This is a genomic window from Nocardia arthritidis NBRC 100137, assembly GCF_001612765.1.
Classification (GTDB): Bacteria; Actinomycetota; Actinomycetes; order Mycobacteriales; family Mycobacteriaceae; genus Nocardia; species Nocardia arthritidis.
On the sequence record NZ_BDBB01000023.1, the window covers coordinates 1 to 57,671 of the forward strand.

The 57,671-nt window shown below is 67.8% G+C and carries 32 protein-coding genes and 1 pseudogene (1 of these 33 running past the window's edge); 15 read left to right on the forward strand and 18 right to left on the reverse strand.

All coding sequences use genetic code 11. From position 1 onward, the window contains the following. Positions 1 to 274: pseudogene (locus NA8_RS32940) on the forward strand (acyl-CoA dehydrogenase family protein); the annotation flags it as partial. A 218-nt stretch (positions 275 to 492) separates the two neighbouring features. Here NA8_RS32940 and ephH read toward each other — a convergent pair. Next, positions 493 to 1,377, reverse strand: a complete 885-nt coding sequence (gene ephH, locus NA8_RS18005) for an epoxide hydrolase EphH (RefSeq protein WP_063051582.1) — start codon at positions 1,375 to 1,377, stop codon at positions 493 to 495. A gap of 68 nt (positions 1,378 to 1,445) precedes the next feature. On the opposite strand from ephH, the gene NA8_RS18010 reads away from it, so the two are divergent. From NA8_RS18010 to NA8_RS18020, 3 genes are read left to right on the forward strand one after another with little or no spacing between them, the layout of a single operon-like run. After that, positions 1,446 to 2,222: an exodeoxyribonuclease III gene (locus NA8_RS18010; RefSeq protein ID WP_063051553.1), complete on the forward strand. Its 777-nt coding sequence runs from the start codon at positions 1,446 to 1,448 to the stop codon at positions 2,220 to 2,222. Then, on the forward strand, positions 2,219 to 2,698 hold the full coding sequence (locus NA8_RS18015; protein WP_063051554.1) for a guanyl-specific ribonuclease: 480 nt from the start codon (positions 2,219 to 2,221) through the stop codon (positions 2,696 to 2,698). Before NA8_RS18010 ends, NA8_RS18015 begins: the two co-directional genes overlap by 4 nt. Then, positions 2,698 to 3,192, forward strand: coding sequence for a barstar family protein (locus NA8_RS18020; RefSeq protein WP_063051555.1), 495 nt, complete (start codon positions 2,698 to 2,700; stop codon positions 3,190 to 3,192). Before NA8_RS18015 ends, NA8_RS18020 begins: the two co-directional genes overlap by 1 nt. Positions 3,193 to 3,201: 9 nt before the next feature. Here NA8_RS18020 and NA8_RS18025 read toward each other — a convergent pair whose 3' ends face one another. Further along, on the reverse strand, positions 3,202 to 3,837 hold the full coding sequence (locus NA8_RS18025; protein WP_063051556.1) for a TetR/AcrR family transcriptional regulator: 636 nt from the start codon (positions 3,835 to 3,837) through the stop codon (positions 3,202 to 3,204). 91 nt (positions 3,838 to 3,928) lie between these two features. On the opposite strand from NA8_RS18025, the gene NA8_RS18030 reads away from it, so the two are divergent. From NA8_RS18030 to yhjD, 3 genes are all read left to right on the forward strand, one after another. Next, positions 3,929 to 4,897, forward strand: coding sequence for an oxygenase MpaB family protein (locus NA8_RS18030; protein ID WP_245663894.1), 969 nt, complete (start codon positions 3,929 to 3,931; stop codon positions 4,895 to 4,897). Positions 4,898 to 4,919: 22 nt separating this feature from the next. Then, a complete protein-coding gene (gene trpS / locus NA8_RS18035) occupies positions 4,920 to 5,951 on the forward strand; it encodes a tryptophan--tRNA ligase (RefSeq protein ID WP_063051557.1) in 1,032 nt (343 codons plus the stop codon). Between the two features lie 67 nt (positions 5,952 to 6,018). Next, positions 6,019 to 7,050 (forward strand): inner membrane protein YhjD, encoded by a 1,032-nt coding sequence (yhjD, locus tag NA8_RS18040; protein WP_063051584.1) that lies wholly within the window; start codon positions 6,019 to 6,021, stop codon positions 7,048 to 7,050. 8 nt (positions 7,051 to 7,058) lie between these two features. Here the strand turns inward: yhjD and NA8_RS18045 are convergent, their stop codons facing one another. Next, on the reverse strand, positions 7,059 to 8,360 hold the full coding sequence (locus NA8_RS18045) for a D-alanyl-D-alanine carboxypeptidase family protein (protein ID WP_063051558.1): 1,302 nt from the start codon (positions 8,358 to 8,360) through the stop codon (positions 7,059 to 7,061). A 128-nt stretch (positions 8,361 to 8,488) separates the two neighbouring features. Here NA8_RS18045 and NA8_RS18050 point away from each other — a divergent pair, with 128 nt between their 5' ends. Beyond that, positions 8,489 to 10,003, forward strand: a complete 1,515-nt coding sequence (locus tag NA8_RS18050; RefSeq protein ID WP_063051559.1) for an MFS transporter — start codon at positions 8,489 to 8,491, stop codon at positions 10,001 to 10,003. Further along, complete coding sequence (locus NA8_RS18055) at positions 9,993 to 10,604, forward strand: TetR family transcriptional regulator (RefSeq protein WP_063051560.1); 612 nt, start codon at positions 9,993 to 9,995, stop codon at positions 10,602 to 10,604. Before NA8_RS18050 ends, NA8_RS18055 begins: the two co-directional genes overlap by 11 nt. 20 nt (positions 10,605 to 10,624) lie before the next feature. Here NA8_RS18055 and NA8_RS18060 read toward each other — a convergent pair whose 3' ends face one another. Together NA8_RS18060 and NA8_RS18065 are read right to left on the reverse strand one after the other, a co-directional pair. After that, complete coding sequence (locus tag NA8_RS18060) at positions 10,625 to 11,521, reverse strand: phenylalanine 4-monooxygenase (RefSeq protein ID WP_063051561.1); 897 nt, start codon at positions 11,519 to 11,521, stop codon at positions 10,625 to 10,627. Positions 11,522 to 11,649: 128 nt separating this feature from the next. Next, entirely contained in the window at positions 11,650 to 12,183 is a 534-nt protein-coding gene (locus NA8_RS18065) for a DUF4396 domain-containing protein (protein WP_084466898.1), read from the reverse strand. 107 nt (positions 12,184 to 12,290) lie between these two features. Between NA8_RS18065 and NA8_RS18070 the strand changes: the two genes are divergently transcribed. Further along, positions 12,291 to 12,488: a type II toxin-antitoxin system VapB family antitoxin gene (locus tag NA8_RS18070; RefSeq protein WP_063051562.1), complete on the forward strand. Its 198-nt coding sequence runs from the start codon at positions 12,291 to 12,293 to the stop codon at positions 12,486 to 12,488. A gap of 27 nt (positions 12,489 to 12,515) precedes the next feature. Here NA8_RS18070 and NA8_RS18075 read toward each other — a convergent pair whose 3' ends face one another. Beyond that, complete coding sequence (locus NA8_RS18075; RefSeq protein ID WP_063051563.1) at positions 12,516 to 12,815, reverse strand: DUF6881 domain-containing protein; 300 nt, start codon at positions 12,813 to 12,815, stop codon at positions 12,516 to 12,518. A 127-nt stretch (positions 12,816 to 12,942) separates the two neighbouring features. On the opposite strand from NA8_RS18075, the gene radC reads away from it, so the two are divergent. Continuing rightward, positions 12,943 to 13,626: a RadC family protein gene (gene radC / locus NA8_RS18080; RefSeq protein ID WP_063051564.1), complete on the forward strand. Its 684-nt coding sequence runs from the start codon at positions 12,943 to 12,945 to the stop codon at positions 13,624 to 13,626. A 207-nt stretch (positions 13,627 to 13,833) separates the two neighbouring features. Here the strand turns inward: radC and NA8_RS18085 are convergent, their stop codons facing one another. The 7 genes from NA8_RS18085 to sdhC form a co-directional block, all read right to left on the reverse strand. Further along, the gene (locus NA8_RS18085; RefSeq protein WP_063051565.1) at positions 13,834 to 44,142 is read right to left on the reverse strand and encodes a LuxR C-terminal-related transcriptional regulator; all 30,309 of its coding nucleotides are present in this window, start codon (positions 44,140 to 44,142) and stop codon (positions 13,834 to 13,836) included. Positions 44,143 to 44,305: 163 nt separating this feature from the next. Further along, complete coding sequence (locus NA8_RS18090; protein WP_169810521.1) at positions 44,306 to 44,740, reverse strand: YbaB/EbfC family nucleoid-associated protein; 435 nt, start codon at positions 44,738 to 44,740, stop codon at positions 44,306 to 44,308. A gap of 151 nt (positions 44,741 to 44,891) precedes the next feature. Next, the gene (locus tag NA8_RS18095) at positions 44,892 to 46,589 is read right to left on the reverse strand and encodes a WXG100 family type VII secretion target (protein WP_063051567.1); all 1,698 of its coding nucleotides are present in this window, start codon (positions 46,587 to 46,589) and stop codon (positions 44,892 to 44,894) included. A 311-nt stretch (positions 46,590 to 46,900) separates the two neighbouring features. After that, a complete protein-coding gene (locus NA8_RS18100; RefSeq protein ID WP_063025311.1) occupies positions 46,901 to 47,674 on the reverse strand; it encodes a succinate dehydrogenase iron-sulfur subunit in 774 nt (257 codons plus the stop codon). Beyond that, complete coding sequence (gene sdhA / locus NA8_RS18105) at positions 47,674 to 49,473, reverse strand: succinate dehydrogenase flavoprotein subunit (RefSeq protein ID WP_063051568.1); 1,800 nt, start codon at positions 49,471 to 49,473, stop codon at positions 47,674 to 47,676. Before sdhA ends, NA8_RS18100 begins: the two co-directional genes overlap by 1 nt. Positions 49,474 to 49,489: 16 nt before the next feature. After that, positions 49,490 to 49,921: a succinate dehydrogenase hydrophobic membrane anchor subunit gene (locus NA8_RS18110; protein ID WP_063051569.1), complete on the reverse strand. Its 432-nt coding sequence runs from the start codon at positions 49,919 to 49,921 to the stop codon at positions 49,490 to 49,492. A gap of 82 nt (positions 49,922 to 50,003) precedes the next feature. Continuing rightward, positions 50,004 to 50,402, reverse strand: a complete 399-nt coding sequence (sdhC, locus tag NA8_RS18115; protein ID WP_083863252.1) for a succinate dehydrogenase, cytochrome b556 subunit — start codon at positions 50,400 to 50,402, stop codon at positions 50,004 to 50,006. Positions 50,403 to 50,677: 275 nt separating this feature from the next. Here sdhC and NA8_RS18120 point away from each other — a divergent pair, with 275 nt between their 5' ends. The 4 genes from NA8_RS18120 to NA8_RS18135 all read left to right on the forward strand — a co-directional run bounded on the left by NA8_RS18120 (position 50,678) and on the right by NA8_RS18135 (position 54,450). Further along, positions 50,678 to 51,079, forward strand: coding sequence for a cytidine deaminase (locus tag NA8_RS18120; protein ID WP_063051570.1), 402 nt, complete (start codon positions 50,678 to 50,680; stop codon positions 51,077 to 51,079). A gap of 100 nt (positions 51,080 to 51,179) precedes the next feature. Beyond that, complete coding sequence (locus tag NA8_RS18125; protein WP_063051571.1) at positions 51,180 to 52,469, forward strand: thymidine phosphorylase; 1,290 nt, start codon at positions 51,180 to 51,182, stop codon at positions 52,467 to 52,469. Positions 52,470 to 52,611: 142 nt separating this feature from the next. Then, complete coding sequence (locus NA8_RS18130; RefSeq protein ID WP_063051572.1) at positions 52,612 to 53,709, forward strand: adenosine deaminase; 1,098 nt, start codon at positions 52,612 to 52,614, stop codon at positions 53,707 to 53,709. Between the two features lie 84 nt (positions 53,710 to 53,793). Beyond that, the gene (locus NA8_RS18135; RefSeq protein WP_063051573.1) at positions 53,794 to 54,450 is read left to right on the forward strand and encodes a hypothetical protein; all 657 of its coding nucleotides are present in this window, start codon (positions 53,794 to 53,796) and stop codon (positions 54,448 to 54,450) included. On the opposite strand, the gene NA8_RS18140 is transcribed toward NA8_RS18135, so the two are convergent. The 5 genes in view from NA8_RS18140 to NA8_RS18160 are tightly spaced (at most 26 nt apart) and all read right to left on the reverse strand, a layout consistent with a single transcriptional unit that may run on beyond the window. Further along, positions 54,451 to 55,713, reverse strand: a complete 1,263-nt coding sequence (locus NA8_RS18140; protein WP_063051574.1) for a SatS C-terminal domain-containing protein — start codon at positions 55,711 to 55,713, stop codon at positions 54,451 to 54,453. 26 nt (positions 55,714 to 55,739) lie between these two features. Then, positions 55,740 to 56,087, reverse strand: coding sequence for a YbaB/EbfC family nucleoid-associated protein (locus tag NA8_RS18145; RefSeq protein WP_063051575.1), 348 nt, complete (start codon positions 56,085 to 56,087; stop codon positions 55,740 to 55,742). Beyond that, on the reverse strand, positions 56,084 to 56,425 hold the full coding sequence (locus tag NA8_RS18150; RefSeq protein ID WP_040865025.1) for a hypothetical protein: 342 nt from the start codon (positions 56,423 to 56,425) through the stop codon (positions 56,084 to 56,086). The genes NA8_RS18145 and NA8_RS18150 overlap by 4 nt, the downstream gene beginning before the upstream one ends. Next, positions 56,422 to 57,531 carry a C40 family peptidase gene (locus NA8_RS18155; RefSeq protein WP_063051576.1) on the reverse strand — a complete coding sequence of 370 codons (1,110 nt, stop codon included), beginning with the start codon at positions 57,529 to 57,531 and terminating at the stop codon, positions 56,422 to 56,424. Before NA8_RS18155 ends, NA8_RS18150 begins: the two co-directional genes overlap by 4 nt. A gap of 4 nt (positions 57,532 to 57,535) precedes the next feature. Beyond that, positions 57,536 to 57,671, reverse strand: the end of a protein-coding gene (locus NA8_RS18160) for a hypothetical protein (RefSeq protein WP_439957396.1). 200 nt of this gene lie beyond the right edge of the window; 136 of the gene's 336 nt are visible here — the last part of the coding sequence; its start codon lies beyond the right edge, outside the window; it ends in the stop codon at positions 57,536 to 57,538.

Below are 57,671 nucleotides of genomic sequence, written 5' to 3' on the forward strand. Positions count from 1 at the left end.
CAACGTGCAGAACATGGTGTTCAACACGCTGGAGCGGGGCCGCGCGGGCAAAACCCCCGACCCTGGGCCGAGGCCTCCGCGATGAAGCTGTATGCCTCTGAGCGGCACCGAGGTGGCGATGGAAGCGGTCCAGCTCTTCGGCGGCAACGGCTACATGACCGAGTACCGCGTGGAGCAACTCGCCCGCGACGCCAAGTCGCTGATGATCTACGCGGGCAGCAACGAGATCCAGGTGACCCACGATCGCGAAGGGGCTGCTGGCGCAGTAGTTTCGAGCCGGGCGACCTCGCAACGGCAGGGGAAGCGGTACCGCACTTGCTCGCGCGACACCGCCCACCCGCCGCACCGAGCCGCGTGCGCTACGCCCTCAGTTCGATTGCCGACGTGCCCAGCTCAACCCCGACTCCCGGTGTCGAGCGAAGCGAGACCGAGCATGTTCCGTTCGCGGCCACAAAGGGGCCGCGAACACGCCGCGACGAAGTCCCGGCCAGATCACACAGCGCGCAACCGCGTGCGGCTGGCGTATACGTGCTCGGCGATGAGGGTGGCGATGCGGTCGGGGGCTTCCAGCATCGGCACGTGGCCGACGCCGTTGACCAGGATGCGGTCGGCGGATTCGGGCAGTTCCTTCAGGTAGCGGCGTGCGTAGACGCGGTTGGGGATGACCCGGTCGTACTCCGCGAGCAGCAGCCGGACCGGCGTCCGCAGGGTGGACAGGTCCTCCTGGGCCGGCGCTCGCATCGCGCCGAGGATCATCGGCACCATCGCCGGGCAGTGCAGCGCGGCGGCGAGGGCGGCGGCGGCGTCGCGGCGGGGGACCGCGGAGGCATGCTTGCTCAGCGCGAGCAGCGCGACCCGCTGGGCGAGGGGGTTGCCGATCGCGAATCCGCCCAAGCGCTTGCCGATCTGGACGATCGGCACCAGGGAGAGGAATTTCAGGTTGATTCGCCACTGGGTCAGCGAGGGCGCGTGCCAGCCGCCCGCGGGCGCGATGAGCGTCAATGTGCGGGCACGTCCGCGGCGGGCGAGTTCGACGCCGACCAGCCCGCCGAGCGAGTTGCCCGCGATATGGCAGGTGCGCCAGCCCAGTTCGTCGAGCTGATCACAGATCCCGTCGGCCAGCGTCGACACGTTCACCGCCGGGCCCTCGGTGGGCGCACCGCCCCAGTGCCCCGCGAACGCAGGCGCGAACACTTCGCAGTGCGTCGACAGCCGCGCGGCGGTCTGCTCCCAGCAGTGCGGCGACATCATGAATCCGTGCAGCAACAGCAGGGGGTCGCCGGAACCCACATGCAGTGCCTTGATCGGCTGGGGCTGTTTCGGCCGGGTGGAGCCGCGCGCGGCGGCGGAGGAGGACTGGGAGGTGTCGGACGACATCGTCTTCACCCCTTCCTGGACGGCAGTGTCCGGGGGACTTCATCTGACCAGCATTGTACGGTCGTGGAGTGCCGTATTTCTCGACAGTGAACGTGAACGGTGTCCGCGCCGCCGCCGGCAAGGGGCTGCTGGCCTGGCTCGCGGCCACCGAGGCCGACGTCGTGTGCGTGCAGGAGACCCGCGCGACCGACGAGCAGGTCCGGGCCGCGCTGGCTCCCGCGCTCGACGCGGGATGGCAACTGTCGCACGCCGAGCCGGAGTCGAAGGGCCGCGCCGGTGTCGGCATCCTGTCGCGGCGGGCGCCCTGCGCCGTGCGAGTCGGCTTCGGCAGCAGTGAGTTCGCCGCCGCGGGACGCTATCTCGAGGCCGACTTCGACGACGTCACCGTGGCCAGCGTCTACGTGCACTCCGGCGACGCGGGCACGGTGCGCCAAGACGAGAAGTATCGCTTCATGGCCGAACTCGGCGCCTATCTCACCGCGCGAACCGGGGACTTCGTGGTCGCCGGGGACTGGAATATCGCGCACACCGAGCGGGATCTGAAGAACTGGAAGGGCAACCTGAAGTCGGCCGGCTTCCTGCCGCAGGAGCGGGCGTGGATCGATGAGCTGCTGGCCGCGGGCTACGTCGACGTGGTGCGCCACCTGCATCCCGGGGTCGACGGCCCGTACAGCTGGTGGTCCTACCGGGGCCGCGCGTTCGACAACGACAGCGGCTGGCGCATCGACTATCAGCTGGCCCGAGGCGATCTGGCCACTCGTGCCAAAGACGCGCTGGTCGAGCGCGCCGCCGCCTACGACCAGCGTTGGTCCGACCACGCTCCGGTCACGGTGCAGTACCGATGAACCGGTCGCCGTTGGTCAAGCGCGGTCTCGGTGTCCTGGGCGCGGTCGCGCTGGTGCTGCTCGCCGCGGTGCTCGCCCTGTACGACGGGGGCGATGCCACAACGTCCACGTCCGCGAGTCGCGCGACCACCGCGGCGGCGAGCACGGCCACCGCGTCGCGCGGGGACAGCGCGTCGCCGGTCACCCAGGCGTCCGGTGTGCCGGAGCGCGCGTACGTCACGCTGCGGGAGATCGATGCGGGCCGGTGGCCGGGCTCGGCGAATGCCCCGGGCACCAAAGGGGGCGAGCGATGGCAGAACCGCGGCGGCGACCTGCCCGCCGCGGACGGTTCCGGCAAGCCGATCACCTATCGGGAATGGGATGTCAATCCCAAGCAGCCCGGCCGATCGCGCGACGCCGAACGCATTGTCACCGGCAGCGACGGCTCGGCCTGGTACACCGGTGACCACTACAAGACCTTCACGAGGATGCGCTGATGACAAAGACCGTCACGCTGTCGCAGTTCCTTGCCCGTCCCGACGCGGACGACGCCCCGCCCCGCGCGGCGCTCGCCCCGCCGCGCGTCACGTTCGGCGCCCTCGCTGTGGACGCCGCCGAGTTCAGCGGTGTGCGGGACAAGGCGCCCCCCGGCTACCTGGTGCGCGAGCTGCGCGGCGCGAAGATGCCCACCACCGCGCGGCTCTTCGACGAGTTCGCCGCCGCGTTCCAATTCCCGTACTACTTCGGCGAGAACAAGGACGCGTTCGACGAATGCCTGCGTGACCTGGACGATTTCCTCGGCGAAGGGGCCGGATACGTTGCCGTGGTGCGCGACTCGGCCGGATTGCTCGCCTACGAGCCGATCGAGCGCGACTGGTTCGCCGAGGCCATGCGCGACTGCGCGGCCTACTGGTCGCGGCGGGATGTGCTGTTCCGGGTCGTCCTGCAAGGCGACGCGCCCGACCTCGAGGACGTATCCCTGCGGCTGTGAGCGGGACGGTTACCGCAGTTTTTCCGCAAGGTCCTCACCGAGCAGGACGAACACGTCCACCGTGTGCTCGATCAATTCGTCGCGGGTGAGGTTCAGATCGCCCTGTAGCCAGGCGGTCAGCGTCTGCACCAGCCCGCCGACCAGGTACAGGGCGCGGAAGTCGATCGCCGGGGCCGGGGCCGAGTCGGGCATCCGGTAGAAGTCGGTGCCCTCCGAGGCCACCATCCGCGCGAACACGCGCACCGTCTCGGTGGTGCGGGCGCGGAGCTCCGGTGTCGCCATGCCCGCGATCAGGGCTGCTTTCGCCTTGCGCGGGTCGTCGGTGAGCAGGTGCACGCCCGCGGTGATCGCGGCGTGCGCGGTCGCGCGCGTGTCCGGCGCGGCGGTGCGCACCGCGGCGAGGATGGCCACCGCGAGTTCCTCCGCGATCCCGTCGATCAGGGCGGTGAGCACGCCGTCACGACTGTCGAAGTTCTCGTAGTAGTACCGCTCGTTGAGACCGGCCCGCGCGCACAGCCCCGACACGGTCAGCTTCCCCAGCCCTTCCGTGCCGATGATCTCCAGCGCGGCCTCCAGCAATGCCGCACGCCGCTGCGCCCGGCGCTCCTCGGCGGAGATGCCCCCGTAAGTCCGTTGCGCCGTCACCCTTCGATTCTTACAGGTGCGCCGGCTCCCACGCCGGGCGTCGACAAAACATTCTGGCAGGGAGTATTGCCAGAAATGCGGATTCTGGGGGATGCTATTGCCAGATGTGCTCGACGAGGAGGCGGCGATGTCCGAGCCCGGATATTTCAGTGACCACTCGATGGTCCGGCGGGTGATGAGCAAGCGCGCGGTGGGGCTGACCTACGGCTTGCGCGCATTGGTGATCGGCGCGGTGCACCCGCTGCTGTATGTCGGCACCGCGGAGAACACCGAGCATCGGATGACGCCCTACACCCGGCTCGCGCTGACCGGCCGCCTGTTCGAGGCGGTGTTCCTCGGCAGCAGGTCCGAGGCCGACCGCGCCCTGGCGTTCACCAGGAAACGGCACGTCAGAGTGCGTGGCGCGCTGCCGGAGGATGCCGGAGCGCGCCACCCCGCCGGCACCGGGTACTCCGCGCTCGATCCGCACCTGATGTTCATGACGATGGCCTTCACCTTCGACTCGGCCGAGGTGATGTACGACCTGCTGGTGCGCACCATGACCTTGGGCGAGCGCGAGGGGCTCTACCAGGACTACGTGCGCTGGGGCGAGCTGTTCGGCATGCCAGCGGACGCGGCGCCGGGCAGCTACCGCGAGTTCCGCGCGTACTTCGACGGCTATCTGGCCTCCGACGAGCTGTTCCTCACCGACGAGGCGCGGTTGGTGGGCTCATACCTGGCCGGACAGCGCGTCCCCTACTCGCAGGGCGTGCCGTTGCAGCAGGTCACCTCCGCGTTCTACCTGCTGGTGCAGGGCAGCCTGCCGCCCCGGATCCGCCGGATGTACGGGATGCGGTGGGGTGTGGCCGAAGAGGTCGCCTACCAGGGCCTGTCCCGGGCGGTCCGCACCGCGCATATGTCGGTTCCGCTGGTGCCACCGGTGCTGCGTGGCACCCTCGCCGGGCCCAGCACACCGGTCTACAAGAGGCTGTCCCAGCGCGAACACGAACTGGTCAGTGGCGGACGGCCGAGTATGCCGGGGGTGGACCCGCGCAACTGGGTGCAGCGAAATTCCGCTTGAGCCGCATGGGAAGATCGGGGGTATGTCCAGTCCTGCGCCCACCCCGGCCGCCGAACGCAAGCAGCGGGTTCTTTCCGGGATCCAGCCGACCAGCTCCTCGTTTCATCTCGGGAACTACCTTGGCGCGCTGCAGTACTGGGTGACCATGCAGGACGACTACGACGCGCTGTATTTCATCCCGAACATGCACGCGATCACGGTGCCGCAGGATCCCAAGGAGCTGAAGGCGCGCACGAAGGCCGCCGCCGCCCAGTTGCTGGCTATCGGCATCGACCCGAAGAAGTCCACGCTGTTCGTGCAGAGCCAGGTGCCCGAGCACGCCGAGCTGACCTGGGTGCTCAGCTGCATCACCGGTTTCGGCGAGGCCAGCCGGATGACCCAGTTCAAGGACAAGTCGGTGAAGCAAGGCGCGGAGAACGCGACCGTCGGCCTGTTCACCTATCCGGTGCTCATGGCCGCCGACATCCTGCTCTACCGCGCCCATCAGGTGCCAGTCGGTGAGGATCAGCGCCAGCACTTGGAGCTGACCCGGAACCTGGCCCAGCGCTTCAACACTCGGTTCAAGAAGACGTTCGTGGTGCCGGAGGCGCATATCGTCAAGGGCACGGCGAAGATCTACGACCTGCAGGACCCCACCGCCAAGATGAGCAAGTCCGCCTCCACCGACGCGGGCCTGATCAATCTGCTCGACGACCCGAAGGTCACCGTGAAGAAGGTGAAGTCCGCGGTCACCGACACCGAACGCGAGATCCGCTACGACCCGGAACGCAAGCCGGGCGTCAGTAACCTGCTGGTGATCCTGAGTTCGCTCACCGGCGCGCCGATCGTCACGCTGGAGAAGGATTTCGAGGGTAAGGGTTACGGCGAGCTGAAAGCCGACGTGGCCGACGCGCTGGTCGAATTCGTCACGCCGCTGCGCGCGAAGGTGCAAGAGTACCTGTCGGATCAAGGCGAACTCGACCGCGTACTCGCCGCTGGAGCCGAGCGCGCCCGAGAGATCGCGGGCAACACTCTCGCGCAGGTCTACGACCGGGTCGGTTTGCCGAGTCGCTGAACGGCTACTTCACCTCCGTGCGCCCCGTCAGGCGTCGTGCGAGGTCTCTTGGTCGAAGGGGCGAATGGTGCAGGTGATCGACAACGTCAAGGCCGGGATCGAACGCCGGGTCCAGGCACAGCCGTGGCTGGACCATCTGGTCCGTACGGCGGGGCGCTACCAGCGGCAACGGGGTAACTACTACGCGGCGGGCATCACGTATTTCACTGTGCTGTCGATGTTCCCGCTGCTGATGATCGCTTTCGCGGTCGCGGGCCTGGTCTTGTCCAGCAATCCGGATTTGCTCGAGGAGTTACGCGCCAAGATCATCGAGAACATTCCGGGCTCGTTCGGCACCCAAGTGAACGACCTGGTCGATCAGGCGGTCGAGTCGCGGGGCGCGGTCGGCGTCCTGGGTCTGTTGACCGGCGTCTACAGCGGGCTGGGCTGGATGGCCAACCTGCGGGCCGCGCTCACCGAGCAGTGGGAGCAGAAGTCTCCGGACGGCAATTGGCTGATGACCAAGCTCTCCGATCTCGGGGCGCTGGTCGGTCTCGGTCTCGCCTTCACGGTATCGCTGGGGTTGTCGGCGGTGGCCTCGGGCACCCTCGGCAGGCGGCTGCTCGAGAGCGTCGGCCTCGGTGAAGCGCCCGGGGCGGGCGTGCTGCTGTGGCTGTCGTCGACCTTGCTCGGGTTCCTCGCCTCCTGGGCGGTGTTCGCGTGGGTCATCGCGAGGTTGCCCCGGGAACCGGTGACGCTCGCCAGCGCCGTCAAGGCGGCCGCGCTGGCCGCGGTGGTGTTCGAGGTGTTCAAGATCGTCGCGTCGATCTATCTGCGCTCGGTGCTGAACAGCCCCGCCGGCGCTACCTTCGGCTCGATCATCGGCCTGATGGTGTTCAGCTATGTCACCTACCGCATCGTCCTGTTCGCCACCGCCTGGGCGGCCACCGCCACGGAGAACGAACCGGAAGCGGAGATTCCCGCGCCCGGCCCCGCCGTGATCGCGCCGCGGGTCAGCGCACGCGACATCTCGGTGGGCGTGGGCGCCACCTACTTCGGCGCGGGTGCGCTCGCGGCCCTCGCACTTTCTGGATTGCGCAAGTTGCCGGGCCGTCGGTGAACGTTCGATCAGCGTCGCCGGTTGGCCTGGCGTGCGCCTAGCAACAGCGCGGCGACCAAGAGGACACCGCCGATGATCAGCGTGGTCCTGGCGCCGGTGCGGCGGTCTTCGGCTGCGGGCATGGCGGACGGGTCGCTGCCCGGCATCGAAGGCGTGGCCCGGTCGCTGCCCGCCGCGGGCGGCGCGGCCAGGGTGACCGCGCTCTGGTCGCGCTGGGCTATCACCGCGCCGGGCAGGTTGCCGATCGAGGCGCCGCGGGGCAACGCGAAGCCGTAGTCGAGCAGGCGGGCGGCCTGTTCCCACGGCCGAATCGGCCGCACGTCGGCCTTGAGCAGGGTGACGGCGAGCCTGCGGCCGTTGCGCTGGGCGGCGGCGACGAAGGTCTGGCGCGCGTCGTCGGTGAAGCCGGTCTTGCCGCCGAGGGCGCCGTCGTAGTTGTAGAGCAGCTGATTGTCGTTGCCGATCGGGTAGCCGGGGCGGTCGGTGTCGCCGGGAACCGCCGGGTCGGCGGGGTAGCCCGGGAAGTCGGCCTGCTCGGTGTGAATCAGCTCCGCGAACAGCGGGATGGTCATGGCCTCGCGGAACAGCACGGCGAGGTCGTAGGCCGACGTGCTCATCCCGGGCCCGTCCAGACCGGACGGTGTGGCCGTGCGAGTGTCCATGGCGCGCAACGATTTCGCGAGGTCGTTCATCTTCGCGACGGTCGCGGCGTCGCCGCCCAGTTGCGCGGCGATGGCATGCGCGGCGTCGTTGCCCGAGGCCATGATCAACGCCTGCATGAGCTGCCGGTTGGTGTAGCGGCCGCCGGGGCCGATGCCCACCCGGGTGCCGTCGGCATCGGCATCGGCCTGCGTGCCGACCACCACCTTGTCGAGACTCAGCGTGCGCAGCGCCAGCGTGGCCAGTAGCACTTTGATCGTGCTGGCGGGCCGGTAGCGCCCGTGCGGGTCCTTCGCCGCGAGCACTTCGCCGGTATCCAGATCCGCCACCAACCAGGCTGTCGCCGAAACCTCCTGTGGGGCAGGCGGTGCGGCTTTGGGCAGCACGACTCCGCAGTCACCGAGGCGGGGCCCGCCGATCGGCGGGGAAGGGATCGGTAGCGGTGCGGGAGTCGACTGTCCCGGGGCGGGCACCTCGGAGGCGTCGATCGGCGCGGGCGGCAACGTCTTCTGCGGGCAGCCGTCGGTGTTCGGGGTGGTGAACGGCGTAGTGGTGCTGGGCTCGGCGAGGGACGGCGCGGCCGTCGTTGCGATCGCGGCGACGGCCAGCACGGCGCCCACGCAGAGCAAGGCACGGCGAGTGATCTTCATCGCCGATGAGCCTAGCGAGCGGGCCGGTGATCGGTCGCACACACTCACGCCTTCGGCGGCGATATTGACATCAAGTACCAAATGGCAGTTACTATCAAAAAGTTGTATCTATCACTTTCGGAGGCGTCATGAAGAATGACTCGACCCGCCGCTGGCTCGCCCTCGGCGCGCTGGCCGTGGCGATGCTGACCATCGGGCTCGATGTCACCGTGCTGACCGTGGCGCTGCCCACACTCGCGGTCGACCTGAACGCGAATACCGCCGCGCTGCAATGGTTCAGCAGCGCCTACACGCTGGCCCTGGCCGCCGTGATGCTGCCCGCCGGCGCGCTCGGCGATCGCTACGGCCGCAAGAAGTTCCTGCTCGCCGCCTTGGCGCTGTTCGGTGTCGCCTCGGTCGCCTGCGCCGTGGCGACCTCACCCGGCGAGCTCATCGCGGCGCGCGTCGCGCTCGGAATAGCGGCGGCGGCGATGATGCCGCTGTCGATGTCGGTGCTGCCCGCGTTGTTCCCCGAACCGGCCGATCTCCAGCGGGCGCTCACGATCTGGATCACCTCCACCGCGATCGGTCTTCCGCTGGGCCCGATCGTGGGCGGCTGGCTGCTGCGCAACTTCTGGTGGGGTTCGGTGTTCCTGATCAACGTGCCGATGGTCGTGATCGGCGCGCTCGCCGTCGCCGCCTTGGTGCCGGAATCGCGCAGCGCGCAACAGTTCCGGCTGGATCTGCCCGGGGTGGTGCTGTCGGCCGCGGGCATGCTCGGACTGACGTATGGCTTCATCCGTATCGGGGAGAAAGGCTGGGGCGACGGGCCCGCATGGGGCATTGTCGCGGCGGGTGTGCTCCTGTTCGGCGCGTTCCTGGCCTGGCAACGCAGGACGACGCATCCGCTGGTCGATCTCGGACTGTTCGCCGCCGACGGATTCCGCTGGGGCACCGGGTTTTCCATCGTGGTGAACTTCGCCATGTTCGGCATGTTCTTCACCGTTCCGCAGTACTTCCAGGCGGTGCTCGGCGTGGACGCGCTCGGCAGCGGCCTGCGGTTGCTTCCGCTGATCGGCGGATTGCTGGTCGGCAGCAGGTTGGTCGACAAGGTGCTGCCGAAACTGGGCATCCGCGTCGTGATCACCGCCGGGTTCACCGTCTTGGCCGGTTCCCTGGTGCTGGGCGCGCTCACCACCGTGGACAGCGGCTACGGCTTCACCGCCCTGTGGCTGACGCTGCTGGGCGCGGGGATGGGTCTGGTCATGCCCGCCGCGATGGGCATGGCGATGGGCGAACTGGACGCGGAGCGCTCCGGCTCCGGTTCCGCGCTGCTGCAAGCGCTGCGTCAGGCCGGGGGCACCATCGGCGTCGCGGTGCTGGGCACCGTGCTGGCCACCCGGTATCGGTCGGAACTCGGCGCGCTGAATCGCGAACCGATCGACGACGGCGTGAACGCGGGCGTCGCCACGGCGCGCCACCTGGGTGATCAGTCGATGCTGCACCAGGTGCAGGTCGCCTTCCTCGGCGGCATGAGCGCGATGCTCTGGGTCTGCGCCGCGCTGTGCCTGCTGGCGGCCGTGCTCACGGCGATGTTCGTCCGCGCGCGGCAGCCCGACCGGGTGCGCGAGCCGGGTGCGGCAGAATCGATACATGTCGGTTGAGCTACCCGCGAACGGGACGGCGCGAGGTTTGCGCGAGCGAAAGAAGGAACGGACCCGCCGGACGATTCGCCTCGAGGCTTTCCGGCTGTTCCGCGAGCAGGGTTACAACGAGACGACCGTCGAGCAGATCGCCGCGGCCGCCGATGTCTCGCCGAGCACCTTCTTCCGCTACTTCCCGTCCAAGGAACAGCTGGTACTGGCCGACGATCTCGATCCGGTGATCATCGAGGCGTTGCGTCGTCAGCCGCGCGACGTCCGCCCGATGGTCGCCTTCCGCGAGGCGGTGCGCGAGGTCTTCACCAACCTGCCCCCCGCCGAGCTGGCATTCGAGCAGGAACGTCAAGCGCTGCTGTTCCACGTGCCGGAACTGCGCTCCGCGATCGGCTTGGAGATGATGCGCAGCATTGATCTGCTGTCCGGATTGCTGGCCGATCACGTCGGCCGCTCGCCCGACGACTTCGAGGTGCGGGTGGCGGCAGGCGCGATGACGGGCGCCGGGCTGGCGGTCCAGGCGATGGCGCCGATGAACCTCGACAACATCGCGCGCACGATGGATTTCCTGGACGCGGGGCTCCCGCTCGGGCCGGATCGTCAGCACTGAGGGCCGAGCCTCGGACCGTCTTATGCCCCGGCGGTGCTGGCTTGCCGGAACCGATCCGGGGTGTCGTCGTCCATGGTCGCGAAGAAGCCGCCGATCACGTCCTCGATCTCGGCGATCGAGTCCGCGCAGTAGAGAATCGGCTGGTAGTGGGTGATGTCGTAGGTCGCGGTGCCCATCTGCGCGATGTCGAGCGGGCGCAGCTCGGCGTGCCGGAACTCCTCGATCTCGCCGTAGGACGACAGCAGCCCCGCGCCGTAGCAGCGGATCTCACCGCGTTCCCGGACGACGCCGAATTCCATCGAGAACCAGAAGACGTCGGCCAGGAATTTCAGCGCGCGGTCGGTGCTCAGCCGCGCGACCGCCGCGCCGACCGTCGCGTAGATCGCCGCGAAGCGCGGACTGGCGATCTGGTTGGCGTGCCCGATGATCTCGTGAATGGCGTCCGGTTCGGGGGTGTACAACGGCGCGGAATGATGCCGGATGTATTGCGTGGAGTGGAAGATCCGATCCGCGAAGGAGCCGAAGAACTCGCGCAGCGGCACCAGGCCCGCGGCCGGTGCGTAGCGGAATCCGGTCAGCGGTGCCAGCGCCGCGGAGACCTCGTCCAGTTGCGGGATGTGATCGGTGGGCAACGACAGCGCCTCGGCGGCGGCGAGAACCTCCGCGCTGGCATAGCTGCGATGTTTGCGGGCGAGTTCGGCCGACACGATCCGCCACACCTGCTGCTCCTCGTCGGTGTAGGCGATGTGGGGGAGCGGCTTTCCCGGCGCGTAGTCCAGCGCCAGCGCGGCGATGGCGTTGCGCCGGGCCCGGTAGGCCGGATCGTGCACGCCGGGGTGCTCGTCGCTCAGGTGCACGGTCACGTCGCCGTCGCCGGTGCGGGTCACCGGCGAGTACAGCTGCGCCTCGCTGAACATATCTCGATGCAAGCACCACCGGGACCCGGCGACAACAAAAGCCCGTTCAGCTGGACAATCTGCCTAGCCGAACGGGCCTTTTCCGGGCGAACCTGGGAGTAGAAGGTGCGGATCGGACGACGTTCTGATCAGTGCGCGCCGTGCAGTGCATGCACCACCGCGTGGCCCTTGCCGCGTCCGATCAGCCACTTGTTGACCGGTGTCGTCACCACGAACGCCACGGCGAAGGCGAAGGCGAGTGTGGTCCAGAACAGTACGGTGTCCAGGTGGGCGTCCATCGCCCCCGGGACCGCCAGGATCACGGCGTTGTCCACGATCTCCATGACCGTGATGGACACCGTGTCGGCGGCCAGCGCGGTACCGATGGCGGCCGCCAACGGCAGGCCCGCCCGCAGTACGCCGCGCATGGTGAACGCGTAACCGAACACGAACGCCAGCACGATGGCCAGCACCATCGTCGAGGCGTTGTTCCAGCCCAGCGCGGTGCCGATCACCATGCCGAGGATCTCACCGATGGCGCAGCCGGTGAGGCAGTGCAGCGTCGCCATGGCCGCCATCCGCCAGGTAGCGGGGGAGTGGTGCGCGGTGTACTGAACGGCGTCCTTCATCGCGTGCGCGGTGTGCGAGGCGTGCTCGCCCGAGGGGTCGTGCCTGTGTTCCATGCGGGGAACTATACCCCCGTAGGGTATTAACGCAAGGCCGAGTTCGTGATTTGCCGGACATGAACCCGCGTTATGCCGCAAGATGGCGAATGTACGAAGGAGGGCGCATGAAATCCGTGCGGATCGATCTCGACCAGGACTTGCTCGCCGCGGCCGCTGCCATCATGGGCACGTCCAGCAGCGACGCCACCATCAACGAGGCCTTGCGCCGGATCGTCGTGCACGAGCGTCAGCTGCACAATCTGCAACGGCTCGCCGCGAAGGCGTTCGTCGGGCTATCGGATGTCGCGGTGGTGGACCGCTAGGCGTCTTCCGCAGACGCCGCCCTTCGGCTACCTGGGCGATACGGGCCGCTGCTCGTCGAGAGCGCGCTGCCAGACCGCCTCGAACTCGTGAGCGTCGATCTGGAGCGCGGTGAACTCGGTCTCGGCATTGATCTCCCCCGGGGTCGGAACCGGAATCTGCCCCAGTTCGGTCGTACCGGTTCCGCTGCCCGAATCGGCCCAGTCGGCGTGCCCGTCACGGAACATCTCGACCTTGCGTACCTCGAAACCGTCGTCGCCGATCTCGCTGAACAGCTCGACCGGCTCGTCATCGAAGTCGTGGTGCCATTGCGCCTTCAGGTACCACATCGCACATCAGCTCCCCAGTTCGTGACCGCTCGGCTACCGAACCGCACACCAGCCAGCATATGCGCGATGTGTCGGTGGCCCCTGGCAGAATCCCGGTCACTGTTGGCGTGACCGAGGGGTGGGAGTCATGGCGGTCTCTCTAGTCGACGTGCCGGTGGCGCAGCGGCCGCGTGAGCGGTTGCTGGCACTCGGCCCGCACGCGCTCAGCGACGCGGAGTTGCTGGCCCTGCTGCTGGGGCAGGGCAGGCGCGGCGCGAGCGCGCTGGACCTGGCGGTGGAACTCTTGGTCGAGCACGGCGGGCTTGCCGGGCTGTCGTCGGCGCGCCCGGAGGAGTTGTCGCGCCGAGCCGGCGTCGGCGTCGCGAAGGCCGCCGCCATCATCGCCGCTTTCCACCTCGGCGCGCGAGCACGCGGTAGGCCGGACATCTCGAGCCGGCTGACCAGCCCCGCCGAGGTGGCCGCCGCCGCGCGCCCGCATTTCGCCGGGTCCAGGGTCGAGCGCCTGCTCGTCCTGGTTTGCGACGCGCAGAACCGCCTGCGGCAAAAGGTCTTCGTCGCCGAAGGCGCCATCGACCAGGTAGCCGTCCCGGTCCGGGAAATCCTCAACACCGTCCTGCGCCACGACGGCCGAGCCTTCGCCATCGTCCACAACCACCCCTCCGGCGACCCCACCCCCAGCCCCGACGACCGCCGCACCACCACCCTGCTCACCGAAGCGGCGCGAACCGTAGGTCTGCGTTTCCTGGACCACGTCGTCCTCGCAGGGGAGAGATGGGCCAGCGCCCCGGGGTGGCAAGTGGCTGAAAGGTGAAACCCTCCGCGACCACGCTGCCGACTGACGGCTGCACGATGTACCGGGCCATCGTGAGAACTGCGGCCTGATCCACTCGGTTGGTCCCATGGACAACGCACAGCTTCGAGAGTGGCGGATCGGGAGCCCATCGAGCCACCGGTCGTCTATGCCGGTTCCCAGGTCGCGCCCCGGTCCGGCGGGCAGTGGCAGATGCCAGACACCGCATTAGTTTTCGCTGCTCGATGTGCTCGAGGATGTTTCGGATTCCGGCGAACTTCGCGGGTCCTGTTCGGAGTCCCCGGGCTCGCGGGCGGGTTCGTCGACGTCCCCGGGCTCGCGGGCGGGTTCGTCGACCGTGGGCGGGCCGGCGACGGGCTTCGCTACACCCGGTGCGCCGGGGCGGGATCCGGCGTAGTGGCCGTCGGTGCGGAGGAAGTGGGCGTCGATATCCGGACCTCGGTTGCGATGGCTCGCAGGTACCGTGAGCCGGTTGGTCAGTGCGTGGATGCCCTTGGTGACGTCTCGGCCGGATCGCCCGTCGACGTAGCGGATGGTGCCGTGGTAGTTGACGACGTTGACGGTGTGGCCCTGCAAACCTCCGAAAGGTTGGTGGCGGTAGGCGATGATGCCGCGTGCCAGGTGGCCGGCGTCGAGGAGTTGCTGTTCGAGGTCGGTCCAGCTCTCGACGTGCTGGAACGTCGTGTCGTAGTGGGCCTGGATGAACCGGATGTGGGATCGGCTGTCGTCACCGGGTCCTCGTCCTGTTTCCGACGGTTCGGCGACGATATCGGGTCGGCCGCTGAGCCGGAGGTCGGCGGCGAGGGTGCACTCGGCGCTGATGTCCCAGTGGCGCAGTGGGTTGATGCCGCGGATCCGGTCGAGCAGCGGGTCGTCGGGCGCGGGCTCCACCAGGGTGGGCGACGGTTGCGCCACGCCGCTGTCCATGGCCGGTCGATCGGTGTCACCATCGGGGGATTGCGTGGGTTCGGCGTCGGGCGACGGTTGTGCCGCGGCATCGGTCGTCTCCGTAACCGCACCGGGGCTGGACAGGAAACGGCCATGCAGCTGGGCCGCGAGCTTCTGTATCAGTACTCGGCCTCGGCCGCTAGCCATGCCGAGCAGGTACCGGTCGATCACCCCGAGCATGTACTCGTCGACCGACTGGCTTCCGATCAGCGAATAGAGGCGGGCCGCGAGATATCTGGTGCGCAGATATTCCGGCGACTCGCGGTCGAAACCGCGGCAGCCGGGGAAGTGCAGCGCCGACCACAGGTCGTTCTTGAGGTGCTGCTCCCAGAAGGCGTATTCCCCGGGTGTGAGTACTTTCCGCATCTGGACACGGTCGCCGTCGAGCATCGGTCGGCCCGCCAGGTAGGACATGGTTCCCGTCGCGATCGACAGCAGTTGTGGCAGCTCGTCGAGCGATGTTTCGCGCAGGTACCACTGGAACGGCATGGCCCTGTCGACGGCGGCGCTGCTGGTGGGTCCCTCCGGCTCGTCCTCGGGCAAGGTCCGGAACTTCCAGACGGTGATTGTCTCGTTCCCCTGTACTCGCTTCTCCTGCTTGAACAACAGCGGACCCGGGGCGGAAATACCCAATAGTTGTTCGGCCTTCAAACCGGTAGCGACGACCAGCGCGAGCGTCAGGTAGATGGGGGAGCGTCGCAGCAAGCGCTTCAGTTCGAAGGCATCCTTGGCGGTGAGTTCTACGGTTCGCAGCGTGGCGCGGTCGCCCTCGCGCAGCGCCCGGAACCACCGCCCGCGGTTGGCGACCCAATCCGGCCCGGACGGTTCGGCAGCGCTGGGAATCGGTATGTGCTCGAGGTAGGCGAACGGACGATTGCCGTCCTTGCCGCGGTAGGTCAACAGTTCAGCGATGAGCTGCTCGATTTCGGCGGCCTCCGCCGGCTCGAAGCCCTCGTTCAGTGCGCGGGTGCGGGCGGCCCGCCTGCGTTCCGGATCGGTGAGATGAAGCACCGGAGCGCGGCCCCCATCGGCCGGCCGATGTTCGGCGCGGGTGGCCTCGGCGCCACGGCCCGCGGTGATCAGGCCGATATTGTCCAGCGACTCGGTCGGCACCCGGGCCTCGATATCGGCATACGAGTTGTAACCCTGATGGACCTGCGTCCGCTTGCGGAACTCTGGTGTCTTCGGTGGCTCCGCGGTGACCCGCACCGCTCCCCAGGACTCGCCGGCCGGATCCGGTCCCAGACCGCGGTTGAGGAATCGGCCGCGCCGGTCGGGAGCGGTGGCGCCGAGCCAGGCGATGGGATCACGGGTCGCCGTCAGAACGTAGACGTTCTCGGCCCCGATACCGAAGTCGGTAGCCCGGGTCATCGGGCCCGCGCCCGGGGAGGCCGTCAGAACCACCTGGTCGATCTCGCCGGCCAGCCGGACGTCCCGGCCCGCGTAGCACACGGTCGTGGTGCCGTAGCTGTGTCCGACCAGAGTGTGCAACCGCGGCAGCGCGGTTCCTCGATGCTCTGCCAACGATTCGCGAGTGCTGTTGTAAGACACAATATCTCGGGCTACGACATAGCCACCGACTTCGGCGAACCGGTGATAGGCGGGATCGAACGGGAGAACCGGCAGCGTTCCCTTCAGCAGTTTGGTGGGGTGTTCGTAGCCGATATCGATGATGGCCGCCACGGTCTCTTCGGGTGCGTACCGTGAGGTCATCTCGTACTGTGCACCCGCAAACCCGTATCGGTACAGCAGTGACCGCAGCGTGGTCCCGAAGCCGCCGACATGGCGGGTGACGTTCGTCGCCTCGTCGGCGTCTCCGATGCAGACGGAGATCCGACCGTTGCCGTCGTATTTCTCGGCGTCGTAGGCGAGGAGTTGTACCGGCGGCGATCCGAATTCCTCGACGCGGCGTTCTATTTCGGCCAGTTGATCCCGGGTGGTCTCCAGGTTGAGCAGATGCGTCTTCTCGGCGGCGGTGAGTTTGCGGTGCCCGATGATCCGGCGCAGCTGCGTGAGCTGCCGGGTGATCGACCGGCGATTGGCGTAATCGCGCACGGTGTACGGGATGCCGTCGGTATTGCCGATCAGGGCGGGGTGGACCGCCACCATCCCCGCCTGCTGTTCGGTGGACAGTGAGAACCACCAGCGCGCATTCCTTCTGGCGCGTGCGCGGGCGGCATCGACTACCTCATCGGGGTCGACGCGCTCGACCAGCGACCATAGTGTCGCGTGCGCCCCGAGCTGATGGCGCAGTGCGGCGATCGCCCGCGCCGCGTGCTTCCTCTCCTGTCGGGTGGTGTGTGGATCGGCTGGAAGCGTGGATCCTTCCTCGCCTTTGTCGGTGCCGAAGGCCCCGCGGGTGTTGGAAGCTGTTTCGGCTGGGGCGGTCTCGCCGTGGAACTGGGGCGTGCTGCCATCGAGGTCGATCGCGACGGGGTCTGTGCGGTTGTCGCCTGCCGAGTGGTTCGTCTGTACGGACCGACTCGGTTCCGGGGCCGACCGGCTGCTGGATTCTATTGCGGAGATCGCGAGTGTGCGTGCAGCACTCACTATCTCGGCGGCCTCGATCCCGTGATCGGTGGGTTGTGCCTGTCCCGGAGCCGGAGTCTCGGGTCCGCGCCGAAACAGATCAATGAGGCGTCGGTGGCTGTCCGTGAGGCTGTCCAACGCAGCCCGGACATCCGACGTACGAGCGCGGGCCAGTTCTTCGATGGCCGGGTCCCCCGCCACGACGGTCCCGGCACGGATCAGGAAATCCTGGAAATCTCGCCAGAACTCGGCGATCTCGCCGTCGACGGACACGGGCCGTTTCGAATGCTGCGGTGCGTCGCCGGCAGCGTGCTCGCGCATCCTTTCCAGTCGCGCGAGCACCCGTCGATGCCCGTCCACGGACCCGTAGACCATGAACAACGCCCGCAATGCGCTGACGGCGCGTATGTGCTCATCGAGTTCTGATCGGCTCCGGTCGATGGCCGCCCATTCGTACGGGTCGGCTTCGTTGTGGCGGTCGACACCGGTGACGTAACGCTGCGAGATCGGGCTCGTACTCGGGTCGAGGGGCATCTCCAAGGCGAACGCGTGGTCATGGCCGTAGTAGTGGTGACCGTCGTGCAGAAGGTTGTCCATTCTGTCCCAGTTGTCGACGACCACATCGAGGAAACCCAGCTCGCGTGTGTCCGGATGGTTCCGCAACATCTCCAGAGTGGCAGCATCCAGGGTGGCGACGTTCGCAACGGCATCGCCTGGTAGCCATGGCATCAGCACGGTATCTTCGCGATCGTATGTGGGGATCACCGGCGGTACGGGTGCCCCGAGCAGATAGCCGACAGCCGACACCAGGATCTCGGCGGCGCGCCACTCGGGCAACAGCATGCTCTTCTCGATCACCTGGAAGCCGTTGGGATAGGTGAGCAGTTCCGTGAGGCTGTTCTGGCTGTCGAAATGGTCGGGCCTCGTTCGGACGGGCGACCCGGAGCGTTGGGCTTCGTCGAGCCGCACGACGAATTCGACAGCGGACATCCGGGAACCGGGCGCGGGTGGGGTAGTGGTTTCGGCCGGCAGCGGTGCCTCGGGCGGATCGTCGTGTGTGGAGTTGGGAACCCAATCACCTGCTTGCTGGGCTGCGGTGGTGAAGCCGGCGGTGGCATCGGCATCGGCATCGTCGTCGGGGTCGAGGTTGATCGCGACGGGGCCGGCGCCGTCGCGCGGTGTCGTTCCCGTGTCGGTGGCGGTTGCGTGAGGCTTGCGTAGTTCGAACCATACGGCTTGGTGCCAGCCGTGCTCATGGCGTTTGAACAGCTCGACGCCGGAGCGTATCGGCGTCGGATCATCCGCTGCCACAGCCCGTCCGGGGAGGACAGCGAGACCGGAGCGGGTCGGGATCCCACCTCGCGCGTTCCGCGGCGCCGAGGCGGCGTGCGTGTCGAGCAGCGTCACGCGCAGCCGGTCGTCGGTTGTCTCCGCCACCAGGTGGACTCTGCCGTGGCGGTGTTCGGCGGCGTCGGTCACCAGGGCCGTGAGTTCGGCGCACGCGAGGTTCACTTGTTCGGTTGACCAGCCGTCGAGCTGTTCGGCCAGCCAGGACGCGGCTTCCGACGCCGCGTTCGGGCTGTATCGGCCCTCCGGCTCAGCACGAATGATTCGCTCGGACCGTTGGGCAGACTCCGCCACTGTCGCGGGCCGGGTGGCCGCGACGGAAATATCTTCGGTCGGAGCCGTTTCGCTGCCCATCGCCCAGGACGCGCCGGAATCGGTGAGCCAGGAGGTGAACTTGTCGTGCAGGACCGACCACGCGGCCGCTGCTCGCGCTTGATCCTGTCCGAGCCGGACGGCGGTGTAATGCGCTGTGACAGAGTCACCGTCGGTACGCAAAGTGATCGTGCCCTCGGCAGGTTCACTTCGGACCGCGTTGACCCGGATGGTGAACGACTGGCCCTCGGCGGTCGCTTCCCAGGCGACGAGGTCGTTCCAGAAGACAATGCGGTTATTTGCGCCGTCGTCGGCGGACGAGTAGCCGGACAGCAGCTTGTATGCGTCGCCTTCGTGGCTGAGTATCTGTCCGACAGGCATCTCGGCTGCCGCGCCTCGCCACATCAGGCCCTGGTGCTCGGAACCGAACTGTGTGTCGAATTCACACACGCTGCGATCGGCTCCGCTGCTCTCCAAGGCGTCGAGGACCTGCGCGGGGTTCATCGGATCCCCGTTCCATTCCTCGAAACCTTGGCTGAACGCATCGAGACCCTTCACTCGGCCGCTGACCCGCCACCATCCGAAGCCGCTGATCTCATCCAGCGATACGCCCTGCGCGAGGAGTGCGCTGAGCAGATCCTCGTGCGACGCGTCGGCGGTTACGAACTTTCCGTTGGCGAGCAGGATGAAAGGGTCGCCGATTTCGGGGTCGCTGGTGTGAAAAGGCTTGTCGGGCCCCGTCCCGGGCACCATGAACCATCCGCGCGAATCCACCTCAGGCCACACCAGTTCGATGTCGTCGGCAGGCTCGACCAGGGATTCCGGCAGTGGCACCGTGTCGTAGGTGGTCCGGCTCGGCCCTGAGGACGAGGCTGTCGTTCGCTCGGACTGATCGCTATCGCCGAGGTCGATGGCGACGGGGTCGATGCGGTTACCTGATGATGTCGGCTTTGCGGGTTCGTGCGGGGTGCTCTGCGGCTGGGGCGCTGTGCCCCCGCCCCCATCCGGCCCGTCACGCAGCGATCGGTCGACGATTGCCAGTACCTGCTCGTCGGTTGCGGGGAGCGGCGCGTCCGACAGCAGCGTGGCCAGCAGTCGCTTGCAGGCGAGGGCATCGTGCTGTTCTCCCGGCACGAACGGCGCGGGCTTTCCACCCATCCGGCGGTAGCGCTCTCGCGCACCGGCGAGACCGAGCAGCGCCACCGGATCCGCTGTACCCGCGGACTGTTCGACCTGGGCTTCGAGCAGTCGGTACCGCAGGCTTCCCGCCTTGACCGTGTCCACCCAGTCGTCCCGCATGGTGAGGAGATCTTCCTCGAACTCCGGAATTGCGCTGGCGGGCTTCCCTTGCTTTTCGAGCGCCCAATTCAGCAGGATCCTGGACAGTCGGCCGTGATAGTCGCCCTTCCCGTGATGCCCGGAAATGCTCCACAGCTCCAGGTCTGCGGCTACTTCGTAGGGATCCTTGTCGGGATTACTCATCACGGCGTTGAACCACTCGCACATCGCTGCTACGTCCGCGGCCGTCCCGTCCGGGCTGCCGAAATTCGGGTACAGGATGACCCCGTATTCTCGGGTCTGGAATGTGGGCAGGTATCCCCGCAATGGATCGTCATTGATGGCCGCGATCTCCGCCTCGGTCAACGGCGCATCCAGGACTCGCGCCCGGCGTGCTCCTGGTTTACCCTCGTCTGCCGGATATAACACGACACCGTACGGGCCGGATTCGAACGGCCCGGGCACATAGGTGAGAAGACGGTTGGCACGGATTGCCGCACGCTCGTATTCGGATGCCGGCCATTGCAACGAGCCCCAGTTCCTGTGCTTCGAAAAACCGAATTTTCCTGCCGACTCCGGATCCTTCCGATGCCCGAGCAGCTCATGCAATTTCAGGATGAACTCCACGCTCAGCTCATCGCCGAGATGCTGCTTGGCGTAGTGGCGAGCTTCCAGCCAGCTCAGCCACTCCTTACGTCCGAAGAGCAACTCGGGCCGAGCCACACCCGCCGCGATGGCTACATTCCGGAATTTGTCCTCCATATACAACGTCAGCTCGAGTGTGCGCTCGGCATCGGTCTCGATGCCGAGCGCACGCTCCAGCTCACGTATTTCGGCGTCGAGCGCCGCGTCTTCTTCGGAAATCGCGGGCGGTGCGGTCGCGTCGGGGGTCTTGCCCTGCTCGGCCGCCTGACTCTGCGCTGTCTTCTGCGGAGCCTGCAGCCAAGCCCGCGAACCGGGCGGCAGCATCTCGGACAAGCTCGCCATGGCGCGGCGCTGGGCCATGGTGACGGCCCCGCGGCTCTTGCCCAGAAGGCCGGCCACCGCAGCGGTCGTATGTCCCTCGACGAGTTTCTGGCGCAGGCATTCTCGCTGCAGATCGGGAAGTCTGTCGACACGCCGGGCCAACGCTCGCCGGTTATCTCCTACAGCGGCCCTGACCTCGATCGGCAGCCAGTCGGCACGCTCCAGGGCGGCGACGATCTCGGTTGCCGTCCTGCTCGCCCCAGATCCCTCCGCCGGCTCGGCCGACGGGTCAGGCGACTCGGCGTTGTCGATCGGTGGTGTGGCTTCGTCGCCGAGGTCGAGGTTGATGGCGACAGGGTCGGGGCCGGGAGTGGTGTCGCGAACATCGCGCTGGGTGGTGCCGGCATCGGTCGATTGCCGAGCGGCGCCGTGGTCGTCGTGATCTTCGAGGCCGCGAGTACCCGCGACTTCCATCATTTCGATAACCCACTGCCCCTTCTGCCTGGTCTGGTGCAGGACCTGGAAATGGGAGCCGGGGGCGAACATCACTTCGTCTTCGCCCGAGTTCCTCGAGATCTTCGAGATGTCGCGACCGGTGAACGAGTGGATGACGAACTTCACGTTTCCGCCGAGGGCGTCGGGTCTCTCGCTGGCACTGACGAACGCGGGCTCCGTGATGACCTTCCCGCGCCGGTACTTCGCCAAGAGCCGGACGAGGGCTCCGGGCGACACGTTGATTTGCCGTTCTACCACGCCGTTGTGGAGAGGAAGTGTGTGCAGCGCGGCAGTGATGCCTTGGATCAGGTGGTAATACTCGTTGATACGGGCAGGATCGCCGGACCGGAGGGCGGCGTTCATCTCCCAGTAGTAGAGATTGTCGGTGTATGTGCGGATCGCGACGTATCCGGGAAGCAACTGCTCGTCCAGACCTGGGTGGTTCCATTTCACCATCTCCGCCTGATCGTAGTAGTCGTCGCCGATTGCGTCGTACACGTTCCGGAACGCGGCGAGTGGACTCCAGGGCTGCCGAGGTGGCCGAGAATCCAGACGATCGAAGAGAGCGGGAAGTTGCGCGGCGAGTGCGGAATGGACTTCACCCCGGGCCGCCAGCGCCTCCAGCTCGTCGCGGGTGAGCCATGCGGCATGTTCGGTCTCGACGCCATCGCTGACGACGTCGAATTGTTCGGGTGTATCGGCGAGCAAGATGGTGTAGGTCCAGTTCTTGGGCCTTCTCCGGGCCGCGCGGACGACCGAGGTATCGATCAGTCGCAGGTTCTGCGCGTCGATTTCGCGCACGCCGAGTTCTTCGAAGAGTTCACGGGTGGCACCCTGGGCGGGCGTTTCCTTGGAATTCAACGCGCCGCCTGGAAGCTGCCAGTTGCCCTGGGAATAGCCCGCCGCCGACTTCGTGACCAAGTACCTGGCGGTCTCGGCGCTGTCGACGTGCCTGATCAATACGCCCGCCGCTCCGAATTCTCCCCAGACCCCGCGGGCGACTTCCCCATCGCCCGAGACCCCGCGGTCGGGGGCGAGCCGGAACGGGTGTTCGAGGTTGTAGGTGGCTTCTATCCAGTCCAACAAGCGTGGCGGCACCGGTTCACCGTTGCCGTCGAGGAACAGCGCCCGGGCAGGTGGACCCTGAGCGTCCGCGCGGAACGGAGTCACGCCGTCGCTCGCGCCAGGGTCGATCCGTACGACCTTGTTGTCATAGCAATGCAGGACGAACGGCCGCGCATGCTCGCCTCCGCTGTCGACGACCACCGATGCGTCATCCCCGAGTTGCCTGAGTATGGCGTCGATGCGGCGCGGGGTGGACGGTTCTGTGAACCTGCCTCCCGACCTGGCTTCGAAGTCCGCCACGGTGATCTCGGTCGAGGCGCTCGACCGATCGGGGTGCGATATCACCTCCGCTCGATACAGATCGTTGATGATGCGGGCGGCCGATGCGCGGCCGTCATAGGGGATGGACCGAGCCGCGCTGCCCGCGAGTACGCCCGTGCTGTCGCTGCTCTCCTCCAGGATTCTCGTTACCCGAGCTGCCTGTCTCTGGGCGCTTCCGCCATAGAGCGCCGCGTGGACCTGCGCGTGCAGCAGGTCGGTCGCGGCGCCGTCCAAGCGGCGGAACTGGTCTTCGGCGACCATGTGTCTCTCGATGTCGCCGATCAGTTCTTTGCCGCGGGGGCCGGTGCGCAGGGCGTAGGCGTCGTCGAACGGATGGGTGGTTGCGATCTCGCGCAGCAATGCGCTGTCACTCCTCCCGGGGGACAATTTCAGCAGATGAGCTGCGAGATCACGTTTTTCGCGCAGCCTGACGAGCTCTGCTTCCGCGAGTCGTCTGGTATGCGCCAAGCCCGTTTCCCTCGTGGTCGTCGTCTCGTCCGGATCGCCGAGATCGATCGCTACGGGGTCGATGCCCCCAGGCCGGCGCGCTGATTTATCAGCTTGGGGTGTCTGATCTGTGGTCTCGGTCGGCGCAGCGAGATTGCGCGAGGCGGCCGCGGTGGTGCTGTCGGCATGGCGGGCGCGGATCGCCGCTTCCAGCTCGTTGCGCCCCTCGATGCCGAATTTGGCGTAGATCGATTTGACGTACTTCTGCACCGCCCACGGCGTTACTTCGAGTTCCGTCGCGACTTCTTTGTAGTCCTTGCCTTCCACAAGTCGCGTGAACACCCGGAACTCTTGTCGGGTCGTCCCGACTCGGGCGAGTTCGAGCGACCCGGCCACGTTCTGGTATGCGATGCGCACGTTCTCAGGTACGTCATGCTCGACGATGTGTCCCATCGCCGGTGTCTCGATGAGTCCCCGCACCTGGTTCGAGATCGCGGACACGAGTTCCGGTCTGGTGATGTGCGGTAGGCCGTAGCGAAGAAGATCGGCCGACGATACGGGCCCGGTGACTATGCCGATGTGCTCAGTTTCTCCGGGTCTGGAAGCATCCGGGAACTCATCCCGGACTTTCGGGTCGAGGCGCAGGTAGTCCCAGATTTCCGTCAGATCCGACACCATCCGTTCGGTGTCGATTCCCAGGTCCCGCAGCTCCTGGATCCATTCGTCGAACGAATCGGCGGTCGCGGTGGTCGGCGGCGCCTGCAGACCCGACCGAGCGTGTGGCACGACCTCTCTCCGGGCGCTGCCTGCGTTCCGCGCGGTCTGCCACGGTGTCCGTGCCGGCTGCCGTTTCGTTTCACTCGGCTCGGCATGCGGCAGGCGGTCGGACAGCTGCCCGGGGCCGAACTGCTCGATGATCGTGCGATACATCGACTCCGCGTCGTCGCCCATTCGAACCCCCGCCATCTCGAAGCCCCGCCCGATTTCGTACACCGTGTGCTCGTGGGGAAGCATGAAGGCGATCAACGCCGCAATGAAATCGTGCCGGGAGACGCCGGGCGGGCGCAGCCAGTCGAAGCGGGCGAGCATCCGGGTGGCGGTGCCGGAAATGCCGGCGTTCGAGGGAATTTCCTGTTCGGCCAGCCTGCGGATGTCGTCGTTGCTGTCGTCGGGGTCGACGTAGACGTAACCCGGTCGCCACGGGAGCTGAATGACCCGTTCGGAGTGGTCGAGGGCGAAGGCTTCCTCGGGACCGACGGTGCCCTCATCGTGGTAGACGCTGATCGATACGATGCGGCAACCATTTTCGTCGGCAATTCGCCGTCCGCGTGGGTCGAGCATGTAGGTGGGCGCGACATAGGCGACAGAGTCGTCGTGTTCTCGCAGCTGGGCTTCCAATCGGGAGGTATCGACGCGCCCGTCGTCGAGGCGGGGAATTGCCCCGCTGCCCCCGAGGTCGAGTTTGCTGATCCGCAGCACTCTCCGCTCCGGCAGTGCGGCGAATTCGCGCAACGACAGCGGCATGCCCAGCGCGGCGGCATCCCGGGAAGTGGGAATGAGATGTGGCGCGTCCGAGGTTCGTTCGGGGAATGCCGCCTTTCGCCGCTCGTACTCCGCGTAGGCCCGATCGGCCGCGTCGTCGTGCCTGCGCACGTACTCGACCGGGTTGAGGTCTTTCCAGGTGACCGGTTCTCCGGGCTGCTTGTCCCCGAGAACGGCCGCGCGAACCGCCTCCAGCGCGTCGAAGTCCAGCCCCAGTTCGCGCGCTTTGCTCCGTCGCCACTCCTGCGTCTGATTCATGTACCGGGCGATGCCCTGGTCCAACGTCAGACCCACCGCTGCTTCCCCCAGTTCGGCATTGCGGATCATGGCGTTGAGCATGGCCGACAACAGTTCGCGCAGGTTTCCGTCGCGCTTCAGCTCGTCCATCGGCACCGACGGCAGCACCATGCCGCCCCACCGCGGCCTCGCGGACGCGTCGAAAACCGCTCGGATCCGCTCGTCTCTCTCCGTCGCGGACATGCCCTCGAGCACGTCCTGGAACAGGACCCTGATCACCGTCTCCAGCCGGTCCAGCACCGCCACCGCCGCAGCCTTGACTTCCGGCCGACCGTAGAGGTACCGGGCCAGCTCCGCCTCCTGGACTCGACGCAGCAGAGGACCGGGCCGTGAAGCGCTCACATTGAGCGCTGCGGTTCCCGGCGGTGCCTCGCTCCGCGCGGGTCGAGCCCACGGGGTGGCTCCGGGCGTCTCGGTGCCCTGCGCTGGTTGCTCCGCCGGTGCGTCAGGTTCGTCGGGGTCGCCGAGATCGATGGCGACGGTGTCCGGTCTGCGGGGTTTGCTCGGCGTGGTGTCTTCGCTCGCAGGGGCGTCGAAGGCTCCCAGCCGCAGGGCTTTCATCAGTATCGGCGTTCGCTTCGTCTCGCCGAGTACGGCGCCGATCCGGGCTCGGCGGCGCTTGACGGTGAGCGTGGCCACGCCCAGCACCTCGGCGATGGCCTGATCCGTGAGGCCGTCGGCCATCAACTGGAGGAGTTGTCGTTGCTCGCGGGACAGTTGGACGGTACCGGCCGCTGGTGCCGCTGGTCGGTCCCCGTCGTGGATGAATCCCTGCCGTTTGGCCGCCAGGACCGTCCGGATGGGGCCGGCGGTACCGAACTTCTTGGCCGCGTTCCTCTGGTAGTTCGTGACCGCCGTCGTGTCGACATCCAGCCGTCGCCCGATCTCCGCATAGGTCAAACCCTGGTAGATCAGGTTGAGCACCTCGAGTTCCCTGCTGGTGAGCCAGGGCGAGGACGTCGTCGCGGTGCGGCTGCTGGGTCGGTCGATCCGAGGTGCGCTGCTTGCGGCCCGAACCGGTAGCTGGGCAGAGAAGTTCGCCGCGGTCGCCACCGCTGTGGCCAATTGGCGCGCTGCGACCCAGAGCGCATCACGATCGGATTCGGTGCCGTAGGGCGCGGTAGGTGATGTGCCCGGACCCGTGGGCCAGAAGGCGCGGATCAAACGGTCACGCCGGTGGCTCGGCAATCCCTCCAGAATACGCCGCACATCCGCGGTTCGGGCTTCGGCCAGCAGCCGGACCAGTGGATCGGTTTGCTCGAGTTGTGCGCATTCGGAAACGAACTCCCGGATCCTCTGCCAGGGTCCCGCGATACGGCGATGATTCCAGATGATCTCTCGCGCAATGTTGTTCAACCACAACTCGATACTTCGGCTACCGAGCTGCCCGAGGCGTGCGATCGCCGTCGCGCACACCTCGTCGGCAATGTGGTGCGCCGCCTGCTGCCCGAAATTCTCTGCGAGGCGCGGTATCTCGGGCGCGAACCGTTGCCTGAGCAGTGCGATCGCGAGCTCCGGTCGTCCGCTCGCGACATGCTGCTCGAGGACCTGCCGCAGCCGCACTGCGCTGTCCCACGGGGTGCCGACTCGGCCGGCGGTGTTCGTCTCGTTGGTCGTGCCGTGCTGTGGGCCCGGCTGTGCCCCGGAGCGATCCGGCGAGTTCCGCGGCGGGGTGGTTTCGGGTTGTCGTGACCCGACCGGCGTGGTATCGGCTTCGTCCGGATCGAAGTCGATCGCGACGGGGTCGGCGCCACGATCGGCCGGGGTCGCGGGCCCGTCGTGGTCCGTCGCCGTAGTCGCGGGGGTGTCGATGTTCGTGGCCGACAGGAATCCCGCCGCGGCGGTGACGTCGTCGGCTGTGCCCTCTTCGATGCCTGCCCGTACCAGTGCGCGGGTGACGGCGCCGAGATCGCCCGGGGCCTCGGCGAGCGACCGCCGGACGATGGCCGCGACGGGTTCGGGGTCGTCGGGGCTGATCGGTTCCCACACACCGTCCGTCAGCGCCAGGACGACACCGTCGCCGCGTATGTCTCGGGCCTTCTCGCGCGGCTTCAGCCCTTCCAGAGACCGGCCGAGGTTGTGGGTGAGACCGGGGCCGCCGATCGATGAGTGTTCGGCCTCTTCACGAGTGGTGTCCTCGAAGACGTCCAGCACATCCTGGACCTTCGAGTCGTCCCTGGTCAGCTGTATCGGCGGGCCGCCGTCCAGCGGAATCCAGTACGCCCGGCTGTCGCCCACCCAGTCGACGGTGAGCCGTCCCGACTCCATCAACGCGACCACGATCGTGGTGGCGGGCGGCTTGTCCGCGGGAGACTCCGGGGGCAAGGCGAGTACCGCCTCCTGGGCGGCGGCCACGGCACCCTCGACTACGGCCACCGGATCGATCCGGCCGTCGCGGTCGGCCTGCCGCAGCGCCGCCACCACGAAATCGTGGGCGGCTGCCTTGGCGGCCGCGGAGGCGCGGTGACCGCCCTTCGGCCGGGAGAGACCGTCGTTCACGATCAGCGCGGTGGCCTCTTCGCCACCGACATTCACTCGGACCAGGGCGAAGGCGTCCTCGTTGTGCGCGTGCCTGCCCCGATCGCTCGCTGCCGCGACCGCACCCAGATCCTCCACCGTCAGGTTCGCTTCGACATAGCGCCGCGGTGCGGTTTCATCGGAGCCGCGCGGCGGCGCGACATGATGTCCCCGTGGGTGTTCCGATCCGGGCTGCGCTGCGCGGTCCTCGGGGGTTCGATCGGACGACGCCGACTCGCCGGAACCGGGCTCGGTGAGATCGTGTTGCCGGGGCTGGGTCTGGGCGATGAAGTCGGGTTGTCCGGCCGCGCCGGGCCAGACGACGGGTGCGCCGGGGTGCGCCGCCGTGGGAGTGGCCGTCGCGCGATACTGCGGTTCGCCCAGCATCTGCGCGATATCGCGGACCGCGCGGTCGGCCGTGCCGTAGTTCTCGGCGGCTTGCGCGAGTCGTCGTTCTCGATCGGTCGCACGGGCCAGGGCGGCGGCCACAGTGTCGCGAATCTCGGTCGCCGCCAGCAGCTCTGAGATCGCGCGGAAGTGGTCGAGCAGGAACGAGAGGCGCTCCTGGCCTATCCGTGTCGTATCCCATTGCTCCGCGAAGGTCAGCAGTTCCTCCAGCCACTGCGACATATCTCGCAGCGCGTCATAGCGTCGCGTGGCCTCGGCGAGCTGTCGGCGGTCGGTGGTGTTCACGGCATCGACCGCTGCCCCCGCGGCCACCATCTCCCCGAAGATCGTTTCGGCCACGTCGCGCAGCCGTTCGGTCTCTCCCGGCCGGAGGTGGTCCGCGGGCCGGGTCACGATCGGCGTGTCTGTTCGGGGGCGGGTCTGTGCCCAGACCTCCGCGACGGTGGCGAGAGCCGATGCGAGCCGGATCTCCGCGGCGTCCTGCCTGGCCCGGAGAACGGCCGGCGTCCCTTCCCGCCGCCCCTGCTCGTAGGCGGCGTTTGCTTCGGCGGCCTCGTCCGCGCCGGCCAACCATACCGACATCTGGTGCGCGAACTGCTCCAGCAACCGCAGCCGTCCCGCCGGTACCCGCGCATCCGGCCGGTGCCGCGCGGCCACCAGCTCATCGATCAGAGCGGGTGCGCGATTCAGCACCGGATCGTTCGAAACCTCCGCTGTGCCCGCCAGTCTCCCGGCGACCGCGACACGCAGCGCCCGCAGCTGCTCGGTGTCGAGGGATTCCGCGTTGTCGGGCTGCCGGTCTGCCGGGGGGTTTTCGTCGGGGGCGAGGTCGATAGCGACCGGGTCGGGTCCGCGGGGTTCGTCAGGATCAGCGTCAGCGGGGGTTCGGGATCGCGCCGCGATGGATTTCTCCGTCGCGGCGATTTCGCGAGCGAATCGTTCGTCCCATCCGTAGTCGGGCTGGGGCGTGAGCTCGGCGGAGGCGGCGCGTGGTGTCGCGAAGGCGGTCGATCCCGCTATCAAGGCCTTGGTGACCTTGGTGAGCAAACTCTTCGATGTTCGCGCGCTCAGTTGGGAGAACCAGTATGCGACGATGTTCTCGGTACCCAGACCATCGCTTCCGCGCGGTTCGGCGATCACCCAGCGCCCGGTGGCATCCTTCGCCATCGGAACGGCGATGCGCATGCCACCGACGATGATCTCGGGCATCGAGGATGCGGCTATGCGACCGGGCTGCGGGGAATAATGGGTGGAGGCAACCGTCCACTCCCGGGTCGCCAGACTACGAGCGACCTCCCGTGCCGTCAGTGGTCCCTGTTCTTCGGCCAGTGACGCGAGTGCCTGTCCAAGAGACTGGTCGTAGAAGGACCTTTCGCGTTCGGCCAGGCGTTGTCCGATCTTGACAACATCGTCCGGCTTCAGTTCACCGACCTGAGCGCTTTCGTAGCGGATCTCGTCCGGCTGGTAGAACGCTTCCGGTCCGAGGTCCGTGAGCCACTCTGGGAAGGTGACACCTCCCAGCAGTTCCAGGAAGGAAGCGCGCATATACGCCTCGAGCAGTGCGGCCGCGGGTTCGTCATAGTGCACCTCGTCCAGCTGAGGATCGTGCGAGTCGCCCGGGCGTTCGTACAGCACGATGGATTCCACCGTGCCGTCCGGCCTGGCTCTCAGCTCGACGAACTCGGGACTGAACCGCCGCCGGGGTGGGTAGACATCCTGGAACTGCGGGTGGTTCTGAACGAATTCGCGCAGCACCTGGGCATGGCGGCCTCGTGATGCCGCCACAATCAAGGTGTCGTAGGTGCCTCGTACGCGCTCCAACGCGACATGCGGACTCGCCTGGTATCTCTCGATGCCGAATCCGGCGTCGTCAGCCGACCTGTCCTCGAAATACGCCAGCGCCATCGGTGTGTGCAACTCTTCGGACATGGTCTGCATCTTTTGCAGCGCAGTCCGATAGCGTTCGAGAGGCTCGGTCAACCGGCGAACCTCTTCCTCGCCGCGCCGGACCCGATCCAGCGCCGATGGGTCGGCCGGTTCCGATCGCGCCTGCCGCATCGCCGCCCGCAGCACAGTGAGTTCCGCTTCGCACCGCGCGACACTCCACGCCTGTGGCGCCGGTCGTTCCAGGATCGGCAAACCCACCCGGTGCAGCAACTTGTTTTCGGTCCGAATGCGTTCGGCTGCCACCTCTTGCGTGGCTTGCGCGAGCTCGGAGGCCAACCTGACGACCTCGTCCCGCAAAGCGCCCAACTCTGCTATTCGCGTGCGAAGATCGTCCGACGATCGCCCGGCGACCGCGGCGGTCTCCGCGGGTATGGCGGGGTTGGGCGCGTCCGGTTCGTCGGGGCCGAGGTCGATAGCGACGGGGTCGGGTCCGCGGGAGGTGGTCGGCCGGGCGCCTTTCGGCTGATCCGTCTGGCGAGCGGCAGCAGCTTTGTGTTCCCGGTGTTGCCCGCGCACTCCTTCGGCGTCGTCGAGGAGGCCGGACTTCTCGCGATACTCCTCGACCAGCGGCAGTGCCCGGGCCTGACGCGGGTTGAGCTTGCCTTCTCGCTCGCGTTGCAGCAGTGCCCCCAGCAACCTGTCCACCGCTGCCGCGCTGGACAGATCTGCGCGCCCGTTGCTGAGCTCGAGGAGTTGCCGCCGCAGTGCGTCGACTTCCTGCCGCAACGTCTTCAGTTTTCCCGGATCCGCGACCAGTTCCCGGGTGGTGGGCAGCGGGGCGGGGTCGTGTTCGTTCGGGTCGGTCGGTGCCCGGTGGGGAGCAGCCGTCGATTCGGGCGTTCCCGGTTCGTCGGGGTCGAGGGCGAGTGCGACGGGGTCGATTCGGTTGCCGGATGCGGGTGTGTTCGGTGGTTGATCGGTGGTGGTGCCGGGTGCCGTTGGTGGAGGCATCGGCACTTCGAACCAGATGGTTTTGCCGCCCGCGCGTTCCAGGATCACGCCCCAGGCCGAGGCCATTGCTTCGAGCATGCCGAGGAAGAAACCGTGGGTGTCGGCGACGATCCCGGTTTCGGCCCATTCGGCGGCTTGGTCATCGGTGAAAGCGGCGGCGCTGACGGTGCCCTGGATGGTTGCCTCTTGTCGTGCGGGCAGGCCACGGCTGGTATCGGTGATCGCGACGCGAATCGTGTCTCCGTCGAGCCGGATTCGTACCCGGGCGTCGCCTTGGGCGGCGTAGCGGTAGACGTTTTGGACGAGGTCGGATACGAGGACGGTCAGGTCGTAGGGATCAGGGTGGCCGGCCTGTCGCAGGCGCTGTCGTACTGCTCGCCGCGCGAGGCCCGGGCCCTGTTCCAAGGAGTCCTGCGGTATGAGCAGGTCGAGGATGAGTTCGTGGGGTGGTTGCGAGGGGTCGCTGGTGTCGGCGGTTTCGAAGAGTGTGAACCAGACCTGTCTTCCGCTGTTGCGGGGGAGCACCCATCCCCAGGTCTCGGTGTGTGTGTCGAGGAGGTCGACGGCGCGCCACCCGGGGCGGTCGCCGCTCTCGCGCGCAGGCAGAGTCCGGCTGTCGTCGCCGACGTGGATCTCGATCCAGCGTTGACCTGGTTGTCCATGGATGGCAGCGGAGATTTCGGGTGTCCCGCCGCCGTCGGCGCGGGCTTGCAACGCGAGTTCCCAGGCGATGGCGGCGGCCCGGTCGGTGTGTTCGGCGATGGGCCAGTCGGCCAGCGCCCGGTGCAGCGGTTCGACGGCCGCGGCGATGTCCTCGAGATTCAGGCGTCGGGTGGCGGTATCGACCAGGTGACGGAGTTCGGCGGGAGTGTCTGGTCGGCGCGTGAGTGCGCGGAGGTGGTGTAGCGGGTCGCTGCTGATGCGGTCGGTCCATCCTGTACCTGGATGGGGCAGGCCGAGGATGTGAGCGAGTTCGTGGTCGAGTTCTTCCGCCCGGCGGTGCCATTCGGCGCGCTGCTCGGGGGTGGTGGTGTCGCGGGCGAGCTCCTGAGCCTTGGCTTCATGGGCGAGGCGGTCGACCACCCAGCCGGGAAGACGGGTGAGGTCGGCTCGGGTGGCGGCGTCGCGGCGCTCGGCATCGGTCATGGAGCGCAGCTCGACATCAATCTGGTCGAGTACCTGCTTGACCGCGCCGGGCAGGCTGTTCTGCAGGGCCGCAGCGACGCCTGCGGGGGTATGCGCTGCGGCCGTCGCGCTTTCGTCGATATCGGGCGCGGGTGTTGCGCTGGTCGGTTCTTCGTCGCGGTTGGTCGGAGATGCCGACGGGTCGGCCGGTCGCGCAGCGCTTCTGGTCAGGTTATCTGCGCTACCGCCGTGCCTGCCTGTCCGGGATTCCGCCGATTCCGAGTCGAGTGCCTCGGAATCGCCGAGGTCGATCGCGACGGGATCGATGCGGGGGCCGGATGTCGCCTCACGATCGCCGGCCGCTTGTGATCGCTCTGCCTGTTGTGCCGCCTGCACGGTGGGGCGCAGGCCGTCGGTATGCAGTTTGATCTCCGCGCGCGCGATGTACCCGTTCACCGTGTTGCGGGACAACCCCAGCCTGGCCGCGATCTGTCCGGAAGTCAGGCCCTGGGCGAGTAGCGCGAGTACTTCCCTTTCCCTGCCGGTGAGTGCGGAGGGTTGCCGCCCCGCGAGGGCGGAACGGAACGCCTCGACAGTGTCCGCGGGGACCGTGCCCGTGATGGGGGTATACGGCAGGTCCGCCACCACCAGTCGTAGAGTCTGGACCTGCTGAGGTGACAGACGGGTCTGCTTCGGGGACGACGGCACGGCGCCGTCGGGTAAACCGCTCGATTGTGCGTTCGTGGGCATACGGACGGGCCCCTCGAATCCCACCCGCTCGGCCAGTCGGACGAGTAACCGGTTCGACTGGTCCGGCGTCATCCCGAGCACCGCGGCGAGGGAATCTTCGGCGATGCCGTCGGCGATCAGGCGCAGAACGTAGAATTCGCCCTCCGACAGTGTGATCGCGTCGACCGTCCCCATCGGCCCGTCCGGGTGATACCAGAATCCGATCTTGTCGGCCGCACTGCGCACCAGTCGCATGTCATCGTGCGTGCCCGAGCCTTTCACCACATCACGGACCGTGGCCTTGGCCGTACCCGCTGCTTCGACCAACGTCTCGCGAGATGGCTGCGGCTTGATCCGCGCGGGAACGAACTCGTCACCGACCCAACGCGCCGGACGAACGCGACGCGTCACGAAGTCCGGATCGGTGAGGGCCGCGATGTCCGCGCGGTCCGGCGGTACACCCAACCGGTAGGCCGCAGCCAGGACGCGTTGCGTAGTCTCGCCGTGCCATAGCTTCTTCGCGCCGAACCGTCCGTTGAACACACTGCTGACGTACGACTCGCCCACACCCGCCAGCCGGGCGATATCGGCTCGTGTCGGCTTCTGCTCGGTTCGGCTCGGGCGCAGGGTGAGGTAGAGCTCCGCCAGGCGGCGCGCCTGTGGCGCAACGGTCTCGTCGGCGGCCAGCACTTCGGCGTGCGTGCGGTTCAGTTCGTCGTCGGCGACGCCCACCTGCTGCGCCAGCTGGTTGCGCAGCGTGTGGATCTGGACCGTGTCCAGCGGGACTGCCGCCGGCCATTCGAGAGTGGCGCCCAGGAAGGTCTCACTCGCGCCGACAAGGTCTTCCAGCTCCGGCGAGTCCGTCAGGCCTGTGATCCAGTACAGCTCGGCCAGCACCTCGCCCGTGGTCATCGGCTGGGGTGGGCTCAGGTCTTGCGACCCCAGCAGTGCCCGCAATTCTTGGTCGAGGGCCCGGCGCCGGTTGTCGAAACCGTTCTGGTCCAACGGATCAGCCTGAGGGTCGGCCGCATCCCGGAGACCGGATTCTTCGCCGTCGTGCCGCTCCAGCTCGGCACGCGCGCCCTCATGAGTGGCCGCTTCCTGATCCGCGTGCAGTTCGAGCTGGGAGCGGATCCATCGACTCAGCGCCTGACCGTCGATGCCGGTCACGGCGGCGGGCATGGCCTGTGTCTGTTCCGCGACGAGGGCGAGGGCCAAACGTACAGCTCCCCGCGTCACCGCACCGGGTGGCAGCCCGAGGTATTCGGCCAGCGCGGTCTGGGCCGGGTCCGAGGCCGCTTCGGCGGGCTGGGCCGATCGTGCCTCGCCGGATCCGTCGATGTCGGCGGGGATGGGCGAGGTCTCATGGGAGTCGGGTGTCGACTCGTCTCGGTCGTTGTCGGTATCCGTCGCCGTCGCCCGCCGCAGCGCGTTCGTGACGCGCGCCTGCAACTCCGGGTCCGGGGCGTCCGCGAACTCGTCGACGGCGATACCGCTGTGCAGTGCCCAGGCGATCAGCCCGGCGGTGTCGTTGATACCGAGTTTTGCCCGTAGGCCGCGCCGGATGTGCTTCACCAACGGCACCGAAATGTCCAACTGTGCCGCGATGTCCGGGTTCGAGAACCCCCGGGCCACCAAGCGCAGGATCTCGGTTTCCCGCGGTGTCAGACTGACGTCGACCGGCGGTTCGGGGATTGGTTCCGGGTGGTCGGCCGACCATGCCCGCTGCGCCGCGGTGAGTAGCACGGCACGATCGGGGGTTCCGAGCTTCACCGCGATGCTGTCGAGCTCGTTGATCACGGTGGCGTGGGATCCGCCCAAAGTCCGGGCAATCGCCTTGAGCGACAAGCCTTGTGCGGCCAGCCGCAACACCTCGGGTTCACGGCCGGTCAGTTCGGCCCGTTGGGTGGCGATCCGAGACCGGAAGGCCCGCACCGTGGCCCAGGACATCGTTGTGGGATCACCGCCCACGCCCGGCAGCGACCCGGCGAGTGTCTCGAGCCGCTCGAGCTGCGATGTCGCTTCCTGCCGCTGCGCCGACACCCGAATCGTGCCGCGCGTGCCGATTTTGTTGCCCAGCTGTGCCAGTACGGGATCCAATCCACTGTTCGGCAAGCCGAGCGCTGTGGCGAGGGTCTCGTGTGGCACCCCCTTCGTGACCAGGTGCAGGAGCAGCGCCTCGGATTCGGTCAGCTCGACAGTCCGTGCCGTCGCGGCCGACGACTCCGGGCTGCGCGCCTGGGCCGCCAGTTCCTCGTGATCCGAGGTGCCCAGCTTGGCCTGTAGCTGGATCCGATAGCCCCGCGCCGTCGATGCCGTAACTCCCAGCCGGTCACCTATCGCCTTATCCGTGAGACCGGCCGCGACCAGGTCGAGAACCTCGCGTTCGCGGGGAGACAGATCGACGTGCTTTCGCGTTGCCGCGGAATGGGGATCACCGGGCTGGAACGCCCCCTGCCGCTGTGCCGCCAGCAGACCGGGCAGCCTGCCCTCGACACCCAAACGGCCGGGCAACGCGGCCATGAACGTCCGCACTCGATACCGCGTCGTCCCCAGCTCGGCAGCGATGTCACGGTTGTCCAGGCCGTTCGCCGCCAGCTGGAGGATGGCGACCTCGTCCGGAGAGAATTCGACGTCGATGTGCGGGCCGGATGGTTCGTCCAGCCATCCCTCCCGATCTGCCGCGAGGACCGCCGGAATCACACTCGGGCAGCGGAGTTTGGCACACGCATGCCGGGCGTAACTCTGGACGGTTTTGTGCGAGATCCCCATCAGAGTGCCGATTTCGGGGTACGACAGGCCGCGCGCACTCAGGCGCAACACCTCGAGCTCCCGGTGGGTCAGCCCGCCTCTGCCGGGTATCGGAGCGTCGGATTCGGTCCGATCTGATTCCGGAACCACCCGTGCGGGAGATTCCCCGGATGCCCGGACGCGAGCGACTGCCGAGGCGAATCGGCGAATCGGCACCCACAGCAGGGGGTCCATGTCCTCGCCGGGAGCCGGTAGCACCGCTTCGGCCGTCCGGTCCGACTGGCCCGGCCAGAACTGGCGGAGTACCCGCCGCTGATTCGGGTCGAGCCCGGCCTCGCGCAGAGCGCGCCGCAGATCCTCGGGGTCGGCATCGGCCAGGGCGCGGGCTACCGCATCGCTGCGTTCGATCGACGGGCCGGCGGCGTAGATCGCCGAGATCTGCCGCCGGAAGCTGTCGAAAGCAGCACGCCTCGACGCCTGGACCGAGCGAGGCGAGTCCGGGGCGGGTTGCGTCGGTTCCGGCTGCGCATCGTCGGGATCACCGAGGTGGATCGGCGCCGGGGCAGCCGCCCGCGCGCGGGACTCATCGAGCTGCTGCCAGAACTCCGGTGGGAACGTCGACCTGCCGTCAGGTCGTCCGGGTGCCAAGTGTGATGAATTGCTTTGTGGCGCTTGTCGTTCGGTCGACTGTGCGATGTGATCCGAGGTCGATGCGACCGTGGCGCGGTGCTCGGCCTGGAGCCGGGCCAACTCTTCGAGTACGAAACCGGTGTCGGGGTTCAAGTATGCGACTTGCTGTTCCGCGTAATTGGCGCGGGCGGTAGGGGACATAGCGCGCCATCTCGCGGCCAGGGATGCGGACGGGCCGTGGGAGGCGATGCTCGTGCCGAACTCGGACGCAGCCGGGACCGGACCGCGATAGTCCGCCTGCACCAGGGCATTGCGCTGTTCGGCTTCCCGCAACACCTGAAAATACGGAATGTCTCGAAGCAGGGCTTGCAGGACGTAAGCGGGATGTGTGCGATCGGCCGGTGCGGTCCTGCCGAACGCATTGTTCGCCTCGGCCAGTGCTTCTGCCGGATTGAACACCGCGAGGTCACCCATTTTGGGCTCGTAAGTGCCCATTTCCGTTCCCCGCGACTCTTCGCCCGCAAGTCTTCGGTGGTATTCCTCTGCCTCCTTCAGCTTCTTCTTGCTGCTGCTGTACGAATCGAGCTGCCCCAGCCAATCGTCGAAATCGAGGTCCGGTGGCAGCATGCCGGCCTTTTTGAACTCGGCGAAATGCGTGTACAGGAATCCGAATGCTCGTGCCTCTTTGGAGTCTTCGTAGTCCTTCCCCTGGACGGCTCCGTCTCGTAGATGGGCGATCGGCTTTTCGTCGTAGAGCCCCTTCCGCGCGGCTCGATCCTGCAGATGACCCATCTCGTGACTGACGGCGTCGTATGCGGGATCGCCGGTCGGGGACATCAGGTGGCCTGCCTGCACCGCCTTCCGCATGGTGTTCCGGAATCTCTCCCGGTCACCGAAGAGGTTCTCGTTCAGGACCATGAAGGTCGGGGCGTCCTTTTCGATGCCTTCGGGGGTCCAGATACAGGCACCGGTATTGCCGACCATGGGGGCGACCAGTACCACGTCGAGCTTGATCTTCTGCCCTGCCGCGAAACCGTCGACTATCGCATTCCGGATCGACAGAGCCGTGTCGACGGAGATCCCCGGCTTGTCCAGTCCGAGCACCTCGATGTCGAACGTCTCGAACAACTGCCGGGCAATGGCCTGCTTGATTCTTCGATCGGCCTCGGCCGTCCTCGCGGAGTTCGCACGGTCGCGGTTCTCGGCCGAGGGTTTCCGTTGCCGGGCCGTCGAATCGGCCGCCCGTACTGCGATCTCCTGCGCGACCCACCCGAACAGGGCGACCTGAGCGTCGGTGAGGTCGTCGCCGCGGGATCTGGGATCGAGCGCTTCGTTGACGAGTCGGCGTACGGCGGGATTCAGATGATTAAGACTGTCGAGCCACGTGTTTCGCGCTCGGCTGAGCAGCCAGTCGCCGATGTCGACGCCCGGCGGGACTTGCCAGCCACCGGCTTCGGCGGCGCCGAGCGTGGCACGCGCGACGGCGTGCGCCAGGAGCTGGATCCGCGTGGGTGGGGTGCCGTGCTCCGCATCCTCGCCGAGTACGGCACACATGGCCTGGGCGGTGGCGGGGCCGAAATGGCGGTCCAAGGCGTGCGCGGCGGACCGGTCGCCCAGCTGCGCCCGCTGCAGTGTCTCGGTGCGGTCGCCGGGAGCCAGTTGGTCGAACGGGACGGTGGTACCCGCAGCGGCCGCGAGGACGGGCTGGGCGGTCGGCACCTGCGCAACCAACTGGGCGAGGGCTGCGGTGTGCGCGTCTTCGAGCCGGCGTCCTTGCTGCAGCACCGTCCCGGTGTCGGTGACGAGTTGACGCTGCGCCGGATCGAGTTGATTCAGGCTGGTGTTCAACAGATTTCGTGCGGTCTCGCGCACGTGGTCGGCGACGTCGGTGCCGATGGGGATCCCTTGCGACTCGACCTGATCGAATGTCGCGTCGCGGACGGCCTGCGCCACCGGCAGCAACGGTGCGGCCGCCTGTCCGCCGGGTGCGTCCAGCAGCTGCAGGAGGTGGCGGAGGGTGCTGTCGCCGTGCTCGTCACGCAGGTTGGGTGCGACCGGTGGGTTGCCGGAAGCCAGGTTGGACGCTGCCCCGGCGGCGAGGCCGGCGGCAGTGGGGACGGGGGTGCCGTTGTGGGTGGCGGCAGGGGCGTGCGGTGTGTGCGGGGTCGCATGTGGACCGGCCGCATGCGGAGCCGCGGTCCCCGCGGATCGGGGAGGGGGTTGCTGGGGTTGCTGGGTCGCGGTGCCATGGGCGTCCGTGGGTGGGGCATTGGCTTGGTTGGCGCTCGCGTACTTGGAGGCGAGCTGATTCTGCTCGACGGCGTCCTTCATCGCCGGGACGGCATGCTTCCACAGGTCGGACTCGGCGTTTCGCAGCGCCGTTGCGGTCTTGTCGAATTCGATGCGGGTGGCCTCGGTGTTGAGGGCTTCGTGCTGTTCCTGGGCGGCCCGGTGGGCCTTGACGGCTTCGGTGTACTGGACGATCTGCTGCGTGACGCCGTGGTCGGTGACCCGGCCCAGAAAGTCCTCGGGGGAGACGTAGTGCACCGCCGACCCCGGGGTGCCACCGTGCTCCCGGTCGTCGCCGGACCCGCCACGGGCGCCACGACCATCGACCTGGTCGTTCACCCGCTCGGAGTACGACGGCCCGCCGCTGACCTTGACGTCGACACCGCCGAGATCGATCACCTCCTGCGACGGTGTCGGGTCGGCGCCGCGGCCTCCGTCCTTGTTGGTGATATAGATGGTGCCCTTGTCCCCGAATTCCGCGATCTTCTGCCTGACCAGGGCCTCGGCGTCGGCATTGCTACCGCCGTGCTCGGCGTAGAATTCCGCATCGACCACCTCGAACTTCAGCTCGAATCCCTCGCCGTGTTCTTCCTTCGCCGCTGTGCGGAGCAGGTCGATCAGTCCGATCCGCCCGGCATCGGGATCGCCCCGGATTTCGCCGTTGTCCATGCACACGATCCACTGCGCTCGGCCCGTTTGCTCCCCGTCGACCACATGCGCATCCCGCACGATGTCACGGGCCAGCTGCGTGAGTTTAGAATGCGTATTCTCGTAGAATTTCGGCGGTTCCACGACCCGTTGCGACGTATAGAATGTCGGAAGCTCCGGCACCGGCCCCACGCCGTACAGGTCGTAGGTGATGCCCTCGACGCCCTTCATGGTCCCCGACAAACCAGACGGATCGAACAGCAATTTGCTGCCGATCAACTGCTGATCCGACATGCGCAGCGAATGTTCCTGATTCGCCCGGACCGGCAGTCCTTCCTTGAGGTCGACGAACTGACCGACGTCCTGCCAGCGCACCTCGGTCGACTTCGTCCTGTCCCACATCGCCTTGTCGTTGGTTTCGTGAGCGAGGATGCCGATCTTCGCGCCCTCGCCGTCGTCCGCCCTGGTGATGTAGTGCGTGCCCTTCTCCAGCCCCCAGCGGGCGTTGGCGGCATCGGCGTACAGCTTCAGCTCCGAGCCGGTGACCGGTCCACCCGCCACCTTCTCCAGCTTGGCGACCGCCGCCGGGGTCGTTTCCGCGGCCCACATTCCCCGGGTGTTCTCCGGCCTCTTGAAATCCGCTGCTGTCAAACCGTGTTCGCGCTCCGCGGTCGTCAGCCGATCCCAGATCCCCTGCAGTTCGGCGACCACCTCGGGTGTGGCCTCCTCCGCCGCCCCGGGGGAAAGTACGCATTCGGAATTGCCGTCGAAGATGGTGTCGAATTCGTCGACGGTGAGCTTGCCCGCTGGGAACGGGTCGTACCGGAGGTCCAGGCCGTGGTCGGATGCCGCGGTATCCAGCCTTTCCTTGATCAGATCGATCGACGGTTTCGTGTTGAGGAAGTCCCGCAGTGCCGTCACCTCCTGATGCGACATGCCACTGGCCGCGAGCTCGTTCATCATCGAATCCGCGACCTTCAACGCGCGGAACAGGTAGTCCTCCTTCGTGCCGACGACGATCCGGCTACGGCCGGGTACCGGATCCGGCAGCGGACCGTCCTGATCCATCCGGACCACATCGATCCCGGTATCCGACTCCGGCCGCGCCACGAACGCCTCGAACTCAGCGGCCAGCTCACCGGCGAGCAGGTCACTGCTGGTCCATGCATGTGCGGTGCCGTGATCGATGGCATCGACCAGCTTCTTCATCGTCATCACGATGGTCTTGCCCTCGCCGGTCTTCATATCGACCGGACCGTGCTTCAGCAGCAGAAACGCTGCAACCTGTGTCTCTCGCACCAGCCGATGCCGGTCGTCGCCCCGGCGAATCCACTCGGTCATCGCCGCGATGCGCTCCTCCATGGATCCCCGCACCATCGCGTCGATCAACGACTCCGGTGCGGCGTTCGCCATCGGGCTCGTACCGTCGGCCGTGCTGCCCGGCTCTCGCAACGCCCCGTTGGCGCGACCGGCATCCAAGGCCGCGCGAACTCGCTCCTGCGCAACGATGTCGAACACAGCGTTGCGATCGGTGAGCACCCCAGCCTCGTAGTCGTTCATCAGTGAAACGCCCGCGTTGTCCACGATCTCCACCAGGTCGCGGGCTCTCGCGCGCGCGGCGGCGTCATGCCCGGCCACCGCCGCGTCGTACGCATCGCGGCACTCGGCCAACTTCGTCCGAGCTTGCCGGAGCTGTTCCTGAGCCGCGCGCGCGGCTTCGACGGCCACTCGATCCTCCGTCGTGCCCCGCCCGAAGAGATCGCGCATCTTGTCGCCGAGGCCGAGGCCGAGGCGGGTGGCCCGCTCATGCTCCTCCGCCACCCGTACGGCCTTCTCCTGCCGCTTCAGCGCGGCATGCGCGGCCTGCTCGCGCTCGGCCGCCGCTTCGACACGCTGCCGGTGGTGTTCGCGCACGAGCTCGTTCTGCTGCCGCTCTGCCGCAATACGCTGCTCTACTTCGGCTCTCGCCTTCGCACGTGCGTCCGCGGCGGGGTCTTCATGGCGAGCGGCGGTCGGTGCGTCCGAGTCATCCTGCGCGCGAGAATGTTCGGGTTTTGACTTGGGGGTTGGTGTGTCCGCGTCGTCGGCGGTATCAGATTTCGTCTTCGCTTGTTGCTCGCTCGCACCATCGTCGCCGGCACGTCCGCCGGGGGCATCGTCCCCTCTGGGGTCGGACCCGTCGGGTTTCGGCCGCGACGCTTGCTCAGCGTCGTCGGGATGAGCCTTGGCCTGTTGCTCATTCGCGCCACCGTCGGCCGTGCGGCCGTGCTCCGATTGCGGTTCGCCTGCCGCACGCGGCGTGTTCCGGTTGCCATTCTCGGTGGCGTGAGTCGTCGTCGATCCGGGTGGTGCCGAGCCGTCCTCGGCCGGCCCGCGCGCTCCTTCGACCGGTTCGACGGCCGGAGGGCGCTCCGCGGCAGCATTCTTCGGGGCCGACACACGTGGCGGCCGATTGCCTCCGGCAGCAGCGGGCGAACCACCGGCAGCGGGTGTGCCGGGCTGGACGCCTGCGGCCGGTCGTGCCGGGCCGCCCGATGGCTGCACGGTCTGCCGCTGCTGCCCGGCCGCGTCCGCGAACCTGTCCCCGCCGGGGGTGCGCGGGCCGGAATCACCGCGCTGTGGAGCGGGTGACGGGTCGGTGGTGAGCGTCATGCTCGGGGACACGTCGTGGTCCGATGACAGTCCTTCGGCCGAATCCTTGTGCGCCGCCGCCGGTACCAGCTCGGACACGACCGGTTCGGGCTCGGTGACCACGTCGGAAGCCCGTTGTGCCCCTTGGCCCTCGGTCGCCGACGCGGTCGTGCTCTGTTGCGCCGATGCGTCGTGCGGGCCGGCCGTGACCACTCGCGGACCGGATTCCTCCGCCGACGCGGTCGTGCTCTGCTGCGCCGATGCGTCGTGCGGGTCGGCCGTGACGGGTCGCGGACCGGATTCCTCGTCCGCTGCGACACCTCGTTGCCGAACCGATGACGACGGCCCGGCCGCCGGATCGTCGCCTCGGGCATCCGCGGCGGCGCGGCCTCGCCCGGCCGGCCCCTCGCCCGCCGTGTCCCGGCCGCCGGGATGCGGTCGGGCCGTGGCGGCGGCGTTGTCCGGCACCGCGGCATGCTCCGGAGTGGAATAGGTTGCCGCCGAGGGCTTTTCGGAGGCGACCTGGTTGCCGTGAGCCGGCCCGGGCGCGACATCTGCCGGTCGAGCACTGCCTTCGCCGGTATCCGTGGGATGTGGCCGCACCGAGTGGTCGGGCCCGGCTGCAGGGTGATCATGTTCGGTGATCTGTCGTGCTGTGCCCGCGTTCTCGGCGGTGCTGTGATCCGAGTCGTGCGGTGCTGGAGGCAGTTCCCCGTCGACAGGAGCTTCAGCGGCGCCGACGGTTTCGGAATCCGGTCGTGCGGCAGGAGCGTTCCGTGACCCGGGCGCCTCCGCCGATGTCGGATCCGTCCCGATGCTCGGCACGCCGACCGGGTTGACGGTGGACGCGATGGCGGCTGCGGGGAAGGTGACGGTCTTGACGGGATTGACGTTGTCGATCAGGGCGCCGGGCATGCCTGCGGGTGGTTCCCAGTCCATGCTGTTGTTCGGCACGGAGAACGGCTGCTCCGGAGGCGGCTTGTGCCCTTTCGGCGGCGATACATCAAGTGGTTGATTGCCTCCATCAGCTTTCGGCGTTGTCCCTGCGGGAGCTGCGGGGGCCGGATCCGCGGGTGTGGCAACGGCGTCGGAGGGGGGCTTGACGGACTTGACCGGGTTGAGGTTGTCGGGCGACACATTCGGCAGATTCGGGGGCTGCCAGTCGGCATTGTTCAATGCGAGGGTGGGACGGGCCGGGGCGTCCGCGGTTGCCCCGGTTTGGCGCAGCAGCGCGACAAGATTGTCGATCTGTTGTTGCTGATGGGTGGGGGAGGGGTTGTTCGGATCGAAGTCAGCGGTGACGATGCCATGCGAGCGCAGTGCGTCGACGAGCGAACCAGGCGACGCTTCGGCGGTGGTGACATCCGGTGCGGCAGCGGGTTGGGCAGTCGGGTCGGGAAGTGGTGCCCGGCTGCGCATCCCCTGTGCGGCAAAGGCTGCCGCGCCGATGAATCCGCTACCCATACCGGGGATCAGGCCCTCGGTGAAGGCCTTGCGGCTGAACGGCTGGTCCGACAGCGCAAGCGAGACGGCGGTGCCGCCGAGAGCGCCGACGGCTCCGGCTCCGGCTCCGACCATGGTGGTGCCGGCGAGCTGCAGGGCTACCCTTCCCGCGGTGCTGTTGGCGTTTGCGCCGATGGTGGCGACCTTCGGCCCTGCCCAGAGTCCGAACAGCATGCCGAAAAGGCCACCGACACCGCCGGCGGCCGTCGCCACGCCGACCGACTTCCAATCCATCTGTTCGCGGTCGCCCTTGGCAACCTGAATCGCCTGGGCACCGGCTTGGGTGCCGCCGCCCAGTGCTACCCCGATCATGACTCCGTTGCGCAGCAGCACCATCGAGCCGCGTTCCGCGGCCAGTTCCGCACCGCGTCCGGACAGGAATGCCACGAACCTCATCCACGCGCGCTGCGCCGCGGTTCGGGTCGCCATCTGTGCTATGGCGGCCTGGATCGGACCACCGGCCGCGAACATCAATGCGCACCGGGCCAGCTGGATGGCCAGGATCACGGCCATGCTGATGATGACCATCTTCTGCAGCTCGGTGGCGTTGGCGCTCTCGTAGAGCTGCCTGGCGAGGCTGTCGCAATTGGTGGCCTGCTGTCGGAAGCGATCGGCCGTGCGCTGGTGCTTGTCGGCGATCGCGGCGACGGTTTCGCCGTGTGAGCCCTCGGGCGGCTTTGCCTTGGCTTCGTGATATTCAGCCTGCTCACGACACCATTCGGCCTTATCCGACCAGGCATCGGCGGCACGTCGTTCCGCGTCCTCGTCGCCCAGAGGGAAGTGCCCGGCGACGCACATCACTGCGGCCGGGGGGAGCCAGTCCGGCAAACGCAGCGTCATGGGTGCTCGCGTTCGTCGATGCGTATCCGGCGAGCGGCTCTGGGAACGCTACCGCTGCCGGCATCGCACGGTCGCGCCCGAATCCCATGCCCTTCCGCCGGCGGGAAGTTCCTCTCAGGTCGTCGGCAGGTATGCAGCATCGTCTGCACTACACGGCCCGGTACTATCCCGGGGAACCTTTGCTGTCCCCGCGGAAGAAGGCGCGAATCTCGTTGAGGCTGGGGGCACCCGGGGAGATATCGGGCAGGTCGGGCAGGTCGTCGAAGTCGTCGTCGACGGGTGCGGCGAGGGCCTCGGCCTGCTGCTGCGCCCGGCTCGCCGCGGCTCGAGTGGCGTCCACGATCGCCCTGCTCAACTGCTCCGGTGCCTGGCGCATTGCCGCGGCCGTGAGGCGCAGGTCCGTCAGCACGCCGGCGGCGTCCACGGTCACCTCTACCGATTGATCGGGAGAACTTGCCTGCGTGCGAGCATTTTCCAGTTCTCGGAACACATCGGCGAGTCGGCCCTGCTGGCGTTCGAAGGAGTCGAGCAGATGGTCCAGCTGGTTGCGCATGCCGTTGTTGGCCGAGCGGAGGCCTTCGCGCTCCCATCGATCCATGCCACAACCTTCCGACTCGAAATCCTCGGCGGACGGCGACGACCGCGGACATCCGAACGTGCCCATAATGATGACCGACAGGTGGGTGGCAATTTTCACCGCTGGTGGGAAGGGAAGAACCAGACGCCGTTCGTCCCGGCGGCAACGGGTGTCATTGCCGGTCCGGCAACGCCGCACGCGACATCGCCACCAGCAGCCGACCCAGTACCTTCTGCGGGACGTTGGCTTCGTCCTCACTCGATTCGACCGCGGCGAATGCCTCGGCCAGCGCCCTGCCCGGAACGAACAGACCCTGCTCGAAACAGTTGTCGCCGAGCTGCGCCCGCCATCGCTTGTAGCCGGCGACCACCCGGCTCAGCGTCTCGCCTCGCGGGTCGTTGATCCGCACGTATTCGGTGATGAGCGCGCGTTGCGCCTCCCGGTGTGCCCGGAACCCGCCGGTGAGGTCGATCACGGCGCCGAGCTCCCGCAGGATCGCGGCATACATAGGTCGCCGTGGCGGATCGGATCGGGTCGTCGCCCGGGAACGGCCGGCCAACATCCGAGGATCGATCACAGCAGTGTGAGCCAGCACGATCCACGGCGCCACCTCCCCCGATTGCTTCGCCGTGCAGCGATTCTCGACGGCGGATAGCGAACCCGTCACATCCCGGATCTCGATTCCGCGCAGCACGGCCGGCATCCGCGGGAGGACGGAGTCGGCAGCATCGGCGATGTCCTGGACCGTTGCCGCGGCGATACCCGCCGCGTCGAATCCGACGATCTCGATGTTGTGCCGAGCGGCCATCTCCCGAGCGATCCGCATGGCCTCGGCATCGGTTGCTCGGCGCGCACGTACGCCTGCAGGTTTCGGGGCCCGCTTCTGCTCGGGACGTTTCGGAGCCGGCTCCGGTTTCTTGCCCGCGGGCGGGCGGTCCGGGCTGCGTGGAGGAGATACCCGAGGCGGGGTTTCGTTCGCCGGCGCGCCCGAGGGGCTCGGAGCCTTTGCCCAAGGGGTGCCCGACCCGTTCCGCGTCCACGGCGTATCCGCCGACGGCTTGCCAGAGTCGTTGCGGCCGCTCGGCATCGTCGGTGGACCCGCCTGCTTCCCCGTCGGTGTATTCGCCGGCCTTCCCTGTCGTTCTGCGCTGTTACCGGGCGTCGTCGGCGATCCGGTTTCGGCTGCCGGTGGTTGGTCGCCGGATTCGTCCTCGGGCGATTCGGTTTCCGGGGAATTGCTCGTCGAATCGTCCTGCTGTCCGGATTCCGGAGGTTGCTGTCCGGACTCCGCGGGCTGCTGGCCGGACGCTGCGGGCTGCTGGCCGGACGCTTCGGGTTGCTGGCCAGATGTCAGGGGTTGCTGTGTATCGATACTGCCGCGGTCGTTCGGGGCGTCCGGCTGCCGACGGGCGGAGTCTCCGTTCGCCGGGCGATCGGGCGTGCCCGGCAGCCGTGCGGAATCGTTTGTGTGGCTGAGGGGTTCGCTGGACGTCGCCTGCGGAATGGGTCCTGCCCACCGGTTCCGGCTCGGTGCGTTCGGGGACGGGATGCCATCCTCGGCCGAGTTTCGGATGTTCTGCCGCCCGTAGTGGTCCCCGTCCTCGAACGCATCGGCCGCATGCTTCATCGCGGAACTCATCGCCCGGATGTCCGCGACGAGGTCGTCGAACCCCTCCAACGTACGGTCGGCACCGGGCTTGTAGGTGTGTGCGAACGTCTCGCCGGCTTCGTCGTCACCCCAGAACTCACCTTCGTCGGCGAGTGCCGCCTTCAGTTCGTTCGCCACCCGTTCGGCATCTTCGGCCGCCTGCCGCAACTGCGCCGCCGATTCGCGCAGCTGGGCCGGGTCGACCGACAGTGATTCGGCCACGCAACCCCTTGGTCGATATCGAGACGGCCAGGCCGTCTTCGGCTGCCGAACGGGACGTCGCGCATCGGCGACCGCCACGCGCCAGGCCGGCCCGAGCCGAAGCATAAGCGACGTTCGCTGGTGTTCCCGTCTGCGGGAATGTGGCGGCCGCTTGCCTCGGCCGGTTCGAGAGCCGCGAGGTTGTAGCACTCCCTGAGGTGGGTGCTGCTGCGCTGGTGATCTACTGCTGACTGCTCTGCTGTGGGCGCGAATGGCGAAAGGCCGCCACCATCTTCGAGATGGCGGCGGCCTTCGTCGTTCGGTGCCTGGGGTCAGCGGGTGAAGAGCAAGGCTCGTTTGACTTCTTGGATGGCCTTGGTGACCTCGATGCCGCGGGGGCAGGCGTCGGTGCAGTTGAAGGTGGTGCGGCAGCGCCAGACGCCTTCGACGTCGTTGAGGATGTCGAGGCGTTCGCGGGCGCCTTCGTCGCGGCTGTCGAAGATGAAGCGGTGGGCGTTCACGATCGCGGCCGGGCCGAAGTAGCTGCCGTCGCTCCAGTACACGGGGCAGGAGGTGGTGCAGCAGGCGCACAGGATGCACTTGGTGGTGTCGTCGAACCGGGCGCGGTCGGCCTGGCTCTGGATGCGTTCGCGGGTGGGCTCGTTACCCGAGGTCATCAGGTAGGGCTTCACGGCGCGGAACGCGTCGAAGAACGGCTCCATGTTCACCACGAGGTCCTTCTCCACGGGCAGGCCGCGGATCGGCTCGACGGTGACGGTGATCGACTTGCCGCCTTTGGGCAGCATGTCCTTCATCAGCACCTTGCAGGCCAGCCGGTTGACGCCGTTGATTCGCATGGCATCCGAACCACAGACGCCGTGCGCGCAGGAACGCCGGAACGTGAGCGTGCCGTCCAGGTAGGACTTGATGTAGATCAGCACGTTCAGGAAGCGGTCGGTCGGCAGGACCGGCACCTGGAAGGACTCCCAGTGCGCGCCCTTGTCGTCCTCCGGGTTGAACCGAGCCACCTTGACGGTGATCATCACCGAGCCCTCGGGGACCGGAGCGGGCTTCTGCGAAGAGGGTGCTTCGGCAACAGCAGTCATCAGTACTTACGCTCCATCGGCTCGTAACGGGTCTGCACCACCGGCTTGAAGTCCAGGCGGATGTCCGACAGGAGATCCGAGCCCTCCTTGTAGGCCATCGTGTGACGCATGAAGTTCACGTCGTCGCGATCCGGGTAGTCCTCGCGAGCGTGGCCACCGCGCGATTCCTTCCGGTTGAGCGCGCCGACCACGGTGACCTCGGCCAGCTCGAGCAGGAAGCCGAGCTCGACGGCCTCGAGCAGGTCGCTGTTGTAGCGCTTGCCCTTGTCCTGCACGCTGATGCGCGCGTAGCGCTCTTTGAGCGCGTGGATGTCGGTGAGCGCCTGCTTGAGCGTGTCCTCGGTGCGGAACACCGAGGCGTTGTTGTCCATCGACCGCTGCAGCTCGGTGCGGATGTCGGCGACCCGCTCGTCGCCGTGCTCGCTGAGCAGCTGGGCCAGCCAGTCCTGCACCATCTGCGCCGGGTTCTCCGGCATCTCGACGAACTCGCTGCGCTGCGCGTACTCCGCGGCTGCGATGCCCGCGCGACGGCCGAACACGTTGATGTCCAGCAGCGAGTTGGTGCCGAGCCGGTTGGCGCCGTGCACCGAGACGCACGCGCACTCACCCGCCGCGTAGAGGCCGGGGACGACGTCGCTGTTGTTGCGCAGCACCTCGCCGCGGATGCGGGTCGGGATACCGCCCATCACGTAGTGACAGGTCGGGAACACCGGCACCAGTTCCTTCACCGGGTCCACACCCAGGTAGGTGCGGGAGAACTCGGTGATGTCGGGCAGCTTCTCCTCGAGCACGTCCTCGCCGAGGTGGGTCACGTCGATGTAGACGTAGTCCTTGTTCGGTCCCGCGCCGCGGCCCTCCAGCACCTCCAACACCATCGAGCGGGCGACGATGTCGCGCGGCGCGAGGTCCTTGATGGTGGGGGCGTAGCGCTCCATGAACCGCTCGCCGTCGGCATTGCGCAGGATGCCGCCCTCGCCGCGGACGGCCTCGGAGATCAGGATGCCGAGCCCGGCCAGACCTGTCGGGTGGAACTGATGGAACTCCATGTCCTCCAGCGGCAGGCCCTTGCGGAACACGATCGCCATGCCGTCGCCGGTCAGGGTGTGCGCGTTGGAGGTGGTCTTGTACATCCGGCCCGAGCCGCCGGTGGCGAACACGATCGACTTGGCGTGGAACACGTGCAGTTCGCCGGTGGCCAGCTCGTAGGCGACCACACCGGTCGCGACCGGGCCCCGGTCGCTGTCGGTCAGCACCAGGTCCAGCACGTAGAACTCGTTGAAGAACTCCACGTCGTGCTTGACGCAGTTCTGGTACAGCGTCTGCAGGATCATGTGACCGGTGCGGTCGGCGGCGTAGCACGCGCGGCGGACCGGGGCCTTGCCGTGGTCGCGGGTGTGCCCGCCGAAGCGCCGCTGGTCGATCTTGCCCTCGGGCGTCCGGTTGAACGGCAGGCCCATCTTCTCCAGGTCGAGCACCGCGTCGATGGCCTCTTTGGCCATGATCTCCGCGGCGTCCTGGTCGACCAGGTAGTCACCACCCTTGACGGTGTCGAAGGTGTGCCATTCCCAGTTGTCCTCTTCGACGTTGGCCAGCGCGGCGCACATGCCGCCCTGGGCCGCGCCGGTGTGGCTGCGGGTCGGGTACAGCTTGGTCAGCACCGCCGTCCGAGCACGCGGGCCGGCCTCGATCGCGGCGCGCATGCCCGCGCCGCCCGCGCCGACGATGACGACGTCGTAGCGGTGCTCCTGGACAGGACGAGTTTCACCAGTCCCAATGGTTCGTTCGCTGCGCTCACTCATGCGAGGGGGCCTGTTCCTAACTGATGTTGGGGTCGAAGGTGAAGATGACGTAGGTGCCCACGCCCATGATCAGGATCATCGAGATGGCCAGCAGGGACTTCAGCCAGAACCGGGTCGAGTCCTTGCGGGAGTAGTCGTCGATGACGGTGCGCAGGCCGTTGCCGCCGTGCAACTGTGCCAGCCACAGCATGGTCAGGTCCCAGAACTGCCAGAACGGGCTGGACCAGCGACCGGCGACGAAGGCGAAATTGAGCCGCTTCACGCCGCCGTCGAGCAGCAGCATGATCGCCATGTGCCCGAGCACCAGCACGATCAGCAGCAGGCCGGAGAACCGCATGAACAGCCAGGCGTACTTCTCGAAGTTGTTGTTCGAGCGTGCGCGCGGCGAGCGTGGCAGATCCAGGCTGGCCGGACGGTCATAAGACTTACCGATGACAGGTGCGCTCATGCCTCCACCTCGCTGGCGCTCGGTTCCGGCATGACCGCACTGGCGGCTGTGTTCATTGGGCGCTCGCTTCGCTCGCTCATTGTCAGTGCTCCGTGAACAGGTAGAAGAACTGGCGCCCGATCGCCGGAACGGCCAGCAGGAACCAGATCGCGAGGATGATCCAGAGCATCAGGCGCTGGTACTTCGGGCCCTTGGACCAGAAGTCCACCAGGATCACGCGGACGCCGTTGAGCGCGTGGAACAGGACGACGACGACCAGGCCCATCTCCATCAACGCCACGATGGGCGTCTTGTAGGTCTCGATCGCTTCGTTGTAGGTGTCCGGGCTCACGCGCACCAGGGCGGTGTCCAGTACATGAACGAAGAGGAAGAAGAAGATGGTGACCCCGGTGATCCGGTGCAGCGCCCACGACCACATTCCGGGGTCGCCTCGGTACAGCGTCTTCCGCTTCGGCTGGGCCGGAGCTTCAATCGTGGTCATAGAGTGCGGTGCCTCCAACGTCGTTGATGGACCCGGTCGCAGGTCCGACGCCGACGGCGTGGCGGGCGAATGCCCAGGTGGCTGTACTCCGGCCCGTCGCAGGAACCTGAACCGATCTGTTCTGGACTCTAATCCTCCAGCAATCCCGGAACTAATTCGGCGTACCGTGCGTTGCGCGACAGTCGATCGGGTTAGGCTTACCTTTCTTGATGTATGCGGGGTTCCGTCGTGGCCCTTGCGCGGCCGCGATCGGGCCGGTCCGAGAGGGGTGCCCCATGCCGGAGATCGACTGGAAACAGCTGCGTGACAACGCATTTCGAGTTATGCGGAACGCCTATGCGCCGTACTCGCGGTTTCCGGTCGGCGCCGCGGCTCTCAGCGCCGATGGCCGCATGGTGAGCGGTTGCAATGTGGAGAATGTCTCATATGGATTGGGCCTGTGTGCCGAATGTGTACTCATCGGTAACTTGATTTCGGGCGGCGGGGGGCGTCTGGTGGCCGTCTCGGTGACCGATTCGCGGGGCGAAATCCTGATGCCCTGCGGTCGCTGTCGCCAATTGCTCTACGAGCACGGCGGGGCCGATCTCCTGGTCGATCACAAGGCCGGTGCGGTGCCGTTGCGCGCGCTGCTACCGGACGCGTTCGGGCCCGACGATCTGGACACCGGGCGAAGGTAGCGGCGTCCCTCGCGGCGAACGCGAACGCGGGAGTGCCCACGCTTCCATCTCCCATCGGCGAGAACCCGGGTGTACGTCGCCTCGTGCCAGACTGGCGACCGTGACGGCACTGGACGCGGTTTCGATCATCACCACCAAGCGGGACGGCGGCGAGCTGTCGGACGCGCAGATCGACTGGGTGGTCGACGGGTTCACCCGCGGCGCGGTGGCCGACGAGCAGATGTCCGCGCTGGCCATGGCGATCGTCTGGCGCGGGATGACCCGGCGCGAGACGGCGCGGTGGACCGCCGCCATGATCGCCTCAGGGCGGCGCATGAATCTCACCGGCCTGCCGCGCCCCACCGTGGACAAGCACTCGACCGGAGGCGTCGGCGACAAGATCACGCTGCCGCTGGCGCCGCTGGTCGCCGCGTGCGGCGCCGCGGTGCCGCAGTTGTCCGGGCGCGGCCTCGGTCACACCGGCGGCACGCTGGACAAGCTGGAGTCCATCCCCGGCTGGCAGGCGGACGTGCCGGCGTCGCGGATGCGTGACCTGCTGGCCGACCCGGCAGTCGGGGCGGTGATCTGCGCGGCCGGCGCCGACCTCGCGCCCGCGGACCGGCGGCTCTACGCCCTGCGCGACGTCACCGGCACGGTCGAGTCGATCCCACTGATCGCCAGCTCGATCATGAGCAAGAAGATCGCCGAGGGCACCGCGGCGCTGCTGCTCGACGTCAAGGTCGGCTCCGGAGCGTTCCTGAAGACACTCGACGGGGCGCGCGAGCTGGCGACCGCGATGGTCGAACTCGGCGCCGACGCTGGCGTCCGGACGGTCGCGCTGCTCACCGCCATGGACACCCCGCTCGGCCGTACCGCGGGCAATGCCCTGGAAGTCGCGGAATCGGTGGAGGTGCTGGCGGGCGGCGGTCCCGAAGACGTCGTCGAGCTGACCATCGCCTTGGCTCGCGAGATGGTCGCGCTGGCCGGGCTCGATGCCGACCCCGCCGATGCGCTGGCCGACGGCCGGGCGATGGATCACTGGCGCGCGATGATCCGCGCCCAAGGTGGCGACCCGGACGCGCCGCTGCCCACCGCGAAGCACACCGAGACCGTGCGCGCCGACGCCGACGGCACGCTGACCCGGCTCGACGCGCTGAGCGTCGGTATCGCCGCCTGGCGCCTCGGCGCGGGCCGGGCACGTCAGGGCGATCCGGTGCAGTCCGGCGCGGGCATCGAGATGCACGCCAAACCGGGCGATACCGTCAGCGCGGGGCAGCCGCTGCTCACCCTGCACACCGACACCCCGGAGGCCTTCACCGGCGCCATGGCAGCCCTGCGCGACGCGGTCACCATCGAAACCACTGCCGCACCCGGTCCGGCCGCGCTGATCCTCGACCGAATCGTGTCCTGAACTGTCAGCAGTAACCCGGCGGATGGGCGCGCCGGACCGAGCGGTGTCCGGTTGTGGGCCTGCCCGCATCCGGCGGGCAACGAGATGGTTGCCACGGCCGGACTCGGCTGCCGTTTCAGCGCGCTGCGGCTACCGTCGATACATGACTGGACCGATGCCTCTGACTCTCGCCTCGATCCGCCAAGCGCCGAAAGCGCTGCTGCACGATCACCTCGACGGTGGCTTGCGGCCCGCGACGGTGCTCGAACTCGCCGCGCACAGCGGCTACGACGACCTACCCGCCACCGACGAGGCGTCCCTGGCGGCATGGTTCCGCGACGCGGCCGACAGCGGATCGCTGGAACGCTACCTGGAGACCTTCGTGCACACCGTCGCCGTGATGCAGACCCCGGAGGGGCTGCGCCGGGTCGCCCGCGAATGCGCAGAGGATCTCGCCGCCGACGGCGTCGTCTACGCGGAGGTGCGCTTCGCCCCCGAACAGCACTTGGAGCGCGGGCTGACGCTGGACGAGGTGGTCGAGCACACGCTGGCCGGATTCCGTGAAGGCTCGGCGGCTGCCGCGCAGCGCGGACATCCGATCGTGGTGACCTGCCTGCTCACCGCGATGCGGCACGCGGCGCGCTCGCGGGAGATCGCGGAACTGACGGTGCGCTTCCGCGATCGGGGAGTGGGCGGCTTCGACATCGCGGGCGCGGAAGCCGGTTACCCGCCCAGCAGGCACCTCGACGCGTTCGAGTACATGCGCGCCAACAGTGCGCACTTCACCATCCACGCGGGCGAGGCTTTCGGCCTGCCATCGATTCACGAGGCGCTCGCGTTCTGCGGCTGCGACCGGCTCGGCCACGGCGTGCGGATCACCGACGACATCAGCGTGCCAGGCGCGGTCGAGGACGCGCAGCTGGGGCTGGTCGCCAACTACGTCCGGGACATGCGCATCCCGCTGGAGCTGTGTCCGTCGTCGAACGTGCAGACCGGCGCCGTGCCCTCGCTGGAGAAGCACCCGTTCGACCTGCTGGCCCGCCTGCGCTTCCGCGTCACGGTGAACACCGACAACCGGCTGATGAGCGACACCAGCATGAGTCAGGAGATGTTCAAGCTGGTCGAGACGTTCGGCTACGGCTGGAGTGACCTGGAACGATTCACCATCAACGCCATGAAGTCGGCGTTCATCCCGTTCCCGGAGCGGCTGCGGATCATCGACGACATCATCAAGCCCGGATACGCGGTGCTCATCGGCTAGGGCGGCACGCGTCCCACGGGCACGAGACCGAGTCGGCTACGAGATTCGACGCACGCCCGGCTACCGGTTCGCTAGCGTGGCGACATGGCGACCCTGCGCATATCCCGCCGGTTCAACGGACCACCCGACTCCGGCAACGGTGGCTACGTGGCCGGTCTGCTCGCCGCCCAGCGCGACGAGCAGACGGTCACCGTCATCCTGCGCAGCCCACCGCCGCTGGAGACGCCCCTCGACGTGCGGGCCGAACGGCTCTACGACGGTGACACGCTGATCGCCGAGTCCAAGGGCGGCGAAATCGAACGCGATGCTCCGAGCCGTATCCCCTTCGCCGACGCGACCGAGGCATCGCGCAGCTACACCAGCATCGAGATCTTCGCGTCCTGCTTCGTCTGCGGCAGTAGCCGGGCGGACGGGCTGCGCATCGAACCCGGCCGCGTCGACGAGCACCGAGTGGCCGCGCCATGGGTACCCGACGACACCGTGCCGCTGCGGCCGCCGCTGCTGTGGGCCGCGATGGACTGCCCCGGCGGTTGGTCGCTACCCGGCATGCTCGAACGTCCCGCTCTGCTCGGCTCGATGACCGCCACCGTGCACGACATCCCCCAAGTCGATGAGCGCTGCGTCGTCGTGGGCGAATTCCACCGCGAGCAGGGACGCAAATGCTGGGCCTCGACCGCGGTCTACGGCGCCGACGAACGCCTGCTCGGACAGGCCGAGCAGGTCTGGATCCGGCTGCCCTAGTTACTGCTTGTCGAGCCGGGACTCCAGGTTGCGTTCCAGTTCGCGCCAGGCCTGGGCCTCCGCGGTGAACGGCGGGTTGGGCGCCAACCGGGTGGGGTCGGGGTTCAGCAGGTAGGAGACGTACCAGCCGAGCGGGGTGGACTGGGCCAGGGCTTGCTCCACCGTGTCGTCGTCGGCGTAGTCGGCGGCGTCGGTGAACAGCTCTACCGCCAGATCGAGCTGTTCGATGTCGACCGCCTCGGGGCCTTCGGCCAAGTCCTCGGCCAAGCCGGGCAGCACGTAGACGTTCTCGTCGGTCACCTCGACCTCCAGTGAGCCGTCCACCGCCGCGGTCTGCACGTCGGCGAAGGTGCTCACGCGAGCCAAGTCGTGCTCGTGGTCGTCGGCGAGGTAGCGGGCCAGCGCGCGCTCGGAGGAGAACACCGTGATCGAGCCCCTGGAACCGAGGAAGATCGGCTCGTCGTCGAGGTAGCAGCGCAGGGTGAAGACGCTGCCTTCGGACGTGACGATCTTGACCGGGTCGATGCCGACCTCGTGCCAGAACGATTCGTCCTCGCCTTCGTCCTCGTCTTCCTCGTCGTCCTCTTCCGCGTCGAGGTCGACGGGCTCGAACTCCTCCTCGTCGCTGTCGGCGGCGTCGTCGGCATCGACCACGTTCTCCTCGGCGGCCAGCAGTTCGGCCTCGGCGACCGCGACCGCCTCGGCGTCGACCTCGGGCGTCTGCACGACGGAGTCGATGGCGTCCAGGACGTCGTCCCAACCCTTGGCGATCGCGGCGCCGATCTGGTCCCACAGCTCCTCGCCGTCGCGACCGACGAACGCGCTCACGCCGCCGGGCAGCGCGCCCAGCACCGGATGGGAACCGAAGAATTTGGTGACCGTCTCGAGTTCGCACACCTCGCCGATGTTGCGCACCATGCCGAGGGTGTCCTCCAGCTCGGCGACGGTATCGACGTCGGGTTCGCCCGCCGCCAGCTCCGGCACCGCGACCAGATCGAAGGTGAAGTTCTCCTCCGGCTCCAGTTCGACCGCCGACAGACCCGCGACGACCTTCCAGGCCGGATGGTCCACGAGGTCGTTGTCGGCGTTGGTGCGGATGAATGCGGCAAGCTCCGCCACGGACTCGAAACCGTAGAGGGCGTCCTCGTGACCGAGGAACGCCTCCCACTCGTCGTCACCGTCTCGCCAACGCGGTGCCCACAGGGTGACGAGATCGCCGTCGGTCAGGCCGAGCTCGATCGGGACGATGTCTCCAGAAGCCATGTGCGGAAGCCTATCGACCTTCCGCGTCAGGCACTATCCGGCCCGCCCCCATTCGTGTCCGCGGGCGGCTGCCCGGCGGGGACGAACGACTCGTTCAGTGTCGCAACGACCTTGGATCGCTGCGCTCCGGCGTCCTCGGCGGCCTGCCTGCAGGCCCAGACGATCAACTGCCCGACCTCGGCCGGCGGCAGCGATGTGACCGATTCCGCCAAGCTCAGGCCGACCAGCGCGCCGTCGCTGTTCACCTCGACGCTCACCGCGCCATCCTCGGAGGTCCACCGCCCGCGCACCTGCTTCAACCCGTACAGCGCGGCTTCCAGCGCCTCCAGTTTCTGGGTGGCCGCCGCGACAAGAGCGTCCATTTCCGCACTCATACCGGCCTCATCCAGGTCGTCGGTCCCGTGTCCGCGTCGTCGATCCGGTCCAGCTCGTCCACCGCCTGCTGGCGGGTGGGCAGACCCAGCCGGTCGAGGATGTCCGAGGGCATGCCCGACTCGGCGAGCAGTTCGCGCCGCCGCGCCCGCGCCGCGATGGCGGAACGCTGGGTGAGCCGCAGAATCTCGTTGGCGAGCGACTGAGCGCCGTAGCGGTATTCGCTGCGCTCGAACTTGATCTCGACCGGCATGCCCTGATCGGTCGCGCGCACCGAGATGGTGCCGGACCGGTTGCTGCTGGCCGCCACCGTGACGTTGGGGACTGGGGGTCGGGTCATGCCGTCGGCCTGTAGAAACCGTAGAAGTCCATGCCTGAGTTCTCCGTTCGAATCGAGCTGATCTGGACCGGGTCACCCGCCTCGACCAACTGGCCGTTCCCGATCACCATGGCCACGTGGCCGTCCCAGATAGCGAGGTCGCCGGGCATCAGATCACCGGCCGACACCGGTGTGGCCCCGTTGCCCTGGTCGCACGCGAGCCGGGGCAGGTCGACGCCCGCCTCGCCGTAGGCGTACTTGGTGAGCCCGCTGCAATCCAATCCCGCGCCCGGGCTGTTGCCGCCCCAGACGTAGGGCGTGCCCACCGCGCCGATCGCCGACCGGACCGCCGTGGCGGCCTGCTCGTTGGGCGCCTCCACCACACTGCCGTCGGGCAGCGTGATCTTCACGCCCTTGCCGTCGTCGGGCGTGCCCGACGAACCGGTGTCGGGTTTGGGGGTACCCGTCGTGCCGGGCGTGCCACGGGAACTGCGTGAGGACTGCGACTGCAGCGGCGTGGCCATCGCGGTGCTCAGCAGCGAGCCCGCACCGTTGAGCACGCCGGACGCGGCGGACGCCGCTTGCTGCACGCCGGCGGCGGGGACACCGGCCAATGACGGGGTGGTCGGCGGCGGGGTGAGGTCGTTCATCGACGCGGTGTGCGTCTGCAATTCGTTCTGGACCCGGCCGACGACGTTGAGGGCCTGGTTGAGATGGTCGATGGCGGAGCCGACGAGCACGGTCAGACCTTCCGGCGTCGCCAGGACCGGCCCCATGCTCGCCGCGGTGTTCACGAAGGACTGCGCGATGTCGGTGAGATCCTTCTGGCCCGTCTCGACCTCACCCGCGGCCTGGTTCACGACCGTCGCCATCTCGTTGCCACGATCGGAGATGGTGGCCGCGGAGGTCTGCACGCGCAGCGCCTTGGCGGTGGCCGCGTCGGCCGCGCGGCCGTCCCAGGCGGCGTTCATCCCGTTGATGCTGTCGCGGCCCATCTGGTGGATCTGGTCGACCACGGACGAGGTGCTACGCAGCGCGTCGGTGGGACCGCCGGCGGGCAGCACGCCGCTGCCGAAGCTGGCGAGCAGATCCAGGATCGGTTGCGCCAGTGCGTTGACATCGATCACAGGCTCACTCCACCTCGGTGGCCGCGTTCCGCAGCGCGCTCGCGTGCACGGCGTCGGTCTCGGTGAGGACGGCCGCCGCGCCGGTGGCGGCGCCACCCATGCTGGTCAGCACCGCCGACAGCTGGCCGATCGCGGCGACG

What these genes read in the sequence shown, in the direction of transcription:
- ephH (WP_063051582.1), bottom strand. Translation starts at nt 1,377, where the DNA reads ATGTCGTCCGACACCTCCCAGTCCTCCTCCGCCGCCGCGCGCGGCTCC.
- NA8_RS18015 (WP_063051554.1), top strand. Translation starts at nt 2,219, where the DNA reads ATGAACCGGTCGCCGTTGGTCAAGCGCGGTCTCGGTGTCCTGGGCGCG.
- NA8_RS18020 (WP_063051555.1), top strand. Translation starts at nt 2,698, where the DNA reads ATGACAAAGACCGTCACGCTGTCGCAGTTCCTTGCCCGTCCCGACGCG.
- NA8_RS18030 (WP_245663894.1), top strand. Translation starts at nt 3,929, where the DNA reads ATGCTATTGCCAGATGTGCTCGACGAGGAGGCGGCGATGTCCGAGCCC.
- trpS (WP_063051557.1), top strand. Translation starts at nt 4,920, where the DNA reads ATGTCCAGTCCTGCGCCCACCCCGGCCGCCGAACGCAAGCAGCGGGTT.
- NA8_RS18045 (WP_063051558.1), bottom strand. Translation starts at nt 8,360, where the DNA reads ATGAAGATCACTCGCCGTGCCTTGCTCTGCGTGGGCGCCGTGCTGGCC.
- NA8_RS18050 (WP_063051559.1), top strand. Translation starts at nt 8,489, where the DNA reads ATGAAGAATGACTCGACCCGCCGCTGGCTCGCCCTCGGCGCGCTGGCC.
- NA8_RS18055 (WP_063051560.1), top strand. Translation starts at nt 9,993, where the DNA reads ATGTCGGTTGAGCTACCCGCGAACGGGACGGCGCGAGGTTTGCGCGAG.
- NA8_RS18060 (WP_063051561.1), bottom strand. Translation starts at nt 11,521, where the DNA reads ATGTTCAGCGAGGCGCAGCTGTACTCGCCGGTGACCCGCACCGGCGAC.
- NA8_RS18065 (WP_084466898.1), bottom strand. Translation starts at nt 12,183, where the DNA reads ATGGAACACAGGCACGACCCCTCGGGCGAGCACGCCTCGCACACCGCG.
- NA8_RS18070 (WP_063051562.1), top strand. Translation starts at nt 12,291, where the DNA reads ATGAAATCCGTGCGGATCGATCTCGACCAGGACTTGCTCGCCGCGGCC.
- NA8_RS18075 (WP_063051563.1), bottom strand. Translation starts at nt 12,815, where the DNA reads ATGTGGTACCTGAAGGCGCAATGGCACCACGACTTCGATGACGAGCCG.
- radC (WP_063051564.1), top strand. Translation starts at nt 12,943, where the DNA reads ATGGCGGTCTCTCTAGTCGACGTGCCGGTGGCGCAGCGGCCGCGTGAG.
- NA8_RS18085 (WP_063051565.1), bottom strand. Translation starts at nt 44,142, where the DNA reads ATGACGCTGCGTTTGCCGGACTGGCTCCCCCCGGCCGCAGTGATGTGC.
- NA8_RS18090 (WP_169810521.1), bottom strand. Translation starts at nt 44,740, where the DNA reads ATGGATCGATGGGAGCGCGAAGGCCTCCGCTCGGCCAACAACGGCATG.
- NA8_RS18100 (WP_063025311.1), bottom strand. Translation starts at nt 47,674, where the DNA reads ATGACTGCTGTTGCCGAAGCACCCTCTTCGCAGAAGCCCGCTCCGGTC.
- sdhA (WP_063051568.1), bottom strand. Translation starts at nt 49,473, where the DNA reads ATGAGTGAGCGCAGCGAACGAACCATTGGGACTGGTGAAACTCGTCCT.
- NA8_RS18110 (WP_063051569.1), bottom strand. Translation starts at nt 49,921, where the DNA reads ATGAGCGCACCTGTCATCGGTAAGTCTTATGACCGTCCGGCCAGCCTG.
- sdhC (WP_083863252.1), bottom strand. Translation starts at nt 50,402, where the DNA reads ATGACCACGATTGAAGCTCCGGCCCAGCCGAAGCGGAAGACGCTGTAC.
- NA8_RS18120 (WP_063051570.1), top strand. Translation starts at nt 50,678, where the DNA reads ATGCCGGAGATCGACTGGAAACAGCTGCGTGACAACGCATTTCGAGTT.
- NA8_RS18130 (WP_063051572.1), top strand. Translation starts at nt 52,612, where the DNA reads ATGACTGGACCGATGCCTCTGACTCTCGCCTCGATCCGCCAAGCGCCG.
- NA8_RS18135 (WP_063051573.1), top strand. Translation starts at nt 53,794, where the DNA reads ATGGCGACCCTGCGCATATCCCGCCGGTTCAACGGACCACCCGACTCC.
- NA8_RS18140 (WP_063051574.1), bottom strand. Translation starts at nt 55,713, where the DNA reads ATGGCTTCTGGAGACATCGTCCCGATCGAGCTCGGCCTGACCGACGGC.
- NA8_RS18145 (WP_063051575.1), bottom strand. Translation starts at nt 56,087, where the DNA reads ATGAGTGCGGAAATGGACGCTCTTGTCGCGGCGGCCACCCAGAAACTG.
- NA8_RS18150 (WP_040865025.1), bottom strand. Translation starts at nt 56,425, where the DNA reads ATGACCCGACCCCCAGTCCCCAACGTCACGGTGGCGGCCAGCAGCAAC.